The sequence below is a fragment of the Thioalkalivibrio sp. ALJ4 genome (assembly GCF_000377225.1).
Lineage (GTDB): Bacteria > Pseudomonadota > Gammaproteobacteria > Ectothiorhodospirales > Ectothiorhodospiraceae > Thioalkalivibrio.
In genome coordinates this window covers 334,233-391,903 of the sequence record NZ_KB897917.1, presented here as the reverse complement: position 1 = coordinate 391,903, position 57,671 = coordinate 334,233, and the positions used below count along the sequence as shown (strand labels likewise).

Below are 57,671 nucleotides of genomic sequence, written 5' to 3'. Positions count from 1 at the left end.
GCAGGAGGCGGCTGAAGATCCCCTCAGCGGCGAGGGCCGCGTGCTGGTTGTCGATGATGACAAGCACAATCGCCGTCTGCTGCACATGATGCTGGAAGGCTGCGGCTATACCACCGTCGAGGCGGAGAATGGCCTCGAGGCCATCGCGATCTGTCGGGACGATCCACCGGATCTGATCTTGATGGACGTGATGATGCCGGAGATGGATGGCCTGGAGGCGACTCGCCGCATCAAGGCCGACTGCGACGGGCGGTTTGTCCCGGTCATCTTCCTGACGGCCCTGGACGACGAGCACACGCTGCTGCGGGCCATCGCCGCCGGGGGCGACGACTTTCTTGCCAAGCCACTCAATCTTTCCGTACTCAAGGCCAAGATCCACGCCATGGAGCGCCTGCGCGATCTGCAGGCCGACCTGCGAAGCCGCAACGACCAGCTGCTACGCGCTTCGGCGCGTCAGGCCTGGGAAGAGGAGACCGCCGAAAGCCTGTTCTCGCGGGCCATTACACGCCGCAATCGCGGGCACGAGCGCCTGGGGGTTGGCCACCTGTCCGCGGCCACCTTCAGCGGTGACGTCGTGCTGTCGGACTACACCCCGGAGGGCAGTCTGCGCGTCCTGCTCGGGGATTTCACCGGCCACGGGCTGTCGGCCGCGATCGGCGCCTATCCGGTCAGCGAGACCTTTCACACCCTGACCCGGGAGGGCGCCGCAGACGCCGAGCTGATCCATCAGCTGAACCACACCCTGCATACCTTTCTGCCGCCGACCATGTTCATGGGGGCGGTGCTGATCGGCTTCAGCCCGGATGGACGCCAGGCGCGCATCTGGAATGGCGGCATGCCGGATGTGCGTATTTGTTCCGCTCGGGAGGTGCGCCACGTGGCCTCTCAGGCCATGCCGCTCGGGATCCTGCCGCGTCTGGAGCGCGGGCTGCTGCCGGAGGAACATGCTGTCGGGCCGGACGACACCATCATCGCCAGCAGCGACGGGGTGATCGAGGCGGTGAATGCCGCGGGCGAGGCGCTGGGTGACGAGGCCCTCGACCGGGCCTGCTGCGGCCAGCGCGCCGATTCGATATACGACACCGTCTGGGGTGTCGTGCAGCGGCATGCCGAGGGCACCACGCCGGATGACGACATGACCCTCGTCTGCATCCCTTGTACCTCGGAGGTTCTGCTCGACAGCCCGGTCACAACGGGTGCCGAGAACACCGGAAACCTGCGCTGGTCGCTCGAGCTCGGCGGTCCACAGCTCGCTCGGGCCGACCTGACCCAGGAGGCCCGGAACCAGTTGCGGCACTGGTTCCCGGATCTGGGCGAACACGCCGAAGCCCTGCATACGGTGATCGCGGAGTTGTGCAACAACGCGTTCGAGCATGGTGTGCTGGGCCTGGATTCCTCGATGAAGACCACCGTGGAGGGCTTCGAGGCCTATTACCGTGCCCGCAGCGAGGGCCTGGCCTGCCCGCGTGGCCGGATCGGGATTTCGCTGCATTATCGTCGGCGGGGCGCTGCCCACTGCATGCGTATCCGCGTCCGCGACAGCGGTGCGGGCTTCGACCACGAGGCCGTTCGCGCCGCGATCGAGGGCGCGGGGGCCGAGCGGCTGTGGGGCCGCGGCCTGAATCTCGTGCACCGGCTCTGCACCCGCGTGCGGCACGTTGGCCGCGGCAACCTCGTCGAGGCCGAATACTGCTGGTAATCTTCGGGCCGTTTTCGGTCCCGTCGGCATCCACACGGGACGGCCCTGCAGCGTATTCGAGGAGACGGGAGCATGAACGAGACCAACCCCATTCGATCCGCCCTGATCACCGGTAATTCCAGTGGTTTTGGTCTTGGCCTGACGCGTGTCCTGATGCAGCGCGGCGCGAGCGTGCGCGGGATGAGCCGCAGGGGATGTCCGGAATCGGGTGTGGCGGCTGACGAGCGAGCGGATCTGTCCGATTTCGATGCCGCCGCCGCTGCGATGGAGCGTCTGCTCGAAGGGGTCGACGAGCTGGATCTGGTGATCCTGAACGCCGGGCTGCTTGGCCATATGCAGCGCATGCAGGACGCCTCGATGGACGAGCTGCGCCTGCTGATGGATGTGAACACGTTCGCCAACAAGATCATTCTGGACGCCCTGCTGCGTCGCAACGTGCGCGTGGGGCAGATCGTGGCAATCTCGTCCGGGGCCTCGGTGTCGGGCCACGCGGGCTGGAGCGGCTACTCGCTGTCCAAGGCCGCGCTGAACATGATGATGCAGTTGTACGTCCACGAGTTTCCCGAGGACACCGCGATCAACGCTCTGGCCCCCGGGCTGATCGACACCGCGATGCAGGACTATCTATGCGATGAGGCCGACCGCGAAGCCTTCCCGGTGCTCCAGCGGTTGAAGGCAGCGCGTGGCACCGAGACCATGCCAACGCCGGAGAAGGCCGCCGAGGCCGTGCTGGCGGTGCTGCCGCGCCTGCGCCAGACGACGCGCGGGAGTTTTGTGGACATCCGGCAGCTGGACTGAGGTAGCCGCAACGCCGTGCGCGCGGTTCAGTCAGCGTCTCCCTGGCAGGAGGTATTCCAGCCGAACCTCCTGAATGTCACGTAAATTTCTCGGAGGGTGGTTGGCTTTTGCCGGAATGCAGGCGTATAGTCGTGATCGTGGTCTGCGGATGAACGGCAACACTAGGAAGTTTCTAGTTTCTGAACCAGTGCTCCCGTTGATCTGTTGGCAGCATCCCGCGACCACATTTGTTAGTTACATTTAAGAGGTTACAAGTTGTGAATACTGGTGTTGTTAAGTGGTTCAACGAGAGCAAGGGTTTCGGTTTCATCACCCCCGATGATGGCGGCAAGGACGTGTTTGTGCACTTCTCCGCGATCAGCGGTTCGGGTTTCAAGACCCTGGCCGAAGGCCAGAAGGTCTCCTTCGAAATCCAGGAAACCGCCAAGGGCCTGGCCGCCGGTGAAGTGACCGCCCTGTAAGGCGCACTTCCCAAGGCTGACGACCCCTCGCGGGTCGTCCAGGAAAGGTCGCCTCCGGGCGGCCTTTTTTGTGTCTGCGTTTCCGTTATTGCGAGGCGTCGAATAACTCCCAAACAGGGCCGGCGCACGCCCTTTTGAACGCTGCGCACGGCCGGGCGTATTCGATGTGCAGTACACTGCCGGCCTTTGTGCATGGACCCGCGCTGCCCGCGATGAACCGCCTGTTCCGCTCCACCGCCGTTGTCAGTGGCATGACCATGATCTCGCGGATCATGGGCTATCTGCGCGACATGGTGCTGGCGGTTACCTTCGGCGCCGGGGCCGCGACCGACGCCTTCTTCGTCGCCTTCCGCATCCCCAACTTCCTGCGCCGGCTGTTCGCGGAAGGCGCGTTCAACCAGGCCTTTGTACCGGTGTTCGCGGAGTTTCGCGAGAAGCGCGGTCGCGAGGCCCTGCGCGACTTGCTGGATCACACCGCCGGCACGCTGATGGCTGTGGTTTCGGTGGTCACGCTGATCGGCATCCTGGCCGCGCCGCTGCTCATCTGGGTGTTCGCCCCGGGGCTCGCCACGCAGGAAGAGGGGCGCCAGGATCTCGCCGGGCAGATGCTTCGCATCACCTTCCCCTACCTGCTGTTTATATCGCTGACCGCGATGGCTGCGGGGATCCTGAACAGCATCGGGCGCTTCGCGGTCCCCGCCTTTACCCCGGTGTTCCTGAACCTGGCGCTGATTGTCGCCGCACTGTGGCTGGCGCCGATGTTCGCGGAGCCGATCGTCGCGCTGGCCTGGGGCGTGTTCATCGCGGGTGCCTTGCAGCTCGCCTTCCAGATCCCGTTCCTTTTGCGCGCGGGGCTGTTGCCGCGGCCGCGTTTCCGTCGTGCACACGAGGGGGTGCGGCGCATCGTCAAGTTGATGCTGCCGGCCATCCTCGGGACCTCGGTCGTGCAGATCAACCTGCTGGTGGACACCCTGGTGGCCTCGTTCCTGGTGGCCGGGTCGATCTCCTGGCTGTATTTCGGCGACCGCTTCGTGGAGCTGCCGCTCGCGCTGTTCGGCATCGCGATCGGTACCGTGATCCTTCCGCGCCTGGCGCGGCAGTACAACCAGGCCGATCCGGCCGCGTTCGGGCGCACGCTGGACTGGGCGCTGCGCCTGGCGATGCTGGTGGCCCTGCCCTCGATGGTCGGCCTGATCGTGCTCGCCGTCCCGATCCTGGCCACCTTGATCCAGTATCAGGCCTTTACCCAGTGGGACACCTACATGGCCGCGATGGCGCTGGCCGCGTATGCGCTGGGTCTGCCGGGCTTCATCCTGATCAAGGTGCTCGCCCCGGGGTTCTTCGCCCGCCAGGACACCAAGACCCCGGTGAAGATCGCGATCATCGCGATGCTCGCCAACATCGTCCTCAACGGTGCATTTGTGCTGCCCTGGTACCTGTCCGGTATCCCGGGCGCGCACGCCGGACTGGCGCTGGCTACCTCGGCCTCCGCCTACATTAATGCGGGTCTGCTCTATCGCGGGTTGATCCGCGAGGGGATCTATCAGCCGGGGCCCGCGCTGAGGCGTCTGCGTGCGGGGCTGCCCGTCGCGCTCGGGGTGATGGTCCTGGTGCTGGCTGTTCTCTCGCCATCATTCGGGCAGTGGACGGACTGGACGGTGAGCACGCGCCTGTTCGCACTGACCGGCTTGATCACCGCCGGGGCCGGCGCGCTGATCCTGACGCTGCTGGCCGCAGGGCTTCGGCCCCGACACTTCCTGTTACGGGAGGCGAGCGAATGATGCCGGGACTTTGCCTGGCGGGTTATACTTGCGGTTTTGCTCGGGATCGGGGCGATGCGGCTGATTCGCGGCCTGGGGCCGTCCGACAGCAGGGCTTCCACGGCAGCGGCCGTGCATGGCGCGGTGGTGACCATTGGCAACTTTGATGGTCTGCATCGTGGCCATCAGGCTGTTCTGGGGCGCCTGCTCGAGGCGGCGCAGGATCGCCAGGCGCCGTCAGTCCTGATGACCTTCGAGCCGCTGCCGCGCGAGTACTTCGGCAGCCGGCCCGAGGCCCCGGACCCGCCCGGGCGCCTGCAGCGCCTGCGCGACCGCCTGATCACGCTGGGGGATACCGCGCTCGAGGCCGTCTGGATCCTGCGCTTCGATGCGAAACTGGCCGGCCTGTCGGCGACCGCCTTCATCGAGGAGGTGCTGCACCAGCGCCTCGGCGCGCAGCATGTACTCGTTGGGGACGACTTTCGCTTCGGCCGCGGCCGCGAGGGGGACCAGGCCCTGCTGCGCCGCGAGGGCGAGCGCCTCGGCTTCAGTGTCGAGGGCACCCCGACGGTCGCGGATGCCGAGGGCCGGATCAGCAGCACCCGGGTACGCGCGGCGGCGCTGGACGGCGACTTCGCGCGCATGGCCGAACTGCTGGGGCGGCCCTACCGGTTGCACGGGCGGGTCGCACATGGCGACAAGCGCGGCCGCACGATCGGTTTCCCCACCGCGAACCTGCGCATGGGGCCCTGGCCTCTGGCGCTGCGCGGGGTCTACTCCGGCTGGCTGCGCCGTGCATCGGGCGAGGCCCTGCCGGCGGTCGCCAATATTGGCTGGCGTCCGACGGTGGCGGGCACCGAGCAGCGTCTGGAGGCGCACGTGCTTGAGGGCAGCCCCGACCTCTACGGCGAGGCCGTGTGCTTCGAACCGATCGCGCGGGTCCGCGGCGAACAGCGCTTCGAGGGGCTGGACGCCCTGTGCGCGCAGATCGCACTCGATGTCGAGACCGCCCGCGCGCAACTCTCCGAACACGACTGAAACCGGCCCGCAGGGCCGATCCGGAAAACATCATGGCACGCAAACCGGCACCGCCGAATCCCTACAAGGACACCCTCAACCTGCCCGAGACCGCCTTTCCGATGCGCGCCGGCCTCGCCCAGCGCGAGCCGGAGTGGCTGGAGGCGTGGAAGGCGGAGGATCGCTACCACCGTCTGCGCGAGCACTGCGCCGGGCGCCCCCGCTTCGTGCTGGCCGATGGCCCGCCCTATGCGAACGGTTCGATCCATGTCGGTCACGCGGTCAACAAGGTCCTCAAAGACATTATCGTCAAGAGCCGCACCCTGTCGGGCTTCGACGCCCCCTACGTGCCGGGCTGGGACTGCCACGGCCTGCCGATCGAGCTGAAGGTCGAGCAGAATCTGGGCAAGGCCGGCCGCGACGTGGACGCCGCGACCTTCCGCAAGGCCTGCCGCGAGTATGCGCAGGAGCAGGTCGACGGCCAGAGCACGGACTTCCAGCGCCTCGGCGTGCTGGGCGACTGGGACCATCCCTACCTGACGATGGATTACCAGGTCGAGGCGGACACCGTCCGCGCGCTGGGTCGCATCTTCAAGCGCGGCCATGTGCAGATGGGCGAGAAGCCGGTGCACTGGTGCGTGGACTGCGGCTCGGCCCTGGCCGAGGCCGAGGTGGAGTACGAGGACAAGATCTCGCAGGCGATCGATGTGCGCTTCCGCGTGGTCGACGACATCGACTTCCTGCGCCGTTTCGAGGGGGCCAAGGACTCGCGCGGCCCGATCAGTGTGGTCATCTGGACCACCACGCCCTGGACGCTGCCGGCCAACCAGGCCGTGGCCCTGCACCCGGAGCTGGACTACGCGCTGGTGCAGCTGGACAACGAGCGCCTGTTGCTGGCCGAGGCCCTGGTCGAGGACTGCCTGGCGCGCTACTCGCTGGGCGAGGGGGCCGTGGTCGCGCGGGTCAAGGGTCAGGCCCTGGAGGGCCTGATGCTGCAGCACCCGTTCCTGGAGCGCGAGGTGCCGCTGATCCTGGGTGACCACGTAACCACCGAGACGGGTACGGGCGCGGTGCACACCGCCCCCGGACACGGCCAGGAGGACTACGCGGTCGGCCTGAAGTACAGCCTGCCCGTGCACAACCCGGTCGGTCCAGATGGCCGCTTCCTGCCGGATACCCCGCTGTTCGCCGGCGAGAACGTGCACCAGGCGAACGGCCATGTGATTGACGTGCTGAAAGAGCACGGCGCGCTGGTCGTGGCGGTGAAGTTCGAGCACAGCTATCCGCACTGCTGGCGGCACAAGACGCCGATCATCTTTCGTGCCACCCCGCAGTGGTTCATCAGCATGGAGCGCGCCGAGCTGCGCGCGGACGCGCTGAAGGCGATCGCCGAGACCCGATGGATGCCGAACTGGGGCGAGGCCCGCATCCACGGCATGGTGGTGAACCGCCCGGACTGGTGCATCTCGCGCCAGCGCAACTGGGGTGTGCCGATCCCGTTTTTCGTTCACCGCGAGACCGGACGGCTCCACCCGCACACCCCGGAACTGATCGAGATGGTGGCGCAGCGCATCGAACAGGCGGGTATCGAGGCCTGGTTCCAGCTCGATCCGAAGGAGCTCCTGGGCGACAAGGCCGATGACTACATCAAGCTGAACGACACCCTGGATGTCTGGTTCGACTCCGGTGTGCTGCACAGCACGGTGGTGGAGAAGCGCCCGGAACTGGGCGGGTTGCCGGTAGACCTGTTCCTGGAGGGCTCGGATCAGCACCGCGGCTGGTTCCAGTCGAGCCTGCTGACCAGTGTCGCGATGCGTGGCGAGGCCCCGTACCGGGCAGTGCTCACCCACGGCTTCACCGTGGACGAGAAGGGCGAGAAGATGTCCAAGTCGCGCGGCAATGTGGTCGCGCCGCAGGAGGTCGTCTCCACCCTGGGCGCGGACATCCTGCGCTTGTGGGTCGCCGCGACCGACTTCTCCGGCGAGATGGCGATCTCCAAGGACATCCTCGACCGCACGGCCGACGCCTACCGCCGTATCCGCAACACCACGCGCTTCCTGCTGGGCAACCTGAACGGCTTCGATCCCGCCGAGCATGCGCTGGAGCTGGACGAGTTGCTGCCGCTGGATCGCTGGATTGTGGCGCGGGCCCTGCAGGTGCAGGAGCAGGTGACGAAGGCCTACGACGACTACCTGTTCCACCAGATCTACCAGCGCGTGCACAACTTCTGCTCGGTGGAGCTGGGGTCGTTCTACCTGGACGTGATCAAGGACCGCCAGTACACCACGCAGGCGGACTCGCGCGCGCGGCGCTCCGCGCAGACCGCGCTGTACCACGTGGCCGAGGCCCTGACCCGCTGGGTCGCCCCGATCCTCACCTTCACCGCCGAGGAGATCTGGCAGCTGCTGCCGGGCGAGCGTCCGGACAGCGTGCTGTTCGCCACCTGGTACGAGGGCCTCGCCCCGTTGCCAGAGGGTGCCGAGTTCTCCAGCGCGGACTGGGACGGCATCCTCGAGGTGCGCACGCATGTCGCCCGCGCGCTGGAGATTGCGCGCAACGAGCACGGCATCGGGGCCTCGCTGAATGCCGCGATCGAGGTCTACCTGCCGGCGGGTTCCGCCGCCCATGGGCGCCTCGCGCGTCTGGAGGACGAACTGCGCTTTGTGCTGATCACCTCCGAGGCCCGGCTGGTGGACGGAGCCGCCCCCGAGGGGGCGCATACCGCCGAGCTGGAGGATGGCACCGCGATTGGCGTGGTCGTCCACAAGAGCGAACACGCCAAGTGCGTACGCTGCTGGCACCGCCGGCCGGACGTCGGCCAGCATGACGCCCACCCCGAGTTGTGCGGGCGCTGTGTAACCAATGTGGAGGGCCCGGGCGAGACCCGGCGCTTCGCCTGATGGGGCTGGCGCAATCGGGTCTGCGACCGGGGCTGTTGATTGCGGTCGTGGTTGCGCTGCTGGACCAGGTCACCAAGTGGTGGGCGGAGAATGCCCTGACCCTGTACGCGCCGGTCGAGGTGACCTCGTTTTTCAATCTCTCCCTGGTCTATAACCCGGGCGCTGCGTTCAGTTTCCTGGCCGGTGCAGGGGACTGGGGGCGCTGGTTCCTGTCCGGCGTGGCGGTCGTGATCGGGTTGCTGATCCTCTGGTGGCTGGCACGGCTGCCGCGCCAGGCGCGCTGGTCGGTCACCGCCCTGGGGCTGGTGCTGGGCGGCGCGGTCGGCAACCTGATCGATCGCATCGCCCATGGCCGGGTGATTGATTTTCTCGATTTCCACTGGGCCGGTTATCACTGGCCGGCGTTCAATGTGGCCGATATGGCCATCGTCGTCGGCGCGATCACTCTGATCGTGGCAACTTTTATTGAAGGCGACCACAGCGGCTCGCCGACGGATTCGCGGGGGTAAGGCATGACAACGGTAACCAAGGGCGCGACGGTGGAGATGCACTACCGCCTGATCCTGGACAGCGGCTTTGTCGTGGATGGCACCGACGAAGAGACCATCCGCCTCGAGGTCGGGGCGGGCGAGATCCTGCCGGGGCTGGAGGACCTGCTGGTGGGTCTGGAGCCTGGCGATCACCGGGAATTTGCGATCGAGGCCGGGGCCATGTTCCCGTTGCGGGACAATGCGGCGGTGCAGACGATGCCCCGTTCACAGTTTCCGGCGGACATGCCGCTGCAGAAAGACTACATTTACGAATTCACCAGCCCGTCGGGGGATGCGGTCCCGGGCCGCATCGAAGAGGTCGGCGACGAGAGCGTCACCGTGGACTTCAATCACCCCCTGGCCGGGCAGTCGTTCACCTTCGAGGTGGATGTGGTATCGGTTAGCGAACCTCAATAGTTCGCGGGAGCCACTATGAGTATGCAGGTCCAGCTCGCCAATCCGCGCGGTTTCTGCGCCGGGGTCGAGCGCGCCATCGAGATCGTCGAACGCGCGCTGGAGATCTACGGCGCCCCGCTCTATGTCCGTCACGAGGTGGTGCACAACCGCCATGTGGTCGGGCGCCTGGAAGGGGCCGGCGTGAAGTTCGTCGAGGAGCTGGACGAGGTCCCTGACGGCCAGGTGGTGATTTTCTCCGCCCACGGCGTGCCCAAGCGCGTGCAGCAGGAGGCGGAAAACCGCGGCCTGACGGTGTTCGACGCGACCTGCCCGCTGGTGACCAAGGTCCACCTCGAGGTGGCGCGCTATGCCCGCGAGGGTCGAGAAGTGGTGCTGATCGGCCACGCCGGCCACCCCGAGGTCGAGGGGACGCTCGGCCAGTTCGATGACTCCCAGGGCGGGCGCATGATGCTGGTCGAGACCGTCAAGGATGTCGCCAGCCTCGAGGTCGCCAACCCCGACCGCCTCGCCTTCGTCAGCCAGACCACGCTGTCGATGGACGACACCGCCGAGATTATCGACGCCCTGACCGCGCGCTTCCCGAAGATCGAGGGTCCGCGCAAGATGGACATCTGCTATGCGACCCAGAACCGCCAGGATGCCGTGAAGGATTTGGCGAAACAGTGCGACCTGCTGCTGGTCGTCGGCTCGAAGAACAGTTCGAACTCCAATCGCCTGGCCGAAATCGGTGCCCGCCTCGGCATCGAATCCTATCTGGTCGACGGCGCGTCGGACATCGACACCGACTGGCTTCAGGGCAAGCAGCGTATCGGCGTGACCGCCGGCGCCTCCGCCCCCGAGGTCCTGGTCAACGAGGTGCTGGACTTCCTGCGTGCCCAGGGGGTCGAGGCGGTCTCCGAGCTGTCCGGTCGCGAGGAGACCGTCACCTTCTCCATTCCCTCCGCCCTGCGCCGCGAATCCGCCTGACCCGGGACCGTTATCGCGGGGCGTGCCGCGCCGTGGCGATTTCCGCATGGGGTCCCAGTGCCGGATCGGCTATGCTCGGCGCTGCACCCCGCTACCCTTCGTGATCCCGAGACACGCATGATGGAACGCCCCCGCTTTCGCCTCAGCATTCGCTGTCCTGACCAGCACGGGATCGTCTCCCGCATCGCGGCGGCCATTGCCGATACCGATGGCTGGATCACCGAGGCTGCCCAGCACACCGACGACGAGGCGGGCTGGTTCTTCATGCGCTGGGTATTCTCGCTGCCGGCCGAAGGCGAGGCCCTGCTCGAGCAGCGGCTGGCCTCCCTGGCACCCGAGCTGCGCATGGACTGGTGGCTGAACAACGCCGACACCCGTCCACGAGTCGTGCTGCTGGCCTCGCGCGAGCCGCATTGCCTGAGCGACCTGCTCGCGCGCTGGAGCGCCGGCGAACTGGAGATGGAGATCCCCGCGATCCTCTCCAACCACCGCGACCTGGAGCCGCTGGCCGCCTGCCACGGTATCCCGTTCGAGCACATCCCGGTGCCGAAGGTCGATCGCGAGGCCGCCTTCGCTACGCTCCAGGAACGCCTGGCGGCCCTGGCACCGGAGACCATCGTGCTCGCCCGCTATATGCAGATCCTCCCGCCGGGACTGTGCGCGGAATACCCCGAGCGCATCCTCAACATCCACCACAGCTTCCTGCCCTCGTTCGTCGGCGCCCGCCCCTATCACCAGGCCTTCGCCCGCGGGGTCAAGCTGATCGGCGCGACCTGCCACTATGTGACCGACGAGCTGGACGCCGGCCCCATCATCGAGCAGGACGTCACCCGCATCCGCCACGACGACGGTGTGCAGGATCTGATCCGCAAGGGACGCGACGTCGAACGCTGGGTCCTCGCGCGCGGCCTGCGTTATCACCTCGAGGGCCGCGTCCTCACCCACGGCAACAAGACCGTCGTCTTCGACTGACGACCGCCGGCCGGACCCTTCCTGTGCCGGTATCCGGCTGTTCAATCCAGCGGCTTGTTCACGAAGATTGAACAGACCCAACGCCGTCCTCTGCACCGCAGCGCCCCCGGCGCGACGCCGGGTGGAAACCTCGCGCGCGGCCGGAAGCCGTGCGGGCCTTCCCACCGACCGAAACGGCCCGGAAGCACTGCAAAACTTGGCACCATGCTCATCAGGGAGCCGGGCCGGAGGGCCTGGAAGCATGGTCGCCGGCGTCCCGCGCGGAGGCTGGTCATGCACAATAGCGCCCGGCAAGCCGTATCCAGTCCGGCAGTCCACTGAAGGTCGTGCTCGACTGTCCGGCCCTTGAGCCCGCACTCCCAGAGCAAGAGGATCCCCCAGCCGGCATTCAGCGGCGCTTCGCGGGTGCGGCGATCGCGTTCAACGTTGGCGGCGCATCTCCCAAAAGCGCCCGATCTGCTCGGCGCCCGCCGTCAGGGTCGGTTCGTTACGCAACTGGGTGTCCCGGCCCGGGGCACATCGGAACCGATCAACCGGTGCACCTCCTTAACAGCACATGAGAACCGCCCTTGGTCGCGAGGTAAACCGGCCATGAAGGTGGTCTACTTGCCCCCGCGTATAGTCAAATTGAAGCGCTGCAAAAGAGAGCCCCGCCGGCCGGCTCGGCGAAATGCGGCTCAATGCTCATAGCATTATGGATCGAAAGAAGACTGTTTCAATTCCGACAGCATCGGTCGCTATTGCCACTGAGCACTGACCTTCGGCCAGGATGATCACCAGTAGCCCTTACGGCCATCGCGATCACCCGGTTCGAAGTGGGTGTATGGCCCGACCTGCTCGCCGCCCGAGTAGTCCGCATATCGCTCCAGGCTGCCATCGTCACGGAAGTGATACCGCCGACCCTCAATGCGACCCTCCCGATAGGACTCTTTTCGCCGAACGTAACCGTGCTCGTTCAAGACCCCCCATTCACCAACCCGGTTACCCGCATCATCAAACCGACCCTCGCCAAGCTCCTGGGCCCAACCGTCTCTGTAGCGCCACTCGCCCACCGAAACACCGCGATCGTAGGCCCCCCACTGCAGGCGTTCGCCCGATTTGCTTTCGAGAACCCACTGGCCATGCCGATGCCCCTGATCGTCGTAGCGGCGGGTCAACACGCCCCCTTCTTTCGGCTTCTGCCAGGTCCCCACCCGCTGTCCGTCCAGCCGCTCTCCCCGGGTTTTAACGGCTCCTTCGTCATCGAACAGCCTGATCGAAGCCCAGTTGCCGGTGTAGGTCTCGATCACCTCTTCCACCAGTTCCTGCTCGCTAAACCGGCGAATGCGGCTGCCCGGGCCATGGGGCGTATCCCAGGGTTCCACCTTACGGGTCAATTCACCGCTATCGTCATAACGGCGCTCCACCACAAGACGGCCCTGGTCGTAAAGCCGGAAGGCCACCTTGTCACCGTCTTCGTTATAGCTTCGCCACTCACCTACACGTTGGTCCGCCTCGTACTGCCCCTCCTCGGCGAGTACGCCATTGTCATGGAAACGCTGGTGCTTGCCCTCCCTGTCTCTCGCCTGATAATGGCTCTGGGGCAGGCGCTCGGCCTCATGGTGGTGACCCTCGTTTTGAGCTGCGGGCTGGTCATCGGCAACGGCGAGGGACGGGGCACCGGCAAGAAGGACGGCGGCAAGCAGGACGGCGCCCAGCCGGGTTTGGATGCCATGTTTCATGATCAGGGTTCCCTTCGCCTGCTTGTTCACGGAAGCGGCGGCAGCTCGCTGGTCCAACGACGGTCGAGGGTTTCATCGCGGGCCACGCGCTGTTCGACACCCACGGCCTCTCCCATCACCCTGATGTAATGCTCCTCCTCCAGGTAGGCTGACAGGCTGGCCTCTGCCAATCCGCCTGCCAGCTCTTCCCGGCCATTGGGCAACACCCCCAAGGCCTCCCCCTGGGCGTCCAGGAAACGGTAATCGGTGAGGAGTGTGCGCATGGCGAGATCCTCATCGAACTCGTCACCAAGAAGCGCGCGCAGGTCCACCATCCAGGGGCGGTCATCCAGAGCGTGCCGGACAGGCACCCATTCGTCGCCGCCGCGGCAACGCAACCGCGACTCGACCTCCAGGTCGTAGAAGTACTGGTGATGTCCATCTTCGGTGCGCAGGGTGTAACGCTGCCTGTGCGGCAACTGCACGCCCTCATCACCGGACCACCAGGTGCTCCTCTCCGGCGTCCAGACCAGGGCGCGTCCCTGAACCTGCGCATCGTTCTCCACGGTGAGCCGACAACGGAGCTGCTGATCGCCGCTGAGCACCACATGCAGCTGATTGCTTTCTTCTCCGAAAGGCACCGGCTCACCGCCCGGGTCCGACAGCCGCCCGTCTGCCGAACCGAAGTCCTCTTCGGTCTGGTGGAAGAGAGGCCTGGAGCCGGGGGGTGGGACATCCAGGTCTGCCAGGCGCTGCTCCCGGGTCATGTAACGCAGCGAACGGGTGAAGGCCGGCTCATCCGCATGGCTGTAAACGGGCAAGGTCAGCTGCTCCGGCGGTTCGTCGAAGGCGAGATGGAAGCTGACCCGCTGGTATTCATGGCGTATCGAATCCAGCATCACAGCCTCCTCGAACCCGAACCATTCTGGCAAGGCATCGGGCTCGGTCCTCAGCAGCATTCCTCTTGCACCCGGAGCCGGGCTGATCCACCAGGGATAGAGCTGCCCCGGCCCACCCCAGTAGTCCACCCGGTACTCGCCGGCGGCATCCAGGGCCGTCACCTTGAACCGCGCTCCGCCTGTCTCGACCTCGCGGGTTTCGGCCTCGTCATCAAGGCTTATTTCAACTTCATGTACCGTGACCGGGTGCCAGGCGGCCTCCGCCTGGATTGCCTCGACCGCCTGAAGCCGGTCGGTCATATCCTGCCAGCCCAGCGGATGGAGGGTATGCACGGTGCTCATTCGCCGAGAATCATCGAACCCGTACTGCATCGTCGGCGGCGAGGAATGAACCGCCAGATCCACCTCGTCTCCGTGCTTGTCCAGCAACCGCAGGCCGGAAACCCGCATCTGACCGAACGTCTGGACGCTTTCCGGGTTGATCAGGTGTTCGAGCTTCAGCTGAAGCTCGCGACCGTTGTCGCGGTCGAGCACGCCGATATCGGAGGGCCAAACTTCATCGGCACTGGCCGCTGCGTCCTCTGTGGCAGCGCCATAAGGCTCCCATAGCTCTGCCAACTCCGGCTCGAGGCCGGCATTGTGTCGGGCCAGGTCAAACATTCCTGGCAAGTCATGCTCCCAGCCCTCCGGCACCATGGCCAGGCTTTGCCTGACACGTCCGCTGAACCGGTCCTCTTCCATGTCCGTCTCGGACACGGCGAACAGGCGCTCCATCCATCCGGTCTCCCGGTCGAGCACCATCACGCCAAAGACCCTGTCACCCTGTCGCTCCGCCTCCACCAACACGGTGACGTGACTGTCGGACACCTCCGCAACCGTGACGCCCAGTTCAGGCCATTCGCCCCATCCGTCCATGGTGAGTTCGGCACCCTCCTCCGCCGGCAAGGCGGTAAGGAGCCCGGGCTGCCCAAGCTGCTCCTCCAGATCACCCATGACCTCGGAGATATGGGGATGCTCCTCCTCGAACTGGGCCCAGAGCTCACCGTCGGCGGCCCGGAACCCGGTCATTCGCCCTTCTTCGGGGTCTAGATCCGCCAGGAAGCCTGCAGACATGATGTCCCCAAGCACCGACAGGTCGCGGGAGCCCACCTCAACACTACTGAACAGAGGGCCACGGCCGTCCCCGGCCATGAAGTAGAGCGGGATCGTGCGGATGACCAGACCGGCGCCACCTTCCTCGACCCGGTATCTCACCAGCATCTCGGTCGTTAACTGCTCAGTCTGGTTACCGAACGGTGACTCGACGTCGGCTTCGACCAGCTGGACCACCTGGAAGGTACGCTCGTCGCCGGCATCCGGCTGGAAGCGGACCTTGTCATCATCGAAGGGATTACACGCGGCGAGCAGACCTGCGCACAGCACGGGCAGGGCATAACGGTACTGCATTCGAAGTCCCTTTCAGTTGTCGTTTCAGCACCGCTTGGGTTGCGGCATATTGGTTCGGGCTCCAAATGGTACTCGTAGTGCCATGTGTCAATGCACCGACAAAACCAAGGCTTATTCAGCGCTTTTGAACGGGATCACTTTTCCGTCCGTGGTGTCACCGCCCTTGGCGCTCCGACACCCGCCAACCCCGTTCATCCTTGCCGAGAACGGGACCTCCTCGGTAAAGGACGCTCCCTGTGGATACGCACCTGGATGCCGCCAATCGTGATCGTCTGTTCGAGGAGCATGCCAGCCTGCTGGATCGCAAAGACTTCGACTAAGCGGAAGCCGGGGCGCACATCCTCGGTGCGGACCTGGCTTCGCTTATGGCACCGGCGCCCCGGGCCAGTGCGATCGAAATCCTGGCACGGGAGACAGCACCAGACGGACCACTCCAGCTTGCCGGCATCAGCCTTCCGCAACCGGTAAGGCCCACGCCGAACGACCCAGTGGTGTGGGCCGCGACGTGGAACGCTGGGCCCTCGCCCGCGGCCTGCGTTATCACCTCGAGGGCCGCGTCCTCACCCACGGCAACAAGACCGTCGTCTTCGACTGACCGCCTAGTCGGGGCTGAGTCTGGCCCTCCTTCTTGCCGCCGCACGGCTGAGTTATTGCATGCCCGCAAGGCCCGTCGGGCCGTGCTCTGCGCGCTATTCTCTAGAGGGTTGGCAACAGGGCTGGAGGGCGCGGCATGTGGGGATGGGGACACCTTCTTGGGGGCCTTCGATGGCCCGTTCGTTACCGGCGCCCGCGGGCCCCGTTGTGGATGGCGATACCGCTTGCGCTGCTCGCCCTGGTAGTTGGGCCGGGCCCCGCGCTCGCCGATCCGCTGCCCGATACGGCCGAGCGGGTGAAGGCCTCGGTGGTGAGTATCGCGACCTATCAGCCCACCCGCAGCCCGCGCGCCCAGTACCTCGGGACCGGCTTTGTGATCGACGATGGCCGTCTGGTGGTCACCAACGATCATGTCCTGCCCGGGAGTCTGGACCAGGGCAACCGCGAAAGGCTGGTGGTGGTCAGTGGCCAGGGTCGGGACAACACGATCCATCATGCCGAGGTCGTGGCCCGTGCCGCGAGCGATGACCTCGTCCTGTTGCGCATCGCCGCGCCCTCCCTTCCCGCGCTGCAACTCGGCAACTCCAGCCGGGTGCGGGTCGGAGAAGAGGTCGCGTTCACCGGCTACCCCATTGGCATGATCCTGGGGCTGTACCCGGCCACGCATCGCGCGGGCATCTCGGCGATGACCCCGATGGCGATCCCGGCGCGCCGTGCCGCGGAGCTGGATGACAGCCGCATACGCGCCCTGCGCAATGCCCCGCCAATGGTCTTCCAGCTGGATGCCACGGCCTACCCGGGCAACAGCGGCAGTCCCCTGTACCGCAAGGACACCGGCGAGGTGATCGGAGTAATCAACCAGGTCTATGTCCAGGGCGGGCGGGAAGCGGCCGTGCGCAATCCGAGCGGGATCACCTACGCCATCCCATCGGACCGTATTCGCCCCCTGCTGGAACAGTACCGCTCGCGGGCGGGCGATTGATTCAGTGACCCCTAACCGTGCTGTTCCGGCTGCGGCTGGGCTGTGGCCGTCTCCGGTTTCTCGGCGAGAAAGGCCTTGTGGAACAGGTGTCGCGCCAAAAGGCCGGCCGGCATCTTGAGCCAGTGCCCACGCAGAAACAGCATGCCCCGTGCGACCGCATCGCGGCGCGGGGTGACCGAGCCGGCGCGCGTGTGCAGCCCGTGCACGAACGCCCAGCGGCCAAGTCCCCGCAGGGCAATGCCCGCGCGTGCCCGGGCCAGCCGTTTCACGGGCTCGGGCGGGATCTCGGTCAGCAGTAGTCGGTTCGTGGCCCACAGCGCGCGTTCCGCCATCCAGGCGATGTTCAGGGCCTCGGCTTCCGCGACGAAGTGTTCCCAGAAGGCGTCGCCGTCACGTGCACTGAAATGGCTGAGCAGCACATGGATGTCGTAGAGGTCGCGCAGGCCCCGATCCCATTCCGTCTCCGAGAACAGGTGCACGATTGCGTGGAGTACCAGATGCGCCGGACACAGGATCCGGAAGCGGAAGGGTTCCGGGAGCGCCTCGCTTTGCTGCCGCAGGCGGGCGGGATCGGGATGGCCGCGGAAGGTCTCCGGCAGGATGTTGTGGTGCAGGTCCAGCGTGGTACCCCGGTGCTGGTGCACCAGTGGAGGCAGTTCGTGCATCCACTCGCGGTAGTAGCGCTGGTCGTAGACATTGTGATGCGTGCCCGACCAGCCCTCGAAGAACAGGAGCTTCTCGGCCCGTTCCACCTCGTTGCGGGGAAAGAGCAGGTCGATGTCGTTGGCCAGCCGTCCACGCGCATTCGGCAGCCCGGCGGCCAGGTAGGCCGCCCCTTTCAGCGCGACACCCGGACTCATCCGCGAGAGCAGCCCGTTGTCCAGGCGGCGCAGTTCCCAGGCCAGGGCCTGCGAGCGGTGCTCGGCGATCAGGGCGGCGCCCCAGAGGTGGCTGGCCACCGGTTCCGGCAGGCCGTCCGCCAGGCCCGCGTCGTCCGCGAGGTGCCAGAGCGTACCCAGCAGGGCGCTCTCGCGCGCGGCCGCTAGTAGCGGGGCCCATTCGGCCGTCGTGCGCTCGGCCATGCTCTCCGGCCGTGCCAGGGCCAGGCGCAGTGCGGTGTCAGCGTCCATCGGCCAGCCTGTTGAACTGCTCTATAGCCTCGTCCAGACGGCTGTAGGAAAAGTCGAAGCATGCGGACTGTTCGACCAGTCGTCCGGCGCTGTGAAAGCCTCGTGCACCGAGGGCGGCGTAATTGAAGGCATTGGCGATCAGCTGCATGAACCCGGAACCCGCCGTGCGCGGTTTCAGCTGGGTAGAGGCTCCTGGCTGGTAGTGCGGGAACACGATCCACCCGGGCCGGGCGGTCTCGTGACTGCGGCGCACGGCATCCGTCGGCGGGCGCATGTGTGCCACGGCGCCCTTCAGCGTGTCCGCGATCGGTGTGCTGAGAACCGCCGAGGGGCAGGCATCGCGGATTACGCGGATCGAGTCGTTTTTCAGGCTGACCGGCCGCGCGGGTCCGGAAACCTCACTGGAGGCCAGGTCCACCAGTACGGACTCGTCCGTCAGCAGGCGCCATCCGTGATGGGCCAGGGCTGCGCAGAGGGTGCTTTTCCCGGAGCCCGGCGGCGCGGGCAGGATCAGGGCCTTCCCGTCGCGTTCCAGGGCGGCCGCGTGCAGCACCAGTCGATGCGGCACCTGGTTGGCGATGCACCAGTTCAGTCCCCATTCGAGCATCGGATAGGCCTGGTGGTAGGCCAGGGGCTTGAAGACGCTGCGACGGTCGGCGAGAAACAGGACCTGGGGCCGATAGAAGCGGCGGTGGGAACGCGGCGCGCGCAGCTCGCAGTGGAAGTCGTAGAAACTCGAGTGGTCGGCTACTTCGAAGTCCCGGTACAGCGACTCGATACCCCGGACCACGCTGGCGATCGGGCTCTGGATGCGGCTGGTGAAGGGGCCAGTGCGCAGATAAAGGCCACGGCCCGTCAGGCTGCGCTGGAGCCGGGCCTGTCCCAGATCTGCGATCCGCATCAGGGGTGTTCCCGGATCAGATCGGCCGTTTGCAGGTTGGACAGCCAGCGCCCCAGTTCGGCCACCGCGTCCTTCTCCGACAGGCCCAGGTGCCGAGCCAGGGTGGCCTCGTCCATCGCCGCGCCCTCGGCCAGACCGTCCATCAGTGCGGCGGCCGCGGGTGTCAGCAGGTGGGTGGTACCGGCCCCGGGGTGAAACACCACGCACTCCTGCCCCAGGGTGCGCTGCTGCAGCCCGTCAGTCCGTTGCCACCTGCGGCGCGACATATTGTTCCCCCTGGGTTCCGGTCATTACGGCGGCCATTACGGAATGAATGGCTCAGGCGGACCCCCAGCTCGGGAGGCCCATGGTGTTCTCCAGGAACCGATACACCTGCTCGGGGTACAGGCGGTCGCCGCCATCGGTCTCGTAGTGGCCATGCTCCAGGGTGTCGGTGACGATGTCCCGGACCAGGCGTTCGGAGAGCGGGTACCCGTTGGTGTATCGGGCATTCAACAGTGCGGCGGTCCCGTAGCGGATCACTTCGCGTTCGGCGGCCCCCTGCACATCCAGCACGAACACCGAAGCGGAGACGGCCCCGATCATGGTGAGATCCCCCTCCTCTTCCTGGAAGCCCCGGCTCACGCCCGGGAAGCCGTAGTTCGAGTCGAACAGGACGCCGGACTCCACCGCCAGCCGCCATTCCGGATGGCTGTGGAAGGAGGCGCTGTTGAACAGCTGACCGCCGCCACGGCCCTGGGCACTTACATTTCGCGAAAGACTGGCATGCGTCGGGTCATAGCCCCCGCTCCAGTAGTCGGGGGAGTGGCCGCCGCAGTCCTGGGGCCCGTCGTGGCGCGACACATTGCCGGACGCCCAGCCCGAGGGCATGCAGTTCGCACCGGCCGCCTTCAGCGGCGAGGCATGCAAGGTCATCAGCAGGGGGGTGGCCCCGAGCATCGCCCGGCTCAGGCGACGCCGATTGCGGCCGTGCGTACCCAGCCCCTCCTGGCGCTGGCTCGAGTCCTGGTTGTCGTTTTGTTCCATCGTGTCCCTCCATAATTTTCGGGACCGGGCGTTGGCTGGAGCGGTATCGCGCCTAGGGAGACGCGGACAATCCAGACTCCTGGTTTGATACTAGTCCGGGTGACCCGGGGCCTCGCATTCCGTCGCGATATTTATTACTGCCGCACGCATTCGCCGCGACAACCAAAACACAGAGCAATATCTATACCCCAAATCAACAACGATGTAATCGGCTGTTTGGAAGGCTTTTTCTCATACCAAGGGTCCGCCGTGGGCTTTTCTGAGAAGTTATTTGTAAAAGGCGCTGACAGTTGTCGTCGTTCGCCAATACCGGCACACCCGGGGACACGCAGAAGTGTCACCCCCTTTTACATTCAGCCTTTGCGTGCACGCAGGATGAACGAGTGACACAACCGCTGCGCGATCCACGGCGATCCCTGCCAAATGGTCCTGGCCCAGCGGCTTTCGGCCGGGCCCTGGAGCTTATGCAGCCGGCCCGGGACCAGGGGCAGCCAGTAACACGCCAGCGGCTGCAGGCCGGCCGCCCGCGCGGCCGCCTGCAGCGAGTCGGGCGCCTCGTAGCGCAGATGAGGTGCCTTTCCGGCCCGGACCCGTCGGCGTTCCTGCAGCACGGTGGGCCATGTCCTGGCGTTCAGCGCATCCACCCAGATCTCGCCGCCGGGGCGCAGCACGCGATGCATCTCCGCGAGTGCCGGGCGCGAGTCGGCCAGCGCCTGCATCACCCCGAAACAGAGCACACCATCGAACTCGCCATCGGCGAACGGCAGGCGGTGGACATCCGCCGCCAGCCAGTCGATCGACGCGGGGCTGCGCTGCCGTGCCTTGTGCAACGACGGGGCGGAGTAGTCCAGCCCGATCGGGCTGCGCCCTTCGGCTTGAAGCAGCCGGGTATAGGTGCCGGCCCCGCAGCCGATATCGAGCCATCGTGCCCCTTCGGGACGGGCCTGCTGCCAGAGCGACTGGAACTGGCGTATCCGGCTGGCCAGCCCGGTGGGCGTCCAGCCCGCGATGGCCGCGTCGTCGTCGCACTGGCTGCCGCGCTGGGTAAAGCGCTGGCGCCAGCGCTGCTCAAAACTGGAGTTCGTCACGTTCGTTTTCCCGCCTGGCTGGCTCGTTGATGACTGTAGACCGCCCAGCCGTGACTGGCGCCGAACCGAATGGCCGGGCCCGGGTGCGGCTCGTGGTACTGGTTTCGGTAGCAAGGCGCGTCAGGAAGTGCAGCGCGGTCGTCATGCCCCAGGCGGCCGCCGTGGCCAGGACCAGGCTGGCCGGGTCGGGCCGCAGCCCCACGACCAGCAGCTTGCCGCCTTCCATCAGCAGCGCCACGAGCAGCCCGCCGAGGGCGGCCAGCCACTGCAACTGGCGCGGATGCAGCGGGCGCCGGATCTGCGCCAGCCATATCAGTGCGCCCAGCGGCAGATACATGGCCACATGCAGCGCCGCACTGCGCAGGGCCACGGTTTCGCCGACGAAGTAGTGGTAATAGAACGGCCAGAGATTGAGCTGGGCCCACTGTGCCGAGATGGCCGCCGGGTTCCAGTGGTAGGGGCCCAGGTCATGGTTCAGGACCAGCAGTGCCGCCCCGTACAGTGGCGCGGCAACGACCAGGAGCGGGATCGCGGCACGCCGCAGGGCCTGCATCACCTGCGGCGGCGAGAGGTATGCGTACAGGAGCATCCCTGTGACAAACCCGAGGCCCCGCAGCACGGCCGAACGGCCCTCCGCGATCCCCGAGAGCGTGGCAAGATTCAGGGCCTCCAGCAGGATGGCCAGGAGCGCGGCCAGGGTCACCAGGACGGCCCAGTTCGCGGACGGGCGCCCCCTGAGCCCGTACGCGAGCAGGGTCCCGACGGGCACGCTGGCCACCAGTGTCAGGCCCAGCTCCGAGATACAGCGAAGACCGGACGTACAGGCCCCGGTGGCTACCCACAGACCCCAGGCACTGGGGCCGAGACGCTGGCTCCACTCGGCGCTGGACAGGACCAGGTCGAACGGCGCCAGGCCGATCGCGACGTACAGGAGCGCATAGGCGATCAGGACGGCAGGCACGATGACACGGTTTGGGCCTGCGAGCTGGCCTCGCCAGTGCAGCAGCGGTCGGCGCAGTCCCCACCACATCAGGGCCCCGACCACCGCACCGAGAAAATTGCCCGCGATGTCCGCTCCGGCCGGATAGCGATAGGGCAGCCAGATCTGCAGGAACTCCACCGTTGCCGTGGTCGCCAGCCCCAGAAGGGCGACCAGGGCGAGGGCCCCCAGATGCCATACAAGGTGACTGCGGCCATAGGTGAGCCAGGCCATCCAGAAAAAGCCCAGCGGCATGAACATCATGACATTGGCCATGAACTGGGCGCGCCCGCTGGTGCCGGGTCCCTGCAGGCTCATGTCGCGGTAGAGTGACCACGCCTCCTCCAGACCCATCCCGCCGAACTCGAACGGCAGCAACGTCAGGTAGAGGGCAAATCCCAGGGACAGCCACGCCCCGATGACACAGGTCCACAGGGCCAGTGGTTCGCGTCTGCGTGTCATGGGTTGCCGCGCTCGCACATGGTCTAACCTGACAAGGGGGCATACACCGGAGTATGGCCCCTCCAATCGCCAGAGCGCGGGCTGGTTTCGCAGGCCCCGGGCAGGGAGTGCGGTGATGACGGCAGGGCGGTCAATGTTCCACTCGCTTGTGTCCCGGGCATGGGTGCTGGCGGGCGTGATGCTGCTGGCCATGATGACGGCGGGCGCCGACATGCCACGACCGGGCGGGGCGTCCGAGGCCCCCGCAGCCGCGACCCGCGTGCTGCAGACCGACCCGGAGGGATTGCGCCGTGCCGTGCGCCAGCTGCGCCCTGGCGATCATCTTCAGCTCGCCCCGGGCGAATATGCCGACCCGCTGGTGTTGCGGGGCATTAGCGGGACGGCCGAGCGGCCGATCGTGATCACCGGCCCGGGTTCGGGAGACCCGGCCATCCTCCGCGGACGTTCGGGCAGCAATACCATTCGCCTGATCAATGCCGCGCACCTGGTGATCCGGCACCTGACCCTGGAGGGGGGCGGGCACAATATCGCCGGGGTCGTAGTCGAGCACGACAGTGAATATGCCCACGACATCACCCTGGAGCACCTGACCATCCGCGGCTACGACCGTTCGCAGGGCAACAGCGGCATCACCACCCGAGCCGCCGCCTGGAACTGGACCATCCGCCACAACGACATTCGCGATGTCGGTACTGGCATGTACCTCGGGCGGCCCGATGGTACGGGGCCGTTTGTCGCGGGCCTGATCGAGCACAACTTTATTGGTCGTACCCTGGGCTACAGCATGCAGATCAAGCACCAGCGTCCGCGAACCCCGCGCGCGGGGATGCCGACCGAACCCCATGCCACCATTATCCGCCACAACGTGTTCAGCAAGGCGGAGCGCGCGAGCAGCGGCCATCGCGCGCGGCCCAATCTGCTGGTGGGACACTTCCCGCCCGAGGGGCCCGGGCAGCACGACTGGTACTGGATCTACGGCAACCTGTTCTACCAGAACCCCCACCAGCGCCTCTTTCAGGGCGAAGGCCGCCTGGCTCTGTACAACAACCTGTTTTTCAACGATGCCGGCAGTGCCCTGATCGTGCAGCCGCACAACCACATCCCGAAGGATGTCCTGATCGTCCACAACACCGTGGTCGCACGAGAGTTCGGGATACGACTGGTTCCCGGCGATCGGCGCTATGAACAGGTCATTGCCGGGAATGCGGTCTTCGCCGACCCCGCGATTGATGCCGCGCGCACGGCGCAAACGGAAATCAACCACGAGGCCGGCTTCGAACGGGCTTCGGCCTACCTGGTGCGCCCGCGCGGGCCGCTTGCGGAGCTCGATCTGTTCCCGCTGGAAGGGATGCCGGGGTACGAAGGTTTGCCCGAGTTCCAAAGTCCTCTACCTCCCGGTCTGGGTCGCGACTACAACGACCGCGATCGCAGTCAGCCCCGATTCGGGGCCTACGCGGGCGGCTACGAGGCCAATCCGGGGCGGCGCGAAGGCGTCGGGCCGGCAGCCCGGTAGCGGCCCGCGCGGTCACAGGCGCAGGTCGCTGGCCTCGCGAGGGAAGACCGATTTCACATCGAACAGGACCGCTTGCGGGTGCGCGAGTGCACGGATCGCTTCCACTCCCATGTCCAGGAACGCCTGGTGGGGCACCGCCACGATGATGGCGTCAAACGAGTCCGCCTCGGGAGGCGCGGTGATCGGGGTGATGCCGTATTCGTGCTCGGCCTCCTCCGGGTCGACCCAGGGATCAAACACGACGACCTCCGTGTTGTACCCGCTCAGCGTATGGTAGATGTCCATCACGCGCGTATTGCGCAGGTCCGGGCAGTTTTCCTTGAAGGTCAGGCCCATCAGCAGGATGCGCGCCCCCACCGGATTGATCCCCTTGCGCACCAGTGCGCGGATGGTCGCGTCCGCGATGTGCGCCCCCATCGCGTCATTCACGCGGCGCCCAGCCAGGATCATCTCCGGGTGGTGCCCGACGGCCTGGGCCTTGTGGGTCAGGTAGTACGGGTCCACCCCGATGCAGTGCCCGCCCACCAGCCCGGGCCGGAACGGCAGGAAGTTCCATTTGGTCCCGGCGGCCTGCAGGACCGCTTCCGTATCGAGGCCCAGGCGCTCGAACAGCAGCGCCAGCTCGTTGATCAGGGCGATGTTCACGTCGCGCTGGGTGTTCTCGATCACCTTGGCGGCCTCGGCCACGCGGATGCTCTCGGCCTTGTGCGTACCGGCCGTGATGACGCGCGCATACAGGGCATCGACGAAGTCCGCCACCTCCGGCAGCGAGCCCGAGGTGACCTTCTTGATGGAGGTGACCCGGTGTGCCTTGTCCCCGGGGTTGATCCGCTCGGGGCTGTAGCCGGTGAAGAAATCCTCGTTGTGGGTCAGTCCGGATTCCCGTTCCAGGATCGGGACGCAGTCTTCCTCCGTCGCCCCCGGATAGACCGTCGACTCGTAGATCACCACGTCACCGCGCTTGAGCACCTGGCCCACGGTATGGGTGGCCCCGAGCAGGGGGCGCAGGTCCGGTCGGCGGTGGGCATCGATCGGCGTCGGCACGGTCACCACGAACACATTGCACGCGCGCAGCGCCCCGAGTTCCGTGGTGTAGTCCAGCTGCGTCGCGGCAGCGAGATCTTCCGGCTCGACCTCGCGGGTGCGGTCGATGCCGTTCTTCAGGTCCTGGATGCGGCCGGGCTGGATGTCGAATCCCAGGGTCGGCCAGACCCGGCCGAACTCGACCGCCAGCGGCAGCCCGACATAACCCAGTCCGATAACCCCGAGGCGAATCTCTTCCGATGAGGGGAGTGCATGCATGAGTGAGGGCTCTTCCGTGCAGCGAGTTGAGTGGCAGGGCGTCTCACCAGGTCAGTGCCTTTTGCGCCTGGGAAGCCACGGTATTGCGAGCTTAGGCACAACATGGATGGCGGGACAATGATGAAAAATCTGCACAAATTTCGTCCTTTCGTCCTATGCCCATTTCCCTCAATTCGAACTACATTGGGCGCTAATGCCCCAGCCAAACCGGCGTGTCGGGGGGTCGACGGGATCTCTATATGTCTACAGATTCGCAATGCGACATCCTGTGCGTGGTGGGCGCGCGCCCCAACTTCATGAAGATCGGCCCGGTGATGCGGGCCCTGCAGCAAGCCGAGATACCGGCGCAGCTTGTGCACACGGGGCAGCATTACGACCCGGCGATGAACGAGCGCTTCTTTACCGATCTGCAAATCCCGTATCCCGATATCAACCTCGAGGTGGGTTCCTGCTCGCATGCCGTGCAAACGGCCGAGGTGATGATGCGTTTCGAGGGCGTGCTGGACCGTGTGCAGCCTCGCGCCATTCTCGTGGTGGGCGATGTGAACTCCACGATTGCCTGTGCCCTGGTGGCGGCCAAGAAGGGGGTCGGGGTCATCCACGTGGAGGCGGGGTTGCGCAGCTTCGATCGCAGCATGCCGGAGGAGGTGAACCGGGTGCTCACCGACCAGATCTCGGATCTGCTGTTCATCACCGAACGCCACGCCCGCGACAACCTGGCGCGCGAGGGTATCGCCCCCGATCGGGTGCACTTTGTCGGCAACGTGATGATCGATACCCAGCTGTACAACCTGGACCGTGCCGTACCGTGGCAGGAGACCCTGCGGGCGGCCGGGATGGAGGCCGATACGTTTTCCGACAGCGGGGCCTACGGCGTGCTGACCCTGCACCGCCCCTCCAACGTCGATCATGCACCGGTGATGGAGCGTCTGGTCGACAGCCTGGTGACCATCGCCCGGGAGCTCCCGCTGGTATTCCCGCTGCACCCCCGCACCCAGGCCCGTCTGCAAGGTTTCGGGCTGGAGTCTGCGCTGCGCGAGGCACCGATCGCCGTGCTGCCGCCGGCCGGCTATCTGGAGATGCTGGGACTGATGAAGGATGCCCGTGTCGTGCTCACCGACTCCGGCGGTATGCAGGAGGAGACCACCGCCCTCGGGGTGCCCTGCATCACCCTGCGCGAGAACACGGAACGCCCGATCACGATCGATGAAGGTACCAATATTTTAGTAGGCAATGATCCGCAACGACTGATGGAGTCTTTCCGCGAGGTCATGGACCATGGGGGCAAACAGGGGCGCATCCCGGAGTACTGGGACGGCAATGCCGCAGAACGCATCGTGGCCGTCGTGGCTGACTGGCTGAATCACGCAAGAAAATCCTGACCGGTACGTTCGCGCTCCCCCGACCGACGCCCCGAGCGGGTTCAGGAGATCGTGCGCATGCTGCGAGTACCGCTGTCCATGCTGTCGCCGCAAGGCCGGCGCGCACGCCTGACGATCCTCGCCTATCACCGCGTGCTGGCGGACCCCGACCCGCTGCGACCGGAAGACCCGGTGGCCGAGACCTTTCGCTGGCAGATGCGCCTGCTGGCGAGGGAGATGAACCCGCTGCCGCTGGACGAGGCCATCGAGCGCCTGCAGGAAGGCCGGCTCCCCGCCCGGGCCGTAGCGGTCACCTTCGACGATGGTTATGCCGACAACGCGGAGATCGCGTTGCCGATCCTGCGCGAGGAGGGGGTGCCGGCAACGTTCTTTGTCGCCACCGGCTATCTGAATGGCGGCTGCATGTTCAACGACATGCTGATCGAAACGGTTCGCCGGATTCCCTCCATGGCAGTGGACCTGGCCCCGGAGGGACTGGGCACGCGTCCACTGGAGTCCATGGCGCAGCGCCGCGCCACGATCCACGCCCTGATCGGGGCCCTCAAATATCGGCCGCTGGCCGAACGCAGCCGTCGCGCCGAGGCGTTGGGCGCGCGCTTCCACATCATGCCCCCCGGCGACCTGATGATGACCGATGACCAGGTTCGCGAGCTGGCCAATGCCGGCATGGGGATCGGCGGGCACACGGTCCTGCACCCGATTCTGGCGGAGACCGATGCGGAGACCGCGCAGCAGGAAATTGCGGAGGGCAAGGCCGAACTCGAGGCCCTGGTGGGGCGTCCCGTGCGCCTGTTTGCCTATCCCAACGGTCGTCCCGGCAAGGACTATGCGCCGGAGCATGTCGAGATGGTGCGTGCCAGTGGGTTCGACGCCGCCGTATCAACCATGGCCGGTGCCGCCGGCCGCGACACGGATCCGCTGCAACTCCCGCGTTTTACCCCCTGGGATCGAACACCTCTGCGCTTTGGCCTGCGGCTTGCGCGCAATCTGGCTTCAGCCCACTGAAGGTGCGAACACGATGACGACCCGCGTCCATTTGACCGTTGATACCGAGTTCAGCATCGCCGGGGCCTTTCGCGAGCCGCAAACCCACCAACCGGTCGGGCCGCCGTCGGTCTACTGCCATCGTAACGGGCGCTCGGAGGGTCTTGGTTATCTGCTGGACACCCTCGACCGGTATGCGATTCGTGCCACCTTCTTTGTCGAGACGCTGAACACGATTTATTTCGGCGACGAGCCGATGGGCGAGATCGCCCACGAGATCGCCGGCCGCGGGCACGATATCCAGCTCCACCTGCACCCCTGCTGGACGTACTTCGGACACCCGGACTGGGTTCAGCGGCTGCAAAGCGACCCGCCGAACGACAATGTCACCCGGCGCAGCGTCGAGGAACTGGCCGACCTGATCGAACAGGGAAGGGCGACGTTCCGCCGCTGGGGGCTGGATGCCCCCAGCGTGCTGCGTACCGGCGGGCTCAAGGTCGACCTGAAGGTCTACGCTGCCATGCGGCAGGCCGGGCTCCCCCGGGCCTCCAATATCGGGCTCGCGATCTATCCGCCGGCCGAGCCGGAGCTGCAGTTGCGGGGCGGCTGCCATGTGATCGACGGGGTACTCGAGTTCCCGGTGACCACCTACACCGATTTCCAGTGGGGGCCGCGGACCCATCTGAAGTCGCTCACCATTACCGGCACCTCCTGGCCGGAGATGCGCAGGCTGCTGTTTCAGGCCCGGCGCCAGGGGCTCAGCGATGTGGTCGTGCTGACGCACCCGTTCGAGTTCGTGCGCTATCGGGACGATCAGCCGACCCCCGGCATCAATCCGTTGACCCGCCGCCGCCTGGAGCGACTGTGCCGGTTTCTGCGGTCGGAACCCGGATTCACCCCGGCCTGCATGGCCGACGTGCTGGCCACGCCCGTGCCTCGCGAGGCGACCCCCATGCTCACCGTCCCCGCAGCCCAGGCGGCACTGCGTGCTTTGGAGAACTGGACCAGTCAGCGGGTGTTCTGGGGATGAGGGCCGACCATCCAATGGCCGGACATTCGGTGACCCGCTATCCGGTCGAGCGGGTCCGTCTCGCCCTGCGCATCGGCGAGATCACGCTGGGCGACGTCTCGCTGCGAATGTCGGTCGACAACCGCCATTTCCTGCAGCGCCCGGCGGCCCAGGCCCCGTACGCCGGGGATGCCGTCGCCGATGGCCACCTGGCCCGCTCGCAGCCCGTCGAGGGGCCGTTGCCGCGGCTGTCGTGGGTGGCGGGCTATCTGCGCTACGTCCCCAGCCAGTACATGCGCCACTACATCGATCTCGACATGGGCTGGGCGGGTTATCAGGCGAAGTTCTCCTCCAAGTCCCGCCAGACGATGCGGCGCAAGGTACGCAAGTTCGCCGATGCCTCCGGGGGCACGATCGACTGGCGCACCTATCGCACACCGGAGGAGATCGAGACCTTTCGCAGCCTCGCGCGCGAGGTCTCGCGGCTGACCTACCAGGAGCGCCTGCTGAACGCCGGCCTCCCGGACGATGACGCGTTCGCCGAGCGCAGCGCGCGGCTGGCCGCTGCCGACCAGGTGCGGGCCTACCTCCTGTTCCTGGACGGCGAGCCGGTGGCTTATCTGTATTGCCCGGCCCGCGACTCGGCCCTGGTCTACGCCTACCTGGGCTACCACCCGAAGGTGGCCGCCCTGTCGCCGGGCACGGTACTGCAATGGCTGGTGCTGGAATCCCTGTTCCAGGAGGGCCGGTTTCGCTATTTCGATTTCGCCCCGGGCGACAGCCCGCACAAGGCCCTGTTCGGCTCCGCCCACCAGCTGTGTGCGGATGTCTATTACCTGCGGCGTCGCCCGCGCCCGCTCGCCCTGGGTCTTGCCCATGCCGCCACCACGCTGGCTTCGGACGTCGTCTCCGCGGCCCTGTCCCGGCTCGGTCTCAAGCAGTCGCTGAAGCGTTTCCTGCGCCGCGGCGGGGCCAGCAGCCCCGTCGGCCATGATCGGGAGGTGATCAAGAAATGATCCTGAAACGCCATTTCCGCAAGGCCTACACCTGCGCCAGGGGCTACTACCTGGCGGTATCGCAGCCGACCCCGGACGCCCCGCGCGTCACCACCCGGCTGCGCGGCGTACTCAAGGCTCGGTTTCAGCATCGCATCGGGCCGCGCTATTACTCGCTCTTCCGCCTGGCAGCGGTCGAATCCGCGCGGTGGGACGACTACGTGATCGACAACGAAGCCTACCGAGACCACTTCCGTGCGTGCAGCGCCGAGCGGTACCGACGCATCCTCAACCACAAGAGCCTGTTTTTTGAGCACTGCCAGCGCCATGGTCTGCCCACCCCTACGTTGCGGGCCATTATCCCGACGAGCGCCGCCAAGCCGGCTGGAGATGGTCTCGATATTGCCGGGCCGGTCACCCCAAACGTCCAGCGGTGGCTGGAGCGCCTTGGCGATGGCACCGATGACTTGTTCATCAAGACCGATGACGGGTCGTATGGCGACGGGGCATTTTCTGCCACTCGGCGGGGTGATCGCTGGGAATACTGCGGCAGGACCACGACCCTCAGCGACCTGTTCCATTTCGTCCGTGAGCGAGCCGACCAGAGCCGCAGGCCCTACATCGCCCAGTCGCGCATCCATGTCCATCACGGGCTCCGGCACCTGATGTCGCCCACGGCCGTGGGCTGTGTGCGGATCGTGACCTACATGAAGGATGGCGAGGTCCATTTCTTTCGCGCCGAGATCAAGCTGACCGCGGGGGAGGGGGATATCGACAACTTCGTGCTGGGAACCACTGGCAATGTGGTTGCGGCGGTGGATATCGACAGTGGTCGGATGTCGGTTGGCTATGCCTCGCGCAGTCCCGCCTGGCCGGTCATCCAGCCGGTGACTGAGCATCCGGATACCGGCGAGCCTATCGAGGGCACTCCGGTGCCGCTGTGGGACGAGGTCAAGGCGCTCGCGCTCCAGGCCCAGCGCAGCCTGCCCGAGGTCAGGACGGTTGGCTGGGACATCGCGATTACCCCGGACGGGCCCGTGATCCTGGAAGGCAACTCGACCTACGGGCTGGATATCCTGCAGATCGCGCACCAGCGCGGGTTCAAGCGGGAGATGGAGCAGATCTTTCGTGGGTGACATCCGCCCGCTCGATCAAGATCGGGAGGTGATCAAGAAATGATCCTGAAACGCCACCTACGCAAGGCCTACTCCTGTGCCAGGGGCTACTACCTGGCGGTATCGCAGCCGACCCCCGATGCCCCGCGCGTCACGACCCGAATGCACGGCGTCCTCAAAGCCCGATTCCGGCATCGCATCGGACCGCGTCATTACTCGCTCTTCCGCCTGGCCACGGTGGACCCTTCGCACTGGCAGGACTATGTGATCGACAACAAGGCGTACGGCGATCACTTCCGTGCAATCAGTGCGGAGCGTCATCGAAGCACCGTGAGTCGAAAGAGCTTGTTCTTTGCTCACTGCGTGCGCCATGGGCTGCCAACCCCGCCGGTGCAGGCGATCATCCCCCCTGGCCATGAAACCCCTCCCGTGGAGGGCAGTCCCGAGGGGGCGGGGACGGTTGTCACAAGCGCCCGCCGCTGGCTGGAAGTGTTGCAGGCCGGTGAGGAGGACCTGTTCATCAAGCCCGATGACGGCGCGTATGGCGACGGGGCATTTTCTGCCACTCGACGGAATGATCGTTGGCATTACTGCGGTCGGGTCACGGCTCTGAGCGACCTGTTCTATTTCGTACGGGCGCGTGCCAGCCAGAGCCAGACCTGTTTCATCGCCCAGTCGCGCATCCAGCCCCATGACAAACTCAGCGGCTTGATGTCCCCCACGGCCGTGGGCTGTGTGCGGATCGTGACCTACATGCGTGACGGTAAGGCCCGCCTGTTCTGTGCCGAGATCAAGCTGACCGCGGGTGAGGGAGACACCGACAATTTCGGGCTGGCGGCCAACGGAAACATGGTTGCTGCCGTGGATATGGACAGCGGTCGGTTGTCTCTTGGATATACCTCGCGCAGTCCAGCGTGGCCGGTCATCCAGCCGGTGACCGAGCACCCGGATACCGGCGAGCCTATCGAGGGCACTCCGCTGCCGCTGTGGGAGGAGGTCAAGGCTCTCGCGCTGCAAGCCCAGCGTAGCCTGCCCGAGGTCAAGACGATCGGCTGGGACATCGCGATTACGCCCGAGGGCCCGCTAATCCTCGAGGGCAACACGACCTATGGGCTGGCCAGCCTCCAGATCGCGCATCAGCGCGGGTTCAGGCGGGAGATGGAGCAGATCTTTCGCGGGTAGTTTCTCGCTCTTGTTTCGCTAGAGCAGGAACGGCAGCGGATCGCGCATTGCCTGCCACAGGCCGCGCAGGTTGTACGGGGCGATCCCGCGCCACTGGCGGGGCTGCCAGAGCAGGTGTTTCAGCAGGTGGCTGTGCAGGTGGTAGGCACCGGCCGCGGGGGAGGCGCGCACCGCCGGGCTCCCCGCGGCCAGCGCAAAACCCGCCTCGACGAAATTGATCCCGGCCCACAGCGAGGCCTGCAGGGTGTACCAAAAGCGCGGATTGCACTCGAGTACGCGCACGTCCCCGGTCGATTCGTCCACGCGCAGGTCGATATTCGCCACGCCGGTATAGTTCGCCGCCCGGACGATCCGGCGACCGATCTCCAGCAGCCGCTCGTCGGTGAAGAATTCCAGCGAACAGGGATTCCGGCGCGATTGCAGGAGATGGCAGACCACTTCCCCATCCCGGGCCAGCAGGCTCAGGTCCGCGTCGAATCCGGGCACATATTCCTGCACCACCAGCGGGAATTGGGCATGGCGGCCACCTCTCTCCAGGTGGGCCTCGATGTCCTCGAGCCGCTTCGCCTGAAGGATTCCATGGCTGGATTCGCCGTACAGCGGTTTGACCACGACTGGGAACGCCATTCCGGCATCCTGCAGATGCTCCAGGTCTGCGGGGCTTTCGAGGTGCAGGGCCCTTGGACACGGGATTCCATGGGTCTCCATGAAACGTTGAAAGGTCCATTTGTCGTCCAGCATGCCCAGCACCTCCAGGCTGCTGGAGGGAAAGGCCGTCACGCCCGGCAGGCGCGGTGCGAGCGCGTGGACTACGCCGGCCCCCAGGATGTCGGCCCCGACCATCCCGTCGATACGGTGTCGTGTGCAGTAGTCGCGCAGGTGGTCGCCAAAGGCTTCCAGGGTTTCCGGCTGGGTGTCCGGCAGGGGCATGCGCTGGTAGCGATCGCGGTACCGGGAGTGACGGGCGGCCCCCGGGGACTTGAGCTCCAGCAGGTGGATCTCGGCGCCGAGGTGCTGCAGGCAGTACAGCACCTTCAGGGCAAGCGGCGACCCGTCCGAGAACACCGCGACGCGCTGCGGCATGGGCGTCTCGGTCATACCGGCAGGCGAAGTTGAATGCGCCGGGAGAACGGGCAGATCTCGATATAGGAGCCGGCGACCCGCCAGCCGGTTTTTTCGCTCACCCGGATCGAACTCTTGTGGCTGTGCCAGATGCGGCTGTACAGGCGGGTGAAGCCCCGCTGCGACATCAGGTAGGCCGTCTGCCTTTTCAGCAGGGCCGCATACCCCTGCCCGCGATGCTGGGGCAGGGTGTACAGCCCGGTCGATTTCGCCGCCCCCTCGGGAAGTCTCCAGCTGCGCCCCTGGCGCTCGGCCTCGTAACGCGCGCCCCACCAGTACCATTGCACTGCCACGAGTTCACCGTCGCGAAAAAGGCCGAACCCCTGGGCCCCTTCGCCTCCGAACTCCCGACGCTGGAGCAGCCCTTCATCCACCACGCCGTCCAGGTCCTCGGGGGTGATCGGCTCGACCCGGATACCTTCGGGCAGTTCGGCCGCGGGTTGCGGGAGGTCGATATAAAAGACCTTCCAGTACTGGTAATCGCCCAGCCCCAGGTGCAGGGCCTCCTTTAAAAGGCTGCGCGGACTATAAACATTGACGGTGGCCACACGCTTCCCCCATTGCAGACTTCGCTGACGACAGCGACTGCCGAGCAAGACCTTCCTGAGTTCCGGCGCACGTAGTGTCGCAAGCGTGGTTGGCAGATTGATTTCAAATCAACTGCCTATAAAGGCGGTGTCGGCTACGTGCCCATGTGTCGCCAGAAAGCGATCCTGAATCATCGTATCCCTAGCATATATCGCGTTGTTGCAACTGTCGGTACGGTTTTTTTGGTACGCGACAGGCCTTTTCGCGCCGTTTTGAACTGCTAATCTGAAACGTCCGGATTCGGCCTTTTGCAGGAATGGCGTGGTTGCTCGTTCAGACCTGGAAAACGGGATTCTCTTGCGCCAGCGGGAGCAAGTGCGTTCAGGCGTTTACTTTTAGTCGTGGAGTCCATCGTGGGTAAAGTCTCGGGGTTATTGGCATCCGCGCTTTATCGCTCTAATCACATCGTGCGGCACTTCTTCCGCTCAGATGTGTGGGGCCAGTTTCAGGCGGCCGCCAACCACTACGGTTCCTCGACACCGGCCATCGCCTGGAAGGCGCTTCGGCTGTACGGCGCCGGTCGATTTCTGCCGGGTGAGTCGTTGTGCCGGGGTCTGCTGGACCCGCGGCTTCCGATGAACGAGCATCTGGCCCACGTCAGTGAGGAGCGCCTGCACGGGCTCCAGCATGCGGTGAACTCGCCGCATGCGGCGATGTGTCGCGACAAGCTCATGTTCCACGACTTCTGTCGCAGCCATGACCTCCCTGTGGCCGACCTGCTCGGGGTCGTTTCGCGTCATGGTTCGCGTGACGCCGACGGAGAGCCGCTCTCAACGCCCGCGCAATGGGAGGCCTTTGTGCGGCGGCTACCCGCAGCATTTCTGGCCAAGCCCAGACACGGCCGCCAGGGACACGGGATCGTCGCGCTGCGGCTGGATTCACGGGAGGAGGCCGGACTGCCCGAGTTCGCGAAGGAGGTCGCCGGTCTGGCCGATGATGGCGAGGATCGCATCCTCGAGCAGCGCCTGCGCAGCCATGATCGTGTCGCTGAACTAACCGGAACCCGTTCCATATCGGCATTGCGGCTGTTCACCCGGGTCAGCCCGGAAGGGGAGCCGGAGGTGCTGGACTGTCACTTCCGCCTGATTGTCGGCGATTCGGTAACCGATAACATCAGTGACCCGTGCACCGGACGTTTTACGGCCAACGTGGTGGCCCTGCCACAGCTCGAAGATGGGCGGCTGGGCACGGCCTGGGCGTTCAACGCCAATGGTCTGGGCTATGACTGGGTCACCCACCATCCGACCACGGGTGCCTTGATCGAAGGATTCGAGGTCCCGTTCTGGGTGGAGGCCCTGCAGCTGGTCAAGGCCGCGGCAAGGGACCTCCTGCCGATCCGGACCGCCGGCTGGGACGTGGCCCTGACCCCGAACGGCCCAGTCCTGATCGAGGTGAACGAGCGTTTTCAGCACGTCGGGTTTGGCGATGGCATTCAGCGTATCCGGCAGGCCCTGCTGGCGGACAAACGCTATCTGGAAACCGGCGGCCTCTCGTGCCCTCCTTCGTCTTCGCAGCTGCATTAGCCGCCATGCCCTCGCTGTCAGCTCATTGCGCGGATCGGCGAAAAGGCCTCCAGGTCCACCGGGATCCCTTGGGGAGCATACGATGGCGTTCGTAGAGGTTATCGGTCGCCAGTGCCTGGGGCAGGCTTCCCATCATCTGGAGTTCGACTGGGTCGCCGGAGGCCCGACACTCGTCGCGGGCTGGTCATTCGACGGGGCGAGTCTCTCCGTTTCGGCGGATCGGCTCGGGTTCATCCCGCTGTTCTATGCCCGCGAGGGCCGTCGCCTGATTGTGGCCGATTCCCTGCAGGAGGTCGCGGCGCGCTTGTCGGCGCCCACTTTTGACGACGAAGCCATCGCGGTCTTCATGGCCCTGGGCTATCTGGTGGGTGATCAGACTCCGCTGGCGGGCGTGAAAGTCCTGATGCCGGGAGAGACCCTGCTGTGGCGCGAGGGTGTGCTCTCCGGCGAGCGTTCCGCCATCCCCCTGATGGCCGCTTTTCCCGGAGATCCGCACGAGGCGCGGACACGGTTCGCGGAACTCTTTGCGCGGGCCATCGAACGACGCGCCGCTGGAGGCGTGGGGCGCCTGCCTTTGTCCGGCGGCCGCGACTCGCGCCATATCTGCCTGGAACTGGCACGCCAGGGCACCCCCCCGCCCCGAACGCTCGTCCTGCAGGCGAAGAGTGGGGACGAGACTGGTGCGGCGCAGGCGGTGTCCCGGCACCTGGACATCGAGTGTCAGGTGATCGAGATGTCCCAGGATCGCGTCGCCGCAGAATGGCAAAAGAATCGCCTGAACCACTACTCCACGGATGAAAACAGCTGGTATCTCGAGCTGCTGCCCTATCTGGACGGCCCGGTCTTCGATGGCCTGGCCGGCGATATCCTGAGCAATGGCAACTATTTCGACGCGCGCATGGCCGAGTGTCTGGACGCCGGCGACCTCGCAGGCGCGACCAATCGCTTGCTGGCGGGGGGCAGCTATACCGCGTTCCTGAAGCGCCCGTTTCAGGAGCGCTGGGGCATACAGATCGCCCGTGAGGCGATCAACCGCGAGCTGTCCGCGCACGCCGGTGCGCCCGACCCGGTCAAGTCGTTCCTGTTCTGGAGCCGGATCCGCCGCGAGATCGCCCTGCTGCCGATCGCCATGGCCGGCCAGCAGCACGCGGTATGCCTGCCCTATCAGGATCCCGACGTGCTGGCGTTTCTGCTGAGCCTGCCGTGGCAGTCGTTTGCGATGCGCGCGTTCCATGACGAGGTGATCAAGAGTCACTATCCCCACGCCGCGCACATCCCGTACAGCCAGAAGCCCACGGAGCCGCGCCCACGCGCGGAGTGGACGCGTATCAGCCGCAGTGCGGCCCACCTGGCGCGGCCATTGTTCAATGTGTTCACTCGTCCCGAGCGTGTGGTCGGCTACACCCTCGAGGCCCTGCGCACAGGGCGTACCCGTCCGCTCTCGCCGACCTTCGTCAAGGTGATGCCGCTACTCCAGGCGGTTCAGGAGCTGGGGGTCGACCCTCACCGCCACCAGGCGGCTGCCCACCCAACCGGAAAGGCTGCCTGATGCGCCGGCTCGCGCGTCGAAGCACCGTCTGGTTGCCGGCCATCCTCGCGCTGGCGCTTGCGACCAGCCAGGCAGCGGCCAGTGACAGCGCGTTGGGGCGGATGGCGGCGAGCCTGCAGCCGGGGGAACTGGCCCCCCTCGATGCCGGTTTGCCCGAGGGGTTCCAGCGCTATCACGACTTTCTGCGTGCCTACTCGATCGATCCGGATACCTGGAACGACAGCGCCCACTGGGATGCCGAGCGGCGCCAGCTCTTCATGTATGGCGACCGTGGATCACGGCCGGTATTCATTGCCTACCGCGAAGACGGCCATGAGTGGCAGCACCTGTCCGCCGAGGGCCCACCCCCCTTCGCGCATGTCTATGGCGGGGTGGCACTCGATCCCGAGCGAGGGCATTACTACAAGATCAGTGCTGGCCGCTCGCAGCGCACCCTGCATCGCTATTCCATCGCGGAGGATCGCTGGGAACTCGCGACGCGCAGTTTCCCCGGCCCGGGTGGCGGCTGGGAACATACCGACCCGATCGAGTGGCATGACGCCCTGGACCAGCTGATCTACCTCCGCGAGGGCCAGGTCTATGGCCTCCGCGATGGCCGCTGGGTCGAACACGGCAAGGTCGCGGTGGACGGCTATCACTCCTCCGCCCAGTACAACCGCGTGCGCGACGAGATGCTGCTCATCGGTGGTAACAAGTCCCGCAACAAGGTCTCCCTGCTCGATGGCAACGGCCACGTGCGCGACCTCGGCGACGCCCCGTTCGTGTTCGGGATCATGAACGAGAGCCTGACCTACGATCCGCAAACGGGGAACTATCTGGTGCTGCGGGCCGGGCGGGTGCGCGAGTTGTGGGAGCTCGACCCGGACAAGGACGAATGGCGCAAGGCGGCCGACTGGAGCGGCCAGCGCTGGCCGTTTGATCGCTATGGCGGGATCGTGCCGGTGCCGATCGACGACTTCGGGGTGATCCTCTGGCTCAACCAGGCCGGCCCGCTGCTGCACCGGCATCAATCGGCGTTCGGTCAGGAGCGGGCGGCCGCCGTCCCGCCACCACGGGCCGAATCACACGCGGCGTTCCTGCAGGTTTCGGCATCGCAGCCCGCGCCGGAGCGACGTTCACAGCTGTACGACATCGCCGAGACCCTGGAACCGGGCGAGTTCCGCCGCGTGGAGACCCAGCTGCCGGACGGAGTCCCGGACATGGCGCGCATGAACAACACCCAGTGGCATGACCCGGACAAGCGCGGCACCTTCGGGGTGGGCTGGACCGACCGCCACATCTTCGATCCGGAGACCGGGCGGCTGTTCAATATCCTGATGCGGGACAATTCCGTTCGTTCGGTAACCTGGCTGGAGCCGGATTTGACCTGGGCCGGCGTCGTGGCCCCTCCGGGGCTCGATTATGACGGGGGCGAACGGCGCCCGTACAACCGCCTGATGGATGGCGGTGATGGCTACCTGTACTTCTCGCCGAGCGAGCCGCGACGCTCCGACATTGGCCGCCTGGTGCGCGCCCCGTACACCGACCCGACGGCCTGGGAGGAGGTCGGCCTGGGTGCCGGCCAGGGCAATGCGCATGCAGTCGGCGATCACTCGACCGTGTGGCATCCCGATATCGAGAAATTCGTCCTCTATACGCTGGGCTCCGCCAGCTACGACCTTATACCGGGTGACGGCATCGAGGCCCACACGATGGGGCAGGTCCGTGTCTGGGGGCATGGCGATCGGGCGTGGACCTATCCCCGGAATCACCCGGATTACCGGGGCCCCGAGGGCCGTACCCAGTCCTCCGGGTATGGCGGGACCACGCTCTACAACCCGGTCCACCGCGAGGTGCTGATCTACGGGGGCATGACCCAGTACGGCGGCAACCACCGCCGCGGCGCCGAGGCCACGGCCACCATCGATCGCGAGGGCCGGTTCCAGCGGCACGGGGCCTCCGGACAGGCCTATGTTGCCGGCGGCAGCCGGCTGACCTATCACCCGAAAACCGGGGACTACATCCTGCTGCAGAACAATGCGCGGCAGATGTACATCGGCGACCCGCCGCGCGGGAAGCCCTGGCGGCTTATGCACAACTGGCAGCAGGTGGATTTTGCCGATCGCCCGTTTGACCGCTACGAGAACTGGCATCGCGTCACCCCACTGCCCGGGACGGATGTGCTGATCTGGTCCGACCTGCGCCGCGGGATCATCCTGCAGCGCCTGCCCGAGGGTGACTAGGGAGACGCGGATTGAATCCCGCGTCTCCCTCACGTTCCGGGGGCGGGTATTCAGTCGCTCCAGCCAAGCGTCAGTCGGTGGGCATAGGGGCCCGGGGGCAGCGGTTTCGGCGGTAGTGCGCAGCCCAGGCCGGGGATGGTCGAGGGCAGGGGGATCTGGACGATCGAGCGTCCGGATGCGGGAAAGAGCACTTCGGTCCACTGACCGGTCACCGGATCCTGCTGCTGAAAGCGCCGCACACTCGGGCCGTTGTCGACCACCAGCGCATGGCCGCCCGGGTTCAGGTAGTGGACCGGGACCTCGCCTCGGCATTCCAGCGCGACCTCCTGGCGCAGTGTGGGCCCGGCGGGGTCCAGCCAGAACGTGATGCGGCCGAACAGGACGGACGAGCGCGGGCGCCGCAGGGCCTCCCCGCGTCCGACGGCCCCGCCGAACCAGCGCCAGTCCAGCGCGGCCAGGCCGCGCCTCCAGAGGGTGCGGGCCGCTGCCCGCAGCACGGGGACCGCGTGGCCATCTTCCAGCCGTACCCGTACGGCGGCCCCCGCCGTATCCACCGTCACCGAGCGAAAATCGGCCAGGGCCCAGAACTGGTCGCCGATCCGAAACAAAGGTACCCAGCCGGCCAGGGCCGGGTTGCGCAGCAGCGCTTCGGCCTCGACCCGTACCGCCGGCGGGCACAGGATCCGGTCGCGGTGGCGAATGTGAAAGGGCTGACCACCGGCATAGCGCAGCTCGGCCACGTCGCGGCTGAACGCCTGTTGCGCTTGCCCGCGGGTGCTGATCAGGGCACACAGGTCCGGCCCGGCCCGGGCGCACAGTACGCCCGCCTGCAGATCCTGCTGGCAGGCGCCGGTCCGCCCTCCTGCCCATTGAAGATCCTCGACGATCTCCGGCGTCCCCTCGCGGCGCCGCCGGTCGCCGGCCCATGCCAGGACCGCAGCGGCCCAGGCGTTGTAGACCGACAGGTGCATGTAGTTGTCCCATCCCGCGGGACGGTTCCCGGGTGTGGAGGCACGATCCGCGGGCGTCAGACCCAGCAGACCGTCGCCTCTGCGTTGCCGCTCCCATCGCGCCAGCACGCCACGCAGCATCTGCCCGGCCGGGGCGTCCGTCTGCTGTGCCCCGGCCAGCCCGAGCAGATCCAGGCTGCCCACCAGGCAGGCGTCGCCGAACAGGGAGTGGGTGCTGCGGCCAAGACCTCCCGCGTACTCTCCGCCGTCCCAGGTCAGCGCGACCCAGCCATATAGGCGCTGGGTGAGCGTTGCCAGCGCGGGCGTGGGTGCGTAACACAGCGCAATCGAGGCGATCAGCAAGGCCTTGTGGTGGTACGCCATCGGGGTGGCCACGCCCCGTGGCCCCGGGCGGGCCGGATAGTCGATAAAACCGCCGCTGGCGGTCGTCCAGCGTTCCAGCAATGCGGCCAGCCGAGCCGCCGCATGGTCACGTGGGCGGCCGGGCCGGGCCTCAACCAGACGGCAAAGCTGGGCCAGCAGGGTCCAGTTATTCGACGGATAGTGTCGACTCGGATGGCACCGTTGCAGCGCCTCGTCGAGCATCGTTTCCAGTGCGGGCGTGACAGGTTGTACCCCCGCGATGACCCGTTCCCGCAACAACAGCAGCAACAGGCGGTTGAACGGTGCGTGCCCGGCGTGGCGGCCACAGCGCGTGAGCCAGGCCCGCAATGGCCAGCCCCACTGTTCCATCTCGGGGCCACCCTGCAGGTACAGCGCCAGGGTCGCACTGGTCTGGCCGTAATGGTCCGCGGGGCTCGGCGCCTGCTCGATGGGGTCCCAGAGCCCGGTGTCCGGTCGCACATGGGCTGCGACCGCCTGGGCAAGGCGCTCGGCCCACGGCTGGAGCGTGGAGGCGCCCAAGGTGACGACCTTACCCATGAGCGTGCGTGTACATGAATCCGTGTTTCCCTAGCGCGAGATGCCGGGCGCCCCGGTGGCGCTGTCGGGTTCGGCTCGCGTCGGGAACGTGTTCGCCTGGACTGGTGCGGACACGGGCGCCTCGGCCACGCGGGGTGCTTCTTCCAGTTCGCGGCGCATGATGACGGCCAGGGCGATGAACGCGAACAGCAGGTTGAAGTAGATCACGTCGAGGAAGGCCCCGGCAGCCAGGTAGCCGAGCAACCCCACCTGGATGGCCCAGGCGTATTCCGCCAGCCAGATCTGCCCCGTCTCGAGCCGGGCTCGCTTGCGGATCCGGTTCAGCGAAAAGAACGTGAAGCCGACCAGCAGCAGGAAGGTGGCGAGTCCACCAAAGCCATGTTCGCCCATCAGGCCGAAATAGATGCTGTGCGGCGACAGCACGTGGCGCCAGTCCCCCTCGAAATTCGCGTAGCCGACCCACCAGTCATAGCCGAGGTGGTGGTTGCGAAAGCCCATCCCGGTAAGCGGTCGCTCGGTGGCCATGTTCCAGTTCACGCCCCACGCCTGGATGCGCTGCATGGCGGAACGGTCTTCCTCGTAGGTCTCGATCGTGCCCCAGCGATCCAGCAGACGATCCGGCGCGGTCACTCCAATCACCCCGAAGACCAGCACGCCGGCCATCACCATCGCCAGCTTGTGGCGCATGTGCCAGAACAGGAACGGCGCGACCACCAGGATCCCCAGCAGGGCCCCGCGGGAATAGGTCGCGAGGATCGCGATGGCAGTCAGCCAGAACACGCCGTATACGCCCCAGCTGATCGGCCGGTAGAAGCGCTCCAGGCCCGGGATCTCGAGATCCACCCAGCGCTCGCGGAACAGCCGCGCGCTGATCAGGATCAGCGGCAGCACCATCACCATTGCCAGCCCGATGTACGTGTTCCCGGACAGATAGGAGCCCGGAGGGCCCAGCACCATGTACTGCCCGCCCGTGGACAGCGTGAACAGGCCGCCCTTGAACCCGAAAAATGCGATGGAGAATGTAATAACTAATAACAGCCAGACGATGCGAAGCTGACCGAATATCAGCATGGGTGTGATAAATGTAATCAAGAGGATCTTAAAAACGTGCTGCCAGAAGTCCCATGCACCGCTGGAATTTACCGCAAAATACGAAGTCATGGTGATGTAGCCGAGAAACACCCATAACATCACCATCTCGCGCGTCATCGGCATCGGCCGTCGATCCTTGGCCAGAAACAGCGCGGCCAGCGTTGTCATGCCAATGACGGCGGCTACGGGGAAGCTGCGCATGAACGACCAAGTGAGGCCATGCGGGGCCATCAGGCCGACCCAGAACCAGGCGGGGATGCCGACCCAGGGCCTTGCCAGGATCACCGGGATCAACACCATGATTATAAAAAACAGCAGGTAGTCGCGCATCGCAGAGAATTCCGCTATACAGCAGTACGTGCGTGTCGATTCGAGTTTCGACACATGAAAACGGCGATAGTGTTCGGCCCACTCGAAGAGTAGCCTATTTACCGAACGAGTGGGTATGGGGTTGTAAAAGATTCGTACTCGGCTGCGTGCCGAATCCACCTTGACGGAGTCCGTTCTGATCATGCGTCACACCACCCTGCTGCACGAAGGCGTTTTGCACAGCGCCGAGCGAAACCCAATGGCCTCGGCCATCACCCATCGGGGGGTCACGCAGTCATACGAGGCGGCCGCCAGCGACATCGAGAACGCAGCCCGACGGCTGCTCGCCACCGGGCTTCAGCGACAGGACCGGGTTGCGGTGTATCTGGACAAATGTCCGGAGGCGGTCCATGCGATGTTCGGGGCCTCGCGGGCGGGAGGGGTGATGGTCCCCGTCAACCCGCTGCTGAAGGCCTCGCAGGTCGCGCACATCCTTCAGGACTGCCGGGTGCGAATCCTGGTCACGTCCGCAGTGCGCTATGCCGCGCTGCGCGATGCCCTGGCGCAATGCCCGGAACTGGACACCATCCTGTTCGTGGACACACCGCCTGACGCCGAAACATCGGGCGGGCCGCGGCTCGAGGCCTGGCAGTCGGCGGCGGATTTCGGGCTGGGCAGGCCGGCCCATCGGGTCATCGACACGGACATGGCGGCGATCCTCTACACCTCCGGCAGCACCGGGCGACCCAAGGGCGTGGTGCTGTCGCACCGCAACCTGGTGGCCGGAGCGCAAAGCGTCGCGCACTATCTGCACAATCGTGCGGAGGACCGCATCCTCTGCGTGCTGCCGTTCAGCTTCGATTACGGCTTCAGTCAGTTGACCACCGCGTTCCTGACCGGGGCCCATGCCACCCTGCTCAATTACCTCCTGCCCCGCGACGTTCTGAAGGCGGTGAGCCAGGGCGGGATCACCGGGCTGGCGGCGGTGCCACCGCTGTGGATCCAGCTGGCCGAGATGGAGTGGCCGGAGGCCGCGCGGCGATCCCTGCGCTACATCACGAACTCGGGCGGCGCGATGCCCCTGAAGACCCTGAAGCGCCTGCGGGCGCACCTGCCGCGCACCCAGGTCTATCTGATGTACGGCCTCACGGAGGCCTTCCGTTCGACCTATCTGCCGCCCGAGGAGGTCGATCGTCGCCCCGACTCCATGGGGCGGGCCATACCCAATGCCGAGGTGATGGTCGTGCGCGAGGACGGCAGCCGCTGCGCCCCCGGAGAGCCCGGGGAACTGGTCCATCGCGGGGCCCTGGTCGCGATGGGCTACTGGAACGATGCCGCGCGCACGGCCCAGCGCTTCCGTCCCGCGCCGGGACAACCCGAAGGCCTGCCGGGCCAGGAGATGGCCGTGTGGTCCGGTGACACGGTGCGGATGGACGAGGATGGATATCTGTACTTCGTCGGCCGGCGCGACGAGATGATCAAGACCTCGGGGTACCGGGTGAGCCCGGTGGAGATCGAGGAGGTCGCCTATGCCACGGGGCTGGTGACCGAGGGGGCGGCGCTGGGTATCGCGCATCCGCAGCTGGGCCAGGCGGTCGTCCTGGTCGCGCTGCCCGCCGAACCCTCGGTGACCCATGACCAGCTGATGGCACTGCTGCGCGAGCGCTTGCCGGCCTTCATGGTACCCAGCCACCTGGAGCTGCGGTCGCAGTCCCTGCCCCGCAATGGCAACGGCAAGATTGACCGCAAGGCGCTGGCGGCCGAGTTCGAGGGCCTGTTCCAGGCGGTCGCCCTGTCATGAACCGGGAGGTATCCATGACGTCCGCCCCCCGTCATGCGGCGATGGCGGCCTTCGAGGTGCGCGACCACTCGCTGCTGATCGGCGGGATCCCCCTGACCGAGATCGCCCGCCGCGCGGGCCGGACCCCGTTCTATGTCTATGACCGACAGGTCATGACGCGCCGCGTCCAGGCCCTGCGCCAGGCCCTGCCCCGGGACCTGTCGATCCACTACGCGATCAAGGCGAACCCGATGCCGGCGGTCGTGGGGCATATGGCCTCGCTGGTCGATGGCCTGGATGTCGCCTCCGGGCGCGAACTGCAGATTGCCCTGGACGCCGGGGTGTCCGCGGCCGATATCAGCTTCGCCGGGCCGGGCAAGTCCCCGGCCGAGCTGGAGATGGCGGTAGCCGCGGGGATCACCATCCACCTCGAGTCCGATACCGAACTGACGCGGGTCGCGGCGATTGCCGAGCGCACCGGCAGGGCGCCCTGCGTCGCGGTGCGAGTGAACCCCGACTTCGAGCTGAAGACCTCGGGCATGAAGATGAGTGGCGGCCCCAAGGTATTCGGCGTGGATGCCGAGTGCGTGCCCGAGATGCTGGGGCGCATTGGCGAGCTGGGGCTGCACTTTCGCGGGTTTCACATCTTTGCCGGCTCGCAGAATCTGCGCGCCGAGTCGCTGGTGGAGGCCCAGGGCCTGACCCTCGACCTGGCATTGCGCCTGGCCGACCATGCCCCGGGGCCGGTGGAGACACTGAACATCGGGGGCGGTTTCGGGATCCCCTATTTCCCGGGCGATCAACCGCTGACCCTGGGCCCCATCGCCGAGCAGCTCGAGAAACGCCTGCCGGAGGTTCGCGCGCGGATGCCGCGGGCCGAGATCATCCTCGAGCTGGGTCGCTACCTGGTGGGGGAGGCGGGCGTTTACGTGGCCGAGATACTGGACCGCAAGGTCTCGCGCGGCCGGGTATTCCTCGTCACCAATGGGGGGCTCCATCACCACCTGGCGGCCTCGGGCAACTTTGGCCAGGTGATCCGCAAGAACTACCCGGTCGCCATCGGCAACCGCATGGGGGAGGCGGAAACCGAAGTCGTGGACGTCGTCGGGCCGCTGTGCACCCCGCTGGACGTCCTGGGTCAGCAGATGGAACTGCCCCGCGCGGAGATTGGCGATCTGGTCGTGGTCTTCCAGTCCGGGGCCTATGGCTACACGGCCAGCCCCAGGGGTTTCCTCAGCCACCCGGAGCCGGCGGAGATCCTCGTCTGACGCGAGGGGTCGGGTGTCAGGCGTGCCCGGCGGCCAGCTGCTGGAAGTGCGTGCTGCCGTCGACCAGCATCTCCCAGCGGCCCTGGTCGACCAGGCGCCCGCCATCGAGCACGTAGATCTGGTCGCAGGGCTTGACGGTGCTCAGCCGGTGCGCGACCAGGATGATCGTCTTGTCGCCGCTCAGGTTGTGGATGGCGTCCATCACGGCGCGCTCGGTGGCGTTGTCCAGGGCGCTGGTGGCCTCGTCGAAGAACAGCACCGCCGGGTCGCGGTAGAGGGCCCGGGCAATGCCGATGCGCTGACGCTGTCCGCCGGACAGGCGGGTCCCGCGTTCCCCGATCAGGGTGTCGTAGCCGTGCGGGAGGTCGTTCATCACGAAGTCGTGCAGGTTGGCCAGGCGCGCGGCCCGCTCCACCGCGGCATGATCGATCTCGGCCTCCGGTACGCCCAGGGCGATATTGGCGGCGACACTCTGGTCGGCCAGGAAGATGTGCTGCGGCACATAGCCGAGTGCCGCCTGCCACTGCCGCACGTTCGCTGCGGTGAGTGGCTGGCCGTCGACCAGAATCGCCCCCTCGTCGGGTTCCAGCAGCCCCAGCAGGACGTCCACCAGCGTGCTCTTGCCGGCCCCGGACGAACCCACCAGCCCGATGGTCGTGCGGGCCGGGATCTCCAGCGAGAGGTGATCCAGTGCAACGCGGTCATGCTGGGGGTAGCGATAGGTCACGCCCTCGACCCGAATGGCCTGCTGCGGCGCCAGTGCAGCAGAGGCCTCGCCGCGCGGGGGCAAGACGTCGCCGCCGCGATCACCCAGATCCTTCAGGATGTTGTCGACCGCCGCAAAATTGAAGCGCAGGGCGGCCACGTTCTGGAAGATCTTCTGGAAGGCGGGAATCAGTTGCTTGCCCGCCAGCGCATACAGGCCGAGCAGGGGGAGGGCCTGGGCGAGCCCCCCGTCGCCGGCCATCAGGTACAGCACGAGCAGCAGTACACCACCAAAGGCGATCGCCTCGATCGCGTACTGCGGGGTGTCCTGCAGGAGCACCGCGTTCGCCTGGTGCCGGGCGTAGCGCCTGGACGGGTGGCGGTAGCGCTCCAGGTAGTCGCGTTCGCGCCCCAGCAGGCGGATCTCCTTGGCGCCCGCGAAGGCCTCGGCCGCCGCGGTGAAACGCTCGCGGTTGGCCTCCACCCGGTCCTGTCCGATCCGGTTCAGCCAGACCCGGGCCACGACGTAGATGGCCGCATAGACGCTGCCCAGGCCCAGGGCCACGGTGAGCGCGAGCCACGGCTCGACCAGGATGAGCAGGGCAATGAGCGAGATGGCCAGCAGACCCTGGCTGACCAGGCGCATGGCCGGCATCACCGCGCCACTGATCGCGTGCGTGGTCTCCTGCAGGATTGTCTTGGCCAGATCGCCCGAATTGCGGTGCAGGAAAAAGGTATAGGGCCGTCGCAGATAGTCGGCCATCAGGCGGCGCGACAGTTCGTACTGCTGCATGTGGGAGAAGCGCGTGATCGACCACTGCGTCAGCGCCTGCAGCAGCGTCCCGAGCATGAACATTACAAACGCGGCTACCCCCAGAAAGTAGAGAAACTCTCCGGTCGACTCGAAACCGAGGGTGTTGTACGCCTCGCTCAACAGCGCGTGGTCGTGAACCATGTCCGGGTCGGACAGCACCGCGAGAAACGGCATCACCGAGGCGACGCCCACGGTCTGCATGAACGCCGCGACGATCATCAGGATCACCAGCAGCCCGACCTTGCGCCGATCCCGGGGGTGCAAAAGGGCGTTCAACTTGCGCAAGGTTCTGAACATGTAATCAACCGGTTTTCAGCATCGGGACCCCTATGACGTATAGCGTTTTTTTACCCTCGAGGAAACGGGAAAGTCAGGTCTGACGGGGCGGAATGCCCCGTTAATTACAAAACTCATGCGGCCGTCCAATCCGGAATATCAGGTAAATCCCCCGCGGTCGGGATTGCGTGATTTAACCGGTTTCCGGATTCTCCCAGAAGGGGGTGGACAGCCAGCTTTCGGCGAGTATTCAAGTAAAAACTGCCGCCAGCAGGCGCGGCCTCCATCCCGTACATTTGTGACTTCAAGGAGTGGTCGGATGGCCATGGACGAGTACGGTTTGCACGCCGGGTTCCTGCGCGCGGCTAGGCAGTTCGCGGACCGCCCGGCGCTGGATGTGGAGGGGGGCGAGGTCCGCTACCGGGATCTCTACGCCGCCAGTGCCAGCCTGGCTTCGGGCCTGCAGGCCGTCCTGCTCGCCGACGAGCCGCGGACGATCGGTGTCCTGGCCCAGCGCTCGCGCATCCTGTACCAGGGCCTTCTGGGGGTGCTGATGGCCGGGCACACGCTGGTACCCCTGAATCCGTCTTTCCCCCCCGAGCGAACACGGCGGATGGTCGACTTGGCCGGTCTGGGGGCACTGGTCGTGGATGCCACCGGGATGCAGTCGCTGGGCGGCTGGCTGGGGCCGGAGCATTCCGACTGTGCGATCTGGCTGCCGACCCGGGAGGACTGCGATGCCTTTCAGTCCCGCTGGCCCGGGCATGCCTTTTATGCCCTGGACGAGGCCTCGCCCCCCGAGGGATGGTCGCCGACACGGGTCAATCCCGACGATCTCGCCTGCCTGTTCTTCACCTCGGGCAGTACCGGCGTACCCAAGGGCGTGGCCGTGCGTCATCGCAATGCGGCCCGGTTTGTCGCCATGTCGCGGGAGCGCTATGACCCTCTGGGGCTGAGCGAGAACGATCGTTTCTCGCAGTTCTACGACATTACCTTCGACTCCTCGATGTTCGATCTGTACGTGGGCTGGTCTTATGGCGCATGTCTTTGCTGCCCCTCCGCCCGCGAGTGGTTCAACCCCAACCGCTACATCGCCGACAAGGCCCTGACCGTCATCGACATCACGCCGTCGGCCGGCCATGGCATGAGCCGCCGCAACGGCTGGGCCCCCGGCCGCTTCCCCCAGCTGCGGCTGTGCCGCTTTGGCGGCGAGGCCCTGTCGGCGGAACTGGCCAGGGTCATGGCGGCCGCCGCACCCAACGCCACGATCGACAATGCCTACGGGCCCACCGAGTGCACCGTCGATGCCTGTTTCTACCGTTGGGACCCGGCGCGTTCGCCTGCCGAGTGCACCCACGGGATGGCCCCCATCGGCTATCCGGGCAACCAGGTCGGGGTTCTTGTGGTCGACGAGGCCTTTCACGAGGTGCCGGAAGGGGGCGAGGGCGAACTCCTGATCAGCGGGCCGCAGGTCAGCGCCGGGTACTGGAAGGACCCGGAGCGCACCGCGGCCGCATTCATCCGGCTCGGGGACGACAGCACCCTGTATTACCGCACGGGCGATCTCGTGCGGCGCCCGTATCCCGGAGAGCCCCTGCGGTTCCTCGGGCGCTTCGATCACCAGATCAAGATCGGTGGCGTGCGCATCGAACTGGGCGAGATCGAACAGGCCCTGCGCGAGGTCGCGGCGACCGACCAGGCCGTTGCGGTCGGCTGGCCGCGTACCGCAAGTGGAGCCTCCGGCATCATCGCCTTTGTGGTCGCCGAACACCTGGACGTGGAGGTGATTCGGGAACAACTGAGGCAGCGGCTCCCCACCGTGATGGTGCCGCGGGAGATCCATCTTCTGGACGAACTGCCGCTGAACGCGAATGGCAAGGTTGATCGCAAGGTGCTCGTCGAGACGCTGCAGGCGGCAGAAGTGTGAATGACCCTGCGCCTTCCGGCGCTGTCCCCGTCAGGCCGGCGAGATGAAGGAGGCGCTGGTTCAGTTACGCTCCTCCCTGCACCGGCATGGCTGGTGGCGCACCCTGGCCCTCATCCCGCGGAACATCCTGTTCCGGCTGACGGACTTCGATCTCAAGCATGGCACCAATACCGGCATCCAGGCCGGGGACGATGCGGGTCTGCCGCAGGAGCACGAGGGATACGAGGGGGCCCCGCCGCGTCTGTTCCACAGGATCATCCGCTCCCTGGGCATCGCCCCCGCGCGCTATGCGTTCATTGATCTGGGGTCGGGCAAGGGAAAGGCGCTGCTGCTCGCATCGCATCACCCGTTTCGGCGGATCATCGGGGTCGAATACAACTCCCGCCTGGACGCGATCGCCGCCGCGAATGCGCGGATCTACCGGCACCCCGAGCGCTGCATGCACCGGATCGAGACCGTCTGTGGCGACGCCGGCGCGTTCGGGTTGCCGCCGGGCGACCTGCTGATCTACCTGTTCAATCCCTTCAAGGCCGCGATCATGGAGCGCGTGCTCGCGAACCTCGAGAGCGCCCTGCAGGCCGACGGAGAGCGGGACGTGCTGGTCGTGTACCAGAACCCGACCCAGCGAAGGCTGCTGGACGAGGCCCCATTTCTGGAGCGCGTGGCCTACCGGGAGTACCGCACCAGGCGGCTGCGAAAGATGCCGATCGGCCGTGTCGCGGTTTATCGAAACCGCCGAGATTAGCTCCGGGCGAACAGGGCCTTCACCGTACTGGCCCCCAGATACCCCCAGGTCTTCATGCGTCCCGGTCGGTGCACCAGGGCCTGAAAGAACGCGCGCCGGGCGATCCGTGGGTCTCCCTCCCAGTAATGGTGGTAGCCGAAGGTGAAACAGGCATCACCCAGGCGCTCGCGGACCCGGGGCCAGGGGGTCTTTTCGCCATTGGGCCCCACCAGACCCCAGCGACCCAGCGCCCGCTGGACCACTTCGACCTCGTAGTTCACCTCCGGGTATCGGGTCATGCAGCCACGCCCGTGCAGGCGATAAAGGGCGGTGACCCGGTCCAGCTGGCGGTACTCGGTCAGTCGCGAGGCTCGAATCCAGTAGTCATAGTCCTGGCCGCGCTTGAGCTGCGGGTCGAACGGGCCGACCTGTTCCACCAGCTCGCGCCGCATCATCACCGTGATCGTATGCGGCAGGGATTCCATTAACAGCTGGTTGTACACCCAGCCCGAACCCTCTGGGACAATCTCCGGCACCTCGGTCACCGGAACCGGGGGATCGGCCAGGGTATGGGGCGGGGCGAACTGTCCGTTGGCATCCGGCTTCCACGCCAGAAAATCCGTGTGCACCAGGCCGATCTCCGGGTGCTGCTGCATGTACAGCACCTGGGCGGTCAGCTTGCCGGGCAGCCAGACATCGTCGGAATCGATAAAGGCGATGAAGTCGCCCTGGGCAGCCGCGATGCCGGTATTGCGTGCCACGGCCGCCCCCTGGTTCTGCTGGGTCAGCAGCGTCAGACGATCGCCATACCCGCGCAGGATCTCGACCGTCCCGTCGGTCGAGCCGTCGTCCACCACGATGAGTTCGATGCCGGGGTAGTCCTGATCCAGGACGCTGTTGACGGATTCGGCAATGTAGGCCGCCGTGTTGAAGGCCGGCATGATCACCGACACCAGTGGCTTGCGGGGGAGTCCCTCCGGCTCGGCCGGGAGTACGTTGTGCGCCAGGGAAGCTTCCATGGGCGGCATCATCCCGGGCTGGGCCCTGGCGCCTGGCGCAGCCAGTCATGCGTCCATGTCGCAACCTGGTCGCGCCATTCGCGGCGGGAAAAGGTGTGGTTCGCGTCCGGCAGTTCGCGCAGGGTCACGCGTGGCTGTCGCAGCAAGCCGTCCCAGGCCGGTGCATGGCTGGCCACATCCCGAAACTCGGCGGCCGTCAGGTCCTCTCCGCTCAGGACCAGCAGGATCGGCCCGCGAAAGCGGCACCAGCCCTCGGCCATCCGGTCCGGCAGGGGCGCAGACGAAACATCGACGCGGCCCTCGTCGGTCGCAGCCGGGGATGCCCCGGTACCACGGCCCAGTACCGTGCCGACCATCCGTCCCAGGGAGCGCAGGGAGGCCCAGGGGTTGAAACGCCCCTTCAGGGCGCCTGACCAGAAGTCGCGCGAAACAAGCCGCTGGAGGTAGTAGGTCTTCAGGTAGGCGCGGGCCAGGCCTTCGTCGGTGCGGACCCACGGGTTGGCCAGCACCAGGCCCGCCACCCGGGGGTCGCGCCAGGCATAGAACAAAGCGGCGGAGGCCGCACCGCACAGACCCCAGATCACGACCTCGCGCATCCCCGGTACCTCGGCCGAGAAGGTATCCATCGCCGCGCGCAGGTCATCGTGTACCTCTTCGTAATCGCGCTGGGCGCCGGACGCGTCGCCCATGCCGCGAAAATCGAAGCGGAACACCGGGATCCCCCGAGCCGCCAGGTCGCGGGCCAGGAGCAGAAACTGGCGATGACTGCCGACGCGATACTGCGGACCGCCCACGGCGATCAGGACGCCCCGTGCGGCCCCGGCGGCGCCAGGGTGAAGGATGCCGAGCAGCTCCTCCCCGCCCAGCCGGAAGACGACCGCCCGCTCGTTCATGCCGCCCGCCCCAGGGATACCGTGTGTCCCAGGCAATCCATGGTGTGTTCCAGCAGGGCCGGGACCTCGAGGATGTCCGGCGCATTCCAGAAGGGTTCGCCGAGGACAACGGAGGCGTGAGCTTCCACCCCCTGCTCGCGCCACGCATCCAGCGTCCGGGTGCTCCCCGGGGACAGAGCAGCGCCCTCGCTGTCGCTGACCTCGAACCAGTACACCGGCCCGTGTGGAGGTGGTGCCAGGCGGGCCTTTGCCAGTGCCTCTGCCAGTGCCGGCGCCAGGGTATAGCCCGCGACCTCGATGGCTTCTCCCGCCTCCAGTCGGCCGCGCAACTGCCCCGTGCTTTCCTTCTCCCCGCCCATCATGGCGGCGGCCATGCGCAGGCGGAGGAATTGTGTCAGGTGCTGTTCGCCGTTGGTGACCGGTTGCCACAGCACGGTCGCCGCCACCGACGGGGCGCGTGTGGCCAGAAGCTCGCTGATCAGTAGGGCGCCCGCGCGCAGTCCCCAGAGGATCAGGGGGCCCTGGTCGTCGGATTTCGCCTCCAGGTGATCCAGGCAGCGCGCGAGGTCGTCGAGCCAGATCTCCCAGCGCGCATCGCCAAAATCGCCACCGCTGTCGCCGCAGCCGTACAGGTCCGGCAGCAGGACGGTGTACCCCTCGCGGGCCATGCGCCGGGCCTGCAGCGCCACCATGCGCCGGGCCTTGTTCAGCTCCTCGGCAAACGGGGGTACGAACAGGACCCGCCCGCGGGCAGGGGCCCGGGCGGCCGGGTGCAGGACATAAAAGATCGGTCCGGCGCAGCCCGGCAGGAAACCGGCGTCCATCTAGGCACCATTCTTGTGTTCAACGAAATCGACCAGGGCGCCGACGGTCTCGAAGGTCTCCGCACTGACGTCATCGTCATCGATCACGATGTCGAACTGTTCTTCCATCTCGTTGATCAAGGAAACCACCGCCATGGAGTCCAGTTCGGGGACCCCGCCCAGCAGGGGGGTGGAGCGGTCAAAGTGCTGGGCGCGGCCATTCAGGCCGAGGGCGCTGTCAAGCAAGGCCTTGATGTGCTCGAGCGTCGACATGATGCAGATCTCCTGTTCCCTGGTGGCGCATTCCACATACTTCCAGAAGCCCTATTGTGAAAGTTTGTGGCCGACAACTGGAGACCTTGCGGGTACCAAATAATCAATACTTTAAAGTGGTCGGCAGTCCCTCCATCATTGAGTTTTACCTTTTGCCGGCATTTTTGGTTTGCTGGAAGGTAAACGCGGAAACTTGAATATCGGCATGCCCACGGGAGCCATCACAGGCGGGCACTTGCTGCTGTTTCCTTGAACGCCGCTTCAGGCGACAGGAAGGCCAATGGCGGGACTATGTGGATGGTTTGGAGCGCCCAGGGGGGCGGCGGGCGATATCCTCGGCCTGCAGGAGGCGGGGCTCCCTTCGGTCCCGCGTGAGTCCAGCGCGCGCTGCGATGGCCCCCGGGGCGGGTGTCTGGTCCAGGGCGGCTGGGTGGCCCAGGCCCCGGATGGGCTGATCGCGGCCATCGCCGGCCACCCCCGGTGGCGGGAGCGCGGCCTGCAGCGCCTGGCGCTGGAGCAGTCGCCCGCCCATGCCTTGCTCGACGCCTACCGGCGTTTCGGCGATGCCCTGTTCAGCCAGGTGGCGGGGGATTTCGTGGTGGCGATCCTGGACCCGCAGCGGCCGCGCCTGCTCGCGGGCGTGGACCGCATGGGGCAGGCCTCGCTGCACTGGGCGGCGGTGCCGGGCGGGGTGGCCTTCGGGACAACGGCCGGCAGTGTAGTTCGCTATCCCGGTCTGAGCCGCGATCCGACCCCCTCGGGGCTTTATCACTATCTCTTCTTTCACATGCTGCCCGCACCGGTCAGTGTGTTCGCGGGCGTCGAGAAGCTGCGCGCCGCGCATTACCTGGACGGTCAGGCGGACACAATCCGCGTGAAGCCCTACTGGCTCCCGCATTTCCGCGAGGCGCGCATGGGCGATGCCGCCGAGATGGGGACGGCCCTGCGGGATCAGCTGCGCAATGCCGTCAAGCAGCAGCGGGAGACGCCGAAGCCGGGGGCCTTTCTCAGCGGTGGGCTGGACAGCTCGACCGTGGCCGGGCTCCTGGCCGAGACGACCCCCGAGCCGCCGCCGACCTTCAGCATCGGTTTCGATGCCCCGGGTTACGACGAGATGGAGTACGCCCGCATCGCGGCCCGGCACTTTGCGACCCAGGCGAACGAGTACTACGTGACGCCGGACGATGTCGTCGCCGCTGTCCCCCTGATTGCCGGCAGTTACGACGAGCCCTTTGGCAACTCCTCGGCGCTGCCTGCCTATTTCTGTGCACGCATGGCGGCACAGGCGGGCGTGACACGGATGCTGGCCGGCGATGGTGGCGACGAGCTGTTTGCCGGCAACGCACGCTATGCCAAGCAGGGCCTGTTCGAGCACTGGCAGCGCCTGCCACGCCCCTTGCGCCAGGGCATGCTGGAACCCCTGGCGACCCGCATCCCGCAGGGGGCCGGCTGGTTGAGCAAGGCGCGCCGCTACGTGGAGCAGGCGCGCATCCCGCTGCCCGATCGGCTGCAGACCTACAACTACCTGTATCACCTCTCGCCCACGGCGATGTTCGAGCCGGACTTTCTCTCGGCGGTGGATACCCAGGCCCCGTGGGATCTGATGCGCGAGATCCACGACCAGCCGGCGCATGCCTCGTCGCTGAACCGCATGATGTACCTGGACTGGCAGCAGACCCTGGCCGACAACGACCTGCGCAAGGTGACCCGCATGTGCGAGCTGGCCGGCGTGGATGTCGTCTTTCCGATGCTGGACGACGACGTGGTGGAGTTCTCCCTGGGCATCCCGTCCGACCAGAAACTGCGCGGGCAGCGGCTGCGCCACTTCTACAAGGAGGCGATGCAGGGCTTTCTGCCCGACGCCATCATCGACAAGAAGAAACATGGCTTTGGCCTGCCCTTCGGGGTGTGGATGCACGACCACGCGCCGCTGCGCGAACTGGCCTATGACAGCCTGCTGCGGCTCAAGGGGCAGGGCTTTCTGCGGCCGCAGTTCATCGACGAACTGATATCGCTGCACCGCGACGGACACGCGGCCTATTACGGCGACATGGTGTGGGTGCTGATGATGCTGGATCTCTGGCTGCACGCCCCGCCGAGCGAGATGCCAGCCGAAGCGCGCGCCCAGGCGGGCGGTTACTGAACCCGGCAGACCACGTGCCGGTGCTTGCCGCCGGCTTCCGGGGCGATCGCCTCGACCTGGCGGATTTCCACCGTCAAGGATTCCCCCAGGGCCTGTGTGAAGGCACGCCGCAGGCGCTGCTCCACGGTCTCGGCCAGGGGCTCGTCGAGGACCAGCAACAGCTCGACCCGGTCCGGCGCGTGCTGGATGATCTTGTACGAGCGCAGGCCCGCGATCTCGCGCAGGCAGTAGTTGAAATGACTGCCGTGCACCCAGCGGCCATCGAGCGCGATCAGGCCGTCGTTGGCCCGCCCCTCGATCTCCCGCAGCAGCGGCAGGCCGCGCCCGCAGGGGCAGGGCGCCGGGTCCAGCGCGCCACGATCACCGGTGCGGTAGCGGATGAAGGGATACTCCGGGCCCATCAGGTTGGTGACCACGATCTGCCCGGTCTCGCCGGCCGGAAGCGGTCGCCCGGCATCGTCCAGGATCTCGACGATCAGCGCCTCGGCCGTCAGGTGCAGCCCGCCATGCGGGCACTCGCGTGCGATCAGGCCGGCATCCCGGCCGCCATACTCGTTCGCGACCCCACAGCCCAGTACGTCGGTGATGATCGCCCGCCACTCCGGGCGCAGGACCTCCGACGTGGTAAAGGCCACCCGAATACCCAGATCATCCAGGCGCCGGCCCTGTTCCCGCGCGTGTGCGCAGACCCGTGCCAGTACGGAGGGATAGCCGAAGATCATGCGCGGGCGGAACTCGCGAGTCTGGTCAATGATGGCATCGACCCGTGCCCGGTCGAGGTCGCGGGCCGGGACCAGGCGCGACCGCAGCACGCGGTCGCGCCAGGACCGCAGGCGATTCTGTACGTCGGTCTCGTTCGGTGCGCCCCACAGGACCAGCTCGCGATCGCCAATGTCGACGCCCCACCAGCGGGTCGCGCGCCACTTGGCGGCGATGTCCATCGCAATGCGCTCGCGCCCCAGCCAGAAGGCCAGCGGTTCGCCGGTCGAACCGCTGGTACGTTGCGCGACCAGGTGTTGTGCCCCGTCCGCTTGCCACTCATGGCCTGCCTGGCGCAGCACGGCCTTGTCGATGATCGGCAGGCGTTCAAGATCCGAAAGGCTCGTCAGTGCGCGGGGTGACCAGCCCTGGTCGGCGAACCACTGGCGGTAGAACGGTATCTGTTGGGCCACGCGTTCGAGCAGGAGCTGCAGGCGGGTCAGCTGCAGGTTCTCCAGTGCCTCGGGTGCCCACCACTGGGTCGCCTCCAGCGCCTTGCGCAGGCGCACCGTCGAGTGCCCCTTCAACCGCTCGTGCACGGGAAACGCGCCATGCGCGACCAGCGAGGTGTACAGCCCCATCTTCAGGCGCGCCGTGGCAGGCGATGTCCGACGGGCCCGGCGATCGTCTCGAAGGCCGCGACCAGTTCGGGGATCCGCACCCGCCAGTCATTCGCCCGCGCATGGGCCAGGATCGCCGCGCGGTCCCACTCGCGCCCCAGGGCCTCGTGGATCGCCGCGCGCAGTGCGTCATGATCCCCGTACGGGACGATCAGCCCCACCTGCTCCGAGGCGACGACCTCGGCGTTGCCCCCCACATCCGTGGTGACGATGGGCAGCCCGCAGGCCGAGGCCTCCAGGAAGACATTCGCCCAGCCTTCAAAGCGCGTGGCGAGCACGAACAAGTCCCCCGCGGAGTACACGAACCGCAGCTCGTCGGGCGCGACGGGCCCGAGGAACCATACCCGGTCCTGCAGCCCCAGCGACTGGACCTGCTGGCGCAGTTCGGCCTCGTTGTTGCCTTCGGGGGTGCCGCCTCCGGCAATCACCAGATGCAGGTCCGGGTGCTGTTGCAGCAGTTCGGGCAGGGTCGCGATCACGCGGTGGAAGCCCTTGCGCTCGGAGAGCCCCCCGACGGAGATCAGGAACCGCCCCTCGGCGGGCAGGCCCAGGCGCTGCCGGGCCTCGGCCCGGTCCTCCGGCTTGAAGCGGTCGAGATCGGCCCCGTTCCCCACGACCTGCACATGGTCGGGCTCGATGCCCCAGTCCAGCGCCTCGTCGCGCAGCGCGCCGGCCACCGAGAACACCCGCGCCGCATCCTCCAGCGCCCGGCGAATCTGCGTCCGGTGCAGCGGCCGGTCGCGGAAACGGTTCAGGCTGCCGCGCAGGGTGATGGTGCAGGGGCGGTTCAACCAGCGTGACAGCCAGCGCGCGGCGACCCCGTCGGGATAGATGAAATGGGCATCGATTACGTCGAAGCCGAACTCGCGCTGCAGCCGACGCATCAGGCGCAGACTGCCGAGCGCCTGAAAGAAGCCGTCGGTCCACTTGAACAGGCCCGGGATACACAGGAAACGAGGGTGGTAGACGTGAATCGAACCCTGCCTCTCGAAGGCCGGCAGCGGTGGTCGGGCGTGCGGACGCAGGCGTCCCAGCCAGTTCTGGAACGGAAACCAGGGCGCCGGGGCCACGACGACCAGGTCGAGATGTTCGGCGACACGGCGCATGCGCTCGCGCACGAACAGTCCCAGATTGGGTTGCGCCGCGTTCGGGTACACGCGC

General features: G+C 66.5%; 46 protein-coding genes and 1 pseudogene (2 of these 47 cut by a window edge). 27 read left to right on the top strand and 20 right to left on the bottom strand.

Annotated elements, in window-relative coordinates; translation table 11 throughout:
• From C936_RS0101885 to purU, 10 genes are all read left to right on the top strand, one after another.
• Positions 1-1,699 carry the 3' portion of a SpoIIE family protein phosphatase gene (locus C936_RS0101885; protein WP_018175046.1) on the top strand. It extends 29 nt beyond the left edge of the window, so the window shows 1,699 of its 1,728 coding nt (coding positions 30-1,728); its start codon lies beyond the left edge, outside the window; it ends in the stop codon at positions 1,697-1,699.
• A gap of 72 nt (positions 1,700-1,771) precedes the next feature.
• Entirely contained in the window at positions 1,772-2,497 is a 726-nt protein-coding gene (locus C936_RS0101880; protein ID WP_018139553.1) for an SDR family NAD(P)-dependent oxidoreductase, read from the top strand.
• Positions 2,498-2,754: 257 nt separating this feature from the next.
• Positions 2,755-2,958 carry a cold-shock protein gene (locus tag C936_RS0101875; protein ID WP_012983920.1) on the top strand — a complete coding sequence of 68 codons (204 nt, stop codon included), beginning with the start codon at positions 2,755-2,757 and terminating at the stop codon, positions 2,956-2,958.
• Positions 2,959-3,170: 212 nt separating this feature from the next.
• Positions 3,171-4,739 carry a murein biosynthesis integral membrane protein MurJ gene (murJ, locus tag C936_RS0101870; protein WP_018139552.1) on the top strand — a complete coding sequence of 523 codons (1,569 nt, stop codon included), beginning with the start codon at positions 3,171-3,173 and terminating at the stop codon, positions 4,737-4,739.
• Between the two features lie 54 nt (positions 4,740-4,793).
• Positions 4,794-5,756, top strand: a complete 963-nt coding sequence (locus tag C936_RS0101865) for a bifunctional riboflavin kinase/FAD synthetase (protein ID WP_018175044.1) — start codon at positions 4,794-4,796, stop codon at positions 5,754-5,756.
• 32 nt (positions 5,757-5,788) lie between these two features.
• On the top strand, positions 5,789-8,635 hold the full coding sequence (ileS, locus tag C936_RS0101860) for an isoleucine--tRNA ligase (protein WP_018139550.1): 2,847 nt from the start codon (positions 5,789-5,791) through the stop codon (positions 8,633-8,635).
• The gene (lspA, locus tag C936_RS0101855; RefSeq protein ID WP_018139549.1) at positions 8,635-9,144 is read left to right on the top strand and encodes a signal peptidase II; all 510 of its coding nucleotides are present in this window, start codon (positions 8,635-8,637) and stop codon (positions 9,142-9,144) included. The genes ileS and lspA overlap by 1 nt, the downstream gene beginning before the upstream one ends.
• Before the next feature lie 3 nt (positions 9,145-9,147).
• Complete coding sequence (locus tag C936_RS0101850) at positions 9,148-9,582, top strand: peptidylprolyl isomerase (protein ID WP_018139548.1); 435 nt, start codon at positions 9,148-9,150, stop codon at positions 9,580-9,582.
• 15 nt (positions 9,583-9,597) lie between these two features.
• Entirely contained in the window at positions 9,598-10,548 is a 951-nt protein-coding gene (gene ispH, locus C936_RS0101845; protein ID WP_026278799.1) for a 4-hydroxy-3-methylbut-2-enyl diphosphate reductase, read from the top strand.
• Positions 10,549-10,665: 117 nt separating this feature from the next.
• The gene (purU, locus tag C936_RS0101840; RefSeq protein WP_018175042.1) at positions 10,666-11,520 is read left to right on the top strand and encodes a formyltetrahydrofolate deformylase; all 855 of its coding nucleotides are present in this window, start codon (positions 10,666-10,668) and stop codon (positions 11,518-11,520) included.
• A gap of 773 nt (positions 11,521-12,293) precedes the next feature.
• On the opposite strand, the gene C936_RS0101835 is transcribed toward purU, so the two are convergent.
• Both C936_RS0101835 and C936_RS0101830 read right to left on the bottom strand, forming a co-directional pair.
• The gene (locus tag C936_RS0101835) at positions 12,294-13,271 is read right to left on the bottom strand and encodes a toxin-antitoxin system YwqK family antitoxin (protein WP_018175041.1); all 978 of its coding nucleotides are present in this window, start codon (positions 13,269-13,271) and stop codon (positions 12,294-12,296) included.
• Complete coding sequence (locus tag C936_RS0101830; protein WP_018175040.1) at positions 13,268-15,565, bottom strand: hypothetical protein; 2,298 nt, start codon at positions 15,563-15,565, stop codon at positions 13,268-13,270. The genes C936_RS0101835 and C936_RS0101830 overlap by 4 nt, the downstream gene beginning before the upstream one ends.
• A 496-nt stretch (positions 15,566-16,061) precedes the next feature.
• Here C936_RS0101830 and C936_RS14880 point away from each other — a divergent pair.
• Together C936_RS14880 and C936_RS0101815 are read left to right on the top strand one after the other, a co-directional pair.
• Positions 16,062-16,160: pseudogene (locus C936_RS14880) on the top strand (formyltetrahydrofolate deformylase); the annotation flags it as partial.
• A gap of 210 nt (positions 16,161-16,370) precedes the next feature.
• Positions 16,371-17,141, top strand: coding sequence for a S1C family serine protease (locus C936_RS0101815; RefSeq protein ID WP_018139542.1), 771 nt, complete (start codon positions 16,371-16,373; stop codon positions 17,139-17,141).
• Positions 17,142-17,152: 11 nt separating this feature from the next.
• Here the strand turns inward: C936_RS0101815 and C936_RS0101810 are convergent, their stop codons facing one another.
• The 6 genes from C936_RS0101810 to C936_RS0101785 all read right to left on the bottom strand — a co-directional run bounded on the left by C936_RS0101810 (position 17,153) and on the right by C936_RS0101785 (position 22,727).
• On the bottom strand, positions 17,153-18,271 hold the full coding sequence (locus C936_RS0101810; RefSeq protein WP_018175038.1) for a nucleotidyltransferase family protein: 1,119 nt from the start codon (positions 18,269-18,271) through the stop codon (positions 17,153-17,155).
• Positions 18,261-19,172, bottom strand: coding sequence for an HprK-related kinase A (locus tag C936_RS0101805; protein WP_018139540.1), 912 nt, complete (start codon positions 19,170-19,172; stop codon positions 18,261-18,263). The genes C936_RS0101810 and C936_RS0101805 overlap by 11 nt, the downstream gene beginning before the upstream one ends.
• Positions 19,172-19,438, bottom strand: coding sequence for an HPr-rel-A system PqqD family peptide chaperone (locus C936_RS0101800; protein WP_018139539.1), 267 nt, complete (start codon positions 19,436-19,438; stop codon positions 19,172-19,174). Before C936_RS0101800 ends, C936_RS0101805 begins: the two co-directional genes overlap by 1 nt.
• Positions 19,439-19,490: 52 nt before the next feature.
• Positions 19,491-20,198 (bottom strand): hypothetical protein, encoded by a 708-nt coding sequence (locus C936_RS0101795; protein WP_018175037.1) that lies wholly within the window; start codon positions 20,196-20,198, stop codon positions 19,491-19,493.
• A 353-nt stretch (positions 20,199-20,551) separates the two neighbouring features.
• Positions 20,552-21,286, bottom strand: coding sequence for a class I SAM-dependent methyltransferase (locus C936_RS0101790; RefSeq protein WP_018175036.1), 735 nt, complete (start codon positions 21,284-21,286; stop codon positions 20,552-20,554).
• On the bottom strand, positions 21,267-22,727 hold the full coding sequence (locus tag C936_RS0101785) for a VanZ family protein (RefSeq protein ID WP_018175035.1): 1,461 nt from the start codon (positions 22,725-22,727) through the stop codon (positions 21,267-21,269). The genes C936_RS0101790 and C936_RS0101785 overlap by 20 nt, the downstream gene beginning before the upstream one ends.
• 133 nt (positions 22,728-22,860) lie before the next feature.
• On the opposite strand from C936_RS0101785, the gene C936_RS0101780 reads away from it, so the two are divergent.
• Positions 22,861-24,240 carry a hypothetical protein gene (locus C936_RS0101780; protein WP_018175034.1) on the top strand — a complete coding sequence of 460 codons (1,380 nt, stop codon included), beginning with the start codon at positions 22,861-22,863 and terminating at the stop codon, positions 24,238-24,240.
• A 12-nt stretch (positions 24,241-24,252) separates the two neighbouring features.
• On the opposite strand, the gene tviB is transcribed toward C936_RS0101780, so the two are convergent.
• Positions 24,253-25,542 (bottom strand): Vi polysaccharide biosynthesis UDP-N-acetylglucosamine C-6 dehydrogenase TviB, encoded by a 1,290-nt coding sequence (gene tviB / locus C936_RS0101775; RefSeq protein ID WP_018139534.1) that lies wholly within the window; start codon positions 25,540-25,542, stop codon positions 24,253-24,255.
• Positions 25,543-25,781: 239 nt separating this feature from the next.
• Here tviB and wecB point away from each other — a divergent pair, with 239 nt between their 5' ends.
• From wecB to C936_RS0101745, 6 genes are read left to right on the top strand one after another with little or no spacing between them, the layout of a single operon-like run.
• Positions 25,782-26,924 carry a non-hydrolyzing UDP-N-acetylglucosamine 2-epimerase gene (gene wecB, locus C936_RS0101770; RefSeq protein WP_018139533.1) on the top strand — a complete coding sequence of 381 codons (1,143 nt, stop codon included), beginning with the start codon at positions 25,782-25,784 and terminating at the stop codon, positions 26,922-26,924.
• Positions 26,925-26,981: 57 nt separating this feature from the next.
• On the top strand, positions 26,982-27,929 hold the full coding sequence (locus C936_RS0101765) for a polysaccharide deacetylase family protein (RefSeq protein WP_018175033.1): 948 nt from the start codon (positions 26,982-26,984) through the stop codon (positions 27,927-27,929).
• Positions 27,930-27,942: 13 nt separating this feature from the next.
• Positions 27,943-28,938 (top strand): polysaccharide deacetylase family protein, encoded by a 996-nt coding sequence (locus C936_RS0101760; RefSeq protein WP_018175032.1) that lies wholly within the window; start codon positions 27,943-27,945, stop codon positions 28,936-28,938.
• Complete coding sequence (locus tag C936_RS0101755) at positions 28,935-29,933, top strand: GNAT family N-acetyltransferase (protein ID WP_026278798.1); 999 nt, start codon at positions 28,935-28,937, stop codon at positions 29,931-29,933. The genes C936_RS0101760 and C936_RS0101755 overlap by 4 nt, the downstream gene beginning before the upstream one ends.
• Complete coding sequence (locus C936_RS0101750) at positions 29,930-31,048, top strand: sugar-transfer associated ATP-grasp domain-containing protein (protein WP_018175030.1); 1,119 nt, start codon at positions 29,930-29,932, stop codon at positions 31,046-31,048. The genes C936_RS0101755 and C936_RS0101750 overlap by 4 nt, the downstream gene beginning before the upstream one ends.
• A gap of 39 nt (positions 31,049-31,087) precedes the next feature.
• Positions 31,088-32,209 (top strand): sugar-transfer associated ATP-grasp domain-containing protein, encoded by a 1,122-nt coding sequence (locus tag C936_RS0101745; RefSeq protein WP_018175029.1) that lies wholly within the window; start codon positions 31,088-31,090, stop codon positions 32,207-32,209.
• A gap of 18 nt (positions 32,210-32,227) precedes the next feature.
• On the opposite strand, the gene C936_RS0101740 is transcribed toward C936_RS0101745, so the two are convergent.
• The gene (locus C936_RS0101740) at positions 32,228-33,292 is read right to left on the bottom strand and encodes an ATP-grasp domain-containing protein (RefSeq protein ID WP_018175028.1); all 1,065 of its coding nucleotides are present in this window, start codon (positions 33,290-33,292) and stop codon (positions 32,228-32,230) included.
• An 11-nt stretch (positions 33,293-33,303) separates the two neighbouring features.
• Complete coding sequence (locus C936_RS0101735) at positions 33,304-33,879, bottom strand: GNAT family N-acetyltransferase (RefSeq protein ID WP_018175027.1); 576 nt, start codon at positions 33,877-33,879, stop codon at positions 33,304-33,306.
• 447 nt (positions 33,880-34,326) lie between these two features.
• Here C936_RS0101735 and C936_RS0101730 point away from each other — a divergent pair, with 447 nt between their 5' ends.
• From C936_RS0101730 to C936_RS0101720, 3 genes are all read left to right on the top strand, one after another.
• On the top strand, positions 34,327-35,442 hold the full coding sequence (locus tag C936_RS0101730) for a sugar-transfer associated ATP-grasp domain-containing protein (RefSeq protein ID WP_018175026.1): 1,116 nt from the start codon (positions 34,327-34,329) through the stop codon (positions 35,440-35,442).
• A gap of 82 nt (positions 35,443-35,524) precedes the next feature.
• Positions 35,525-36,991, top strand: a complete 1,467-nt coding sequence (locus C936_RS0101725) for an asparagine synthase-related protein (RefSeq protein ID WP_018175025.1) — start codon at positions 35,525-35,527, stop codon at positions 36,989-36,991.
• Complete coding sequence (locus C936_RS0101720; RefSeq protein WP_018649128.1) at positions 36,991-39,213, top strand: hypothetical protein; 2,223 nt, start codon at positions 36,991-36,993, stop codon at positions 39,211-39,213. The genes C936_RS0101725 and C936_RS0101720 overlap by 1 nt, the downstream gene beginning before the upstream one ends.
• 50 nt (positions 39,214-39,263) lie before the next feature.
• On the opposite strand, the gene C936_RS0101715 is transcribed toward C936_RS0101720, so the two are convergent.
• The gene (locus tag C936_RS0101715) at positions 39,264-41,105 is read right to left on the bottom strand and encodes a hypothetical protein (RefSeq protein ID WP_018175023.1); all 1,842 of its coding nucleotides are present in this window, start codon (positions 41,103-41,105) and stop codon (positions 39,264-39,266) included.
• A 30-nt stretch (positions 41,106-41,135) separates the two neighbouring features.
• Positions 41,136-42,527: a putative O-glycosylation ligase, exosortase A system-associated gene (locus C936_RS0101710; protein WP_018175022.1), complete on the bottom strand. Its 1,392-nt coding sequence runs from the start codon at positions 42,525-42,527 to the stop codon at positions 41,136-41,138.
• Between the two features lie 181 nt (positions 42,528-42,708).
• Here C936_RS0101710 and C936_RS0101705 point away from each other — a divergent pair, with 181 nt between their 5' ends.
• Both C936_RS0101705 and C936_RS0101700 read left to right on the top strand, forming a co-directional pair.
• Positions 42,709-44,307 carry an acyl-CoA ligase (AMP-forming), exosortase A system-associated gene (locus C936_RS0101705; protein ID WP_018175021.1) on the top strand — a complete coding sequence of 533 codons (1,599 nt, stop codon included), beginning with the start codon at positions 42,709-42,711 and terminating at the stop codon, positions 44,305-44,307.
• Between the two features lie 41 nt (positions 44,308-44,348).
• Positions 44,349-45,554: a pyridoxal-dependent decarboxylase, exosortase A system-associated gene (locus C936_RS0101700; protein WP_038038502.1), complete on the top strand. Its 1,206-nt coding sequence runs from the start codon at positions 44,349-44,351 to the stop codon at positions 45,552-45,554.
• Between the two features lie 16 nt (positions 45,555-45,570).
• Here the strand turns inward: C936_RS0101700 and C936_RS0101695 are convergent, their stop codons facing one another.
• Entirely contained in the window at positions 45,571-47,370 is a 1,800-nt protein-coding gene (locus tag C936_RS0101695; RefSeq protein ID WP_018175019.1) for an ABC transporter ATP-binding protein, read from the bottom strand.
• Positions 47,371-47,668: 298 nt separating this feature from the next.
• On the opposite strand from C936_RS0101695, the gene C936_RS0101690 reads away from it, so the two are divergent.
• Together C936_RS0101690 and C936_RS0101685 are read left to right on the top strand one after the other, a co-directional pair.
• Positions 47,669-49,276, top strand: a complete 1,608-nt coding sequence (locus C936_RS0101690; RefSeq protein ID WP_018175018.1) for an amino acid adenylation domain-containing protein — start codon at positions 47,669-47,671, stop codon at positions 49,274-49,276.
• A 43-nt stretch (positions 49,277-49,319) separates the two neighbouring features.
• On the top strand, positions 49,320-50,021 hold the full coding sequence (locus C936_RS0101685) for a class I SAM-dependent methyltransferase (protein ID WP_018175017.1): 702 nt from the start codon (positions 49,320-49,322) through the stop codon (positions 50,019-50,021).
• On the opposite strand, the gene C936_RS0101680 is transcribed toward C936_RS0101685, so the two are convergent.
• The 4 genes from C936_RS0101680 to C936_RS0101665 are packed head-to-tail and all read right to left on the bottom strand — an operon-like array spanning position 50,018 to position 52,988.
• Positions 50,018-51,019 (bottom strand): glycosyltransferase, encoded by a 1,002-nt coding sequence (locus C936_RS0101680; RefSeq protein ID WP_018175016.1) that lies wholly within the window; start codon positions 51,017-51,019, stop codon positions 50,018-50,020. The genes C936_RS0101685 and C936_RS0101680 overlap by 4 nt on opposite strands.
• An 8-nt stretch (positions 51,020-51,027) precedes the next feature.
• Complete coding sequence (locus C936_RS0101675; protein ID WP_018175015.1) at positions 51,028-51,912, bottom strand: hydrolase 1, exosortase A system-associated; 885 nt, start codon at positions 51,910-51,912, stop codon at positions 51,028-51,030.
• Entirely contained in the window at positions 51,909-52,736 is an 828-nt protein-coding gene (locus C936_RS0101670; protein ID WP_018175014.1) for a hydrolase 2, exosortase A system-associated, read from the bottom strand. The genes C936_RS0101675 and C936_RS0101670 overlap by 4 nt, the downstream gene beginning before the upstream one ends.
• Positions 52,737-52,988: an acyl carrier protein gene (locus C936_RS0101665; RefSeq protein ID WP_012983883.1), complete on the bottom strand. Its 252-nt coding sequence runs from the start codon at positions 52,986-52,988 to the stop codon at positions 52,737-52,739. It abuts the gene before it with no gap.
• Positions 52,989-53,418: 430 nt separating this feature from the next.
• On the opposite strand from C936_RS0101665, the gene C936_RS0101660 reads away from it, so the two are divergent.
• The gene (locus tag C936_RS0101660) at positions 53,419-55,131 is read left to right on the top strand and encodes an asparagine synthetase B (RefSeq protein WP_018175013.1); all 1,713 of its coding nucleotides are present in this window, start codon (positions 53,419-53,421) and stop codon (positions 55,129-55,131) included.
• On the opposite strand, the gene C936_RS0101655 is transcribed toward C936_RS0101660, so the two are convergent.
• Both C936_RS0101655 and C936_RS0101650 read right to left on the bottom strand, forming a co-directional pair.
• Positions 55,125-56,471, bottom strand: a complete 1,347-nt coding sequence (locus C936_RS0101655; RefSeq protein WP_018175012.1) for a phenylacetate--CoA ligase family protein — start codon at positions 56,469-56,471, stop codon at positions 55,125-55,127. The genes C936_RS0101660 and C936_RS0101655 overlap by 7 nt on opposite strands.
• A 2-nt stretch (positions 56,472-56,473) precedes the next feature.
• A protein-coding gene (locus tag C936_RS0101650; RefSeq protein WP_018175011.1) for a glycosyltransferase crosses the window boundary here: on the bottom strand, positions 56,474-57,671 show its 3' portion. The gene runs 38 nt beyond the window's last position; only the last 1,198 of its 1,236 coding nucleotides appear in the window; the start codon falls outside the window, past its right edge — the gene reads right to left on this strand; the stop codon is at positions 56,474-56,476.

Bases quoted from the DNA above. Each gene is read 5' to 3' on its own strand.
- C936_RS0101880 (WP_018139553.1), top strand. From the start codon at position 1,772: ATGAACGAGACCAACCCCATTCGATCCGCCCTGATCACCGGTAATTCC.
- murJ (WP_018139552.1), top strand. From the start codon at position 3,171: ATGAACCGCCTGTTCCGCTCCACCGCCGTTGTCAGTGGCATGACCATG.
- C936_RS0101865 (WP_018175044.1), top strand. From the start codon at position 4,794: ATGCGGCTGATTCGCGGCCTGGGGCCGTCCGACAGCAGGGCTTCCACG.
- ileS (WP_018139550.1), top strand. From the start codon at position 5,789: ATGGCACGCAAACCGGCACCGCCGAATCCCTACAAGGACACCCTCAAC.
- lspA (WP_018139549.1), top strand. From the start codon at position 8,635: ATGGGGCTGGCGCAATCGGGTCTGCGACCGGGGCTGTTGATTGCGGTC.
- C936_RS0101850 (WP_018139548.1), top strand. From the start codon at position 9,148: ATGACAACGGTAACCAAGGGCGCGACGGTGGAGATGCACTACCGCCTG.
- ispH (WP_026278799.1), top strand. From the start codon at position 9,598: ATGAGTATGCAGGTCCAGCTCGCCAATCCGCGCGGTTTCTGCGCCGGG.
- purU (WP_018175042.1), top strand. From the start codon at position 10,666: ATGATGGAACGCCCCCGCTTTCGCCTCAGCATTCGCTGTCCTGACCAG.
- C936_RS0101830 (WP_018175040.1), bottom strand. From the start codon at position 15,565: ATGCAGTACCGTTATGCCCTGCCCGTGCTGTGCGCAGGTCTGCTCGCC.
- C936_RS0101815 (WP_018139542.1), top strand. From the start codon at position 16,371: ATGGCGATACCGCTTGCGCTGCTCGCCCTGGTAGTTGGGCCGGGCCCC.
- C936_RS0101810 (WP_018175038.1), bottom strand. From the start codon at position 18,271: ATGGACGCTGACACCGCACTGCGCCTGGCCCTGGCACGGCCGGAGAGC.
- C936_RS0101805 (WP_018139540.1), bottom strand. From the start codon at position 19,172: ATGCGGATCGCAGATCTGGGACAGGCCCGGCTCCAGCGCAGCCTGACG.
- C936_RS0101800 (WP_018139539.1), bottom strand. From the start codon at position 19,438: ATGTCGCGCCGCAGGTGGCAACGGACTGACGGGCTGCAGCAGCGCACC.
- C936_RS0101795 (WP_018175037.1), bottom strand. From the start codon at position 20,198: ATGGAACAAAACGACAACCAGGACTCGAGCCAGCGCCAGGAGGGGCTG.
- C936_RS0101785 (WP_018175035.1), bottom strand. From the start codon at position 22,727: ATGACACGCAGACGCGAACCACTGGCCCTGTGGACCTGTGTCATCGGG.
- C936_RS0101780 (WP_018175034.1), top strand. From the start codon at position 22,861: ATGTTCCACTCGCTTGTGTCCCGGGCATGGGTGCTGGCGGGCGTGATG.
- tviB (WP_018139534.1), bottom strand. From the start codon at position 25,542: ATGCATGCACTCCCCTCATCGGAAGAGATTCGCCTCGGGGTTATCGGA.
- wecB (WP_018139533.1), top strand. From the start codon at position 25,782: ATGTCTACAGATTCGCAATGCGACATCCTGTGCGTGGTGGGCGCGCGC.
- C936_RS0101765 (WP_018175033.1), top strand. From the start codon at position 26,982: ATGCTGCGAGTACCGCTGTCCATGCTGTCGCCGCAAGGCCGGCGCGCA.
- C936_RS0101760 (WP_018175032.1), top strand. From the start codon at position 27,943: ATGACGACCCGCGTCCATTTGACCGTTGATACCGAGTTCAGCATCGCC.
- C936_RS0101755 (WP_026278798.1), top strand. From the start codon at position 28,935: ATGAGGGCCGACCATCCAATGGCCGGACATTCGGTGACCCGCTATCCG.
- C936_RS0101750 (WP_018175030.1), top strand. From the start codon at position 29,930: ATGATCCTGAAACGCCATTTCCGCAAGGCCTACACCTGCGCCAGGGGC.
- C936_RS0101745 (WP_018175029.1), top strand. From the start codon at position 31,088: ATGATCCTGAAACGCCACCTACGCAAGGCCTACTCCTGTGCCAGGGGC.
- C936_RS0101740 (WP_018175028.1), bottom strand. From the start codon at position 33,292: ATGCCGCAGCGCGTCGCGGTGTTCTCGGACGGGTCGCCGCTTGCCCTG.
- C936_RS0101725 (WP_018175025.1), top strand. From the start codon at position 35,525: ATGGCGTTCGTAGAGGTTATCGGTCGCCAGTGCCTGGGGCAGGCTTCC.
- C936_RS0101720 (WP_018649128.1), top strand. From the start codon at position 36,991: ATGCGCCGGCTCGCGCGTCGAAGCACCGTCTGGTTGCCGGCCATCCTC.
- C936_RS0101715 (WP_018175023.1), bottom strand. From the start codon at position 41,105: ATGGGTAAGGTCGTCACCTTGGGCGCCTCCACGCTCCAGCCGTGGGCC.
- C936_RS0101710 (WP_018175022.1), bottom strand. From the start codon at position 42,527: ATGCGCGACTACCTGCTGTTTTTTATAATCATGGTGTTGATCCCGGTG.
- C936_RS0101705 (WP_018175021.1), top strand. From the start codon at position 42,709: ATGCGTCACACCACCCTGCTGCACGAAGGCGTTTTGCACAGCGCCGAG.
- C936_RS0101700 (WP_038038502.1), top strand. From the start codon at position 44,349: ATGGCGGCCTTCGAGGTGCGCGACCACTCGCTGCTGATCGGCGGGATC.
- C936_RS0101695 (WP_018175019.1), bottom strand. From the start codon at position 47,370: ATGTTCAGAACCTTGCGCAAGTTGAACGCCCTTTTGCACCCCCGGGAT.
- C936_RS0101690 (WP_018175018.1), top strand. From the start codon at position 47,669: ATGGCCATGGACGAGTACGGTTTGCACGCCGGGTTCCTGCGCGCGGCT.
- C936_RS0101685 (WP_018175017.1), top strand. From the start codon at position 49,320: ATGAAGGAGGCGCTGGTTCAGTTACGCTCCTCCCTGCACCGGCATGGC.
- C936_RS0101680 (WP_018175016.1), bottom strand. From the start codon at position 51,019: ATGGAAGCTTCCCTGGCGCACAACGTACTCCCGGCCGAGCCGGAGGGA.
- C936_RS0101675 (WP_018175015.1), bottom strand. From the start codon at position 51,912: ATGAACGAGCGGGCGGTCGTCTTCCGGCTGGGCGGGGAGGAGCTGCTC.
- C936_RS0101670 (WP_018175014.1), bottom strand. From the start codon at position 52,736: ATGGACGCCGGTTTCCTGCCGGGCTGCGCCGGACCGATCTTTTATGTC.
- C936_RS0101665 (WP_012983883.1), bottom strand. From the start codon at position 52,988: ATGTCGACGCTCGAGCACATCAAGGCCTTGCTTGACAGCGCCCTCGGC.
- C936_RS0101655 (WP_018175012.1), bottom strand. From the start codon at position 56,471: ATGGGGCTGTACACCTCGCTGGTCGCGCATGGCGCGTTTCCCGTGCAC.